Origin of the sequence: Bradyrhizobium sp. CCBAU 51627 (assembly GCF_028128765.1) — a bacterium.
GTDB lineage: Bacteria > Pseudomonadota > Alphaproteobacteria > Rhizobiales > Xanthobacteraceae > Bradyrhizobium.
Genome location: NZ_LBJG01000025.1, coordinates 1 through 57,671, shown reverse-complemented (window position 1 = coordinate 57,671; position 57,671 = coordinate 1). Strand labels below are relative to the sequence as shown.

51 protein-coding genes and 1 pseudogene (1 of these 52 running past the window's edge) are annotated in these 57,671 nt (G+C 60.9%); 22 read left to right on the top strand and 30 right to left on the bottom strand.

What is annotated here, in order from left to right; translation table 11 throughout:
- A protein-coding gene (locus XH88_RS22380; RefSeq protein WP_271670456.1) for a molybdopterin guanine dinucleotide-containing S/N-oxide reductase crosses the window boundary here: on the bottom strand, positions 1-1,285 show its 5' portion. 1,037 nt of this gene lie to the left of the window's left edge; 1,285 of the gene's 2,322 nt are visible here — the first part of the coding sequence; the start codon lies at positions 1,283-1,285; its stop codon lies off the left edge, out of view.
- Between the two features lie 283 nt (positions 1,286-1,568).
- Here XH88_RS22380 and XH88_RS22375 point away from each other — a divergent pair, with 283 nt between their 5' ends.
- From XH88_RS22375 to XH88_RS22360, 4 genes are all read left to right on the top strand, one after another.
- Positions 1,569-3,356 (top strand): peptide ABC transporter substrate-binding protein, encoded by a 1,788-nt coding sequence (locus XH88_RS22375; RefSeq protein ID WP_271670455.1) that lies wholly within the window; start codon positions 1,569-1,571, stop codon positions 3,354-3,356.
- A 437-nt stretch (positions 3,357-3,793) separates the two neighbouring features.
- Entirely contained in the window at positions 3,794-4,054 is a 261-nt protein-coding gene (locus XH88_RS22370) for a hypothetical protein (protein WP_271670454.1), read from the top strand.
- A gap of 45 nt (positions 4,055-4,099) precedes the next feature.
- Positions 4,100-4,480 carry an ATP-binding protein gene (locus XH88_RS22365; protein ID WP_271670453.1) on the top strand — a complete coding sequence of 127 codons (381 nt, stop codon included), beginning with the start codon at positions 4,100-4,102 and terminating at the stop codon, positions 4,478-4,480.
- Positions 4,471-4,773, top strand: coding sequence for a response regulator (locus XH88_RS22360; protein ID WP_271670452.1), 303 nt, complete (start codon positions 4,471-4,473; stop codon positions 4,771-4,773). Before XH88_RS22365 ends, XH88_RS22360 begins: the two co-directional genes overlap by 10 nt.
- A gap of 464 nt (positions 4,774-5,237) precedes the next feature.
- Here XH88_RS22360 and XH88_RS22355 read toward each other — a convergent pair whose 3' ends face one another.
- The 11 genes from XH88_RS22355 to XH88_RS22305 form a co-directional block, all read right to left on the bottom strand.
- Positions 5,238-5,405, bottom strand: coding sequence for a DUF2934 domain-containing protein (locus XH88_RS22355; RefSeq protein WP_442868462.1), 168 nt, complete (start codon positions 5,403-5,405; stop codon positions 5,238-5,240).
- A 621-nt stretch (positions 5,406-6,026) separates the two neighbouring features.
- Positions 6,027-7,034: a formate dehydrogenase subunit gamma gene (locus XH88_RS22350; RefSeq protein ID WP_271670450.1), complete on the bottom strand. Its 1,008-nt coding sequence runs from the start codon at positions 7,032-7,034 to the stop codon at positions 6,027-6,029.
- A gap of 44 nt (positions 7,035-7,078) precedes the next feature.
- Complete coding sequence (fdh3B, locus tag XH88_RS22345; protein WP_271670449.1) at positions 7,079-7,675, bottom strand: formate dehydrogenase FDH3 subunit beta; 597 nt, start codon at positions 7,673-7,675, stop codon at positions 7,079-7,081.
- A gap of 14 nt (positions 7,676-7,689) precedes the next feature.
- Positions 7,690-10,635 carry a formate dehydrogenase subunit alpha gene (locus XH88_RS22340; protein ID WP_271670448.1) on the bottom strand — a complete coding sequence of 982 codons (2,946 nt, stop codon included), beginning with the start codon at positions 10,633-10,635 and terminating at the stop codon, positions 7,690-7,692.
- Positions 10,636-10,645: 10 nt separating this feature from the next.
- Positions 10,646-10,855 (bottom strand): twin-arginine translocation signal domain-containing protein, encoded by a 210-nt coding sequence (locus XH88_RS22335; protein WP_271670447.1) that lies wholly within the window; start codon positions 10,853-10,855, stop codon positions 10,646-10,648.
- Positions 10,856-10,883: 28 nt separating this feature from the next.
- Complete coding sequence (locus XH88_RS22330) at positions 10,884-11,660, bottom strand: molecular chaperone TorD family protein (protein ID WP_271670446.1); 777 nt, start codon at positions 11,658-11,660, stop codon at positions 10,884-10,886.
- Between the two features lie 117 nt (positions 11,661-11,777).
- Positions 11,778-12,425: a DUF3306 domain-containing protein gene (locus tag XH88_RS22325; protein WP_271670445.1), complete on the bottom strand. Its 648-nt coding sequence runs from the start codon at positions 12,423-12,425 to the stop codon at positions 11,778-11,780.
- On the bottom strand, positions 12,422-12,940 hold the full coding sequence (locus XH88_RS22320; RefSeq protein ID WP_271670444.1) for a DUF3305 domain-containing protein: 519 nt from the start codon (positions 12,938-12,940) through the stop codon (positions 12,422-12,424). Before XH88_RS22320 ends, XH88_RS22325 begins: the two co-directional genes overlap by 4 nt.
- On the bottom strand, positions 12,937-13,944 hold the full coding sequence (locus XH88_RS22315) for a DUF6352 family protein (RefSeq protein ID WP_271670475.1): 1,008 nt from the start codon (positions 13,942-13,944) through the stop codon (positions 12,937-12,939). The genes XH88_RS22320 and XH88_RS22315 overlap by 4 nt, the downstream gene beginning before the upstream one ends.
- Positions 13,941-14,480: a DUF6505 family protein gene (locus XH88_RS22310; protein WP_271670443.1), complete on the bottom strand. Its 540-nt coding sequence runs from the start codon at positions 14,478-14,480 to the stop codon at positions 13,941-13,943. The genes XH88_RS22315 and XH88_RS22310 overlap by 4 nt, the downstream gene beginning before the upstream one ends.
- Positions 14,477-15,211, bottom strand: coding sequence for a biotin/lipoate--protein ligase family protein (locus XH88_RS22305; protein WP_271670474.1), 735 nt, complete (start codon positions 15,209-15,211; stop codon positions 14,477-14,479). The genes XH88_RS22310 and XH88_RS22305 overlap by 4 nt, the downstream gene beginning before the upstream one ends.
- 175 nt (positions 15,212-15,386) lie before the next feature.
- Between XH88_RS22305 and XH88_RS22300 the strand changes: the two genes are divergently transcribed.
- Entirely contained in the window at positions 15,387-17,357 is a 1,971-nt protein-coding gene (locus tag XH88_RS22300; protein ID WP_271670442.1) for a 4Fe-4S binding protein, read from the top strand.
- Here the strand turns inward: XH88_RS22300 and XH88_RS22295 are convergent, their stop codons facing one another.
- The 4 genes from XH88_RS22295 to XH88_RS22280 all read right to left on the bottom strand — a co-directional run bounded on the left by XH88_RS22295 (position 17,358) and on the right by XH88_RS22280 (position 22,538).
- Positions 17,358-18,644 (bottom strand): c-type cytochrome, encoded by a 1,287-nt coding sequence (locus XH88_RS22295; protein WP_271670473.1) that lies wholly within the window; start codon positions 18,642-18,644, stop codon positions 17,358-17,360. It abuts the gene before it with no gap.
- 880 nt (positions 18,645-19,524) lie between these two features.
- Positions 19,525-20,337, bottom strand: a complete 813-nt coding sequence (locus tag XH88_RS22290; RefSeq protein WP_271670441.1) for an ATP-binding cassette domain-containing protein — start codon at positions 20,335-20,337, stop codon at positions 19,525-19,527.
- On the bottom strand, positions 20,313-21,395 hold the full coding sequence (locus XH88_RS22285; protein WP_271670440.1) for an ABC transporter permease: 1,083 nt from the start codon (positions 21,393-21,395) through the stop codon (positions 20,313-20,315). Before XH88_RS22285 ends, XH88_RS22290 begins: the two co-directional genes overlap by 25 nt.
- Positions 21,396-21,518: 123 nt before the next feature.
- On the bottom strand, positions 21,519-22,538 hold the full coding sequence (locus tag XH88_RS22280) for a sugar ABC transporter substrate-binding protein (protein WP_271670439.1): 1,020 nt from the start codon (positions 22,536-22,538) through the stop codon (positions 21,519-21,521).
- A gap of 213 nt (positions 22,539-22,751) precedes the next feature.
- Between XH88_RS22280 and XH88_RS22275 the strand changes: the two genes are divergently transcribed.
- The 5 genes from XH88_RS22275 (at position 22,752) to XH88_RS22255 (ending at position 30,504) form a co-directional block, all read left to right on the top strand.
- Positions 22,752-23,993: an ROK family transcriptional regulator gene (locus tag XH88_RS22275; protein WP_271670438.1), complete on the top strand. Its 1,242-nt coding sequence runs from the start codon at positions 22,752-22,754 to the stop codon at positions 23,991-23,993.
- A 118-nt stretch (positions 23,994-24,111) separates the two neighbouring features.
- Positions 24,112-25,068, top strand: coding sequence for a carbohydrate kinase family protein (locus XH88_RS22270; RefSeq protein WP_271670437.1), 957 nt, complete (start codon positions 24,112-24,114; stop codon positions 25,066-25,068).
- Between the two features lie 58 nt (positions 25,069-25,126).
- Complete coding sequence (gene zwf / locus XH88_RS22265; RefSeq protein ID WP_271670436.1) at positions 25,127-26,605, top strand: glucose-6-phosphate dehydrogenase; 1,479 nt, start codon at positions 25,127-25,129, stop codon at positions 26,603-26,605.
- A gap of 34 nt (positions 26,606-26,639) precedes the next feature.
- Positions 26,640-28,469: a phosphogluconate dehydratase gene (gene edd, locus XH88_RS22260; protein WP_271670435.1), complete on the top strand. Its 1,830-nt coding sequence runs from the start codon at positions 26,640-26,642 to the stop codon at positions 28,467-28,469.
- A gap of 337 nt (positions 28,470-28,806) precedes the next feature.
- A complete protein-coding gene (locus XH88_RS22255) occupies positions 28,807-30,504 on the top strand; it encodes a site-specific integrase (protein ID WP_271670434.1) in 1,698 nt (565 codons plus the stop codon).
- Between the two features lie 18 nt (positions 30,505-30,522).
- On the opposite strand, the gene XH88_RS22250 is transcribed toward XH88_RS22255, so the two are convergent.
- Both XH88_RS22250 and XH88_RS22245 read right to left on the bottom strand, forming a co-directional pair.
- Positions 30,523-32,406 carry a hypothetical protein gene (locus tag XH88_RS22250; RefSeq protein ID WP_271670433.1) on the bottom strand — a complete coding sequence of 628 codons (1,884 nt, stop codon included), beginning with the start codon at positions 32,404-32,406 and terminating at the stop codon, positions 30,523-30,525.
- A 69-nt stretch (positions 32,407-32,475) separates the two neighbouring features.
- Positions 32,476-32,772, bottom strand: a complete 297-nt coding sequence (locus tag XH88_RS22245; RefSeq protein ID WP_271670432.1) for a hypothetical protein — start codon at positions 32,770-32,772, stop codon at positions 32,476-32,478.
- A 265-nt stretch (positions 32,773-33,037) separates the two neighbouring features.
- Here XH88_RS22245 and XH88_RS22240 point away from each other — a divergent pair, with 265 nt between their 5' ends.
- The 4 genes from XH88_RS22240 to XH88_RS22225 all read left to right on the top strand — a co-directional run bounded on the left by XH88_RS22240 (position 33,038) and on the right by XH88_RS22225 (position 34,870).
- Entirely contained in the window at positions 33,038-33,424 is a 387-nt protein-coding gene (locus tag XH88_RS22240) for a hypothetical protein (protein ID WP_271670431.1), read from the top strand.
- 25 nt (positions 33,425-33,449) lie between these two features.
- Entirely contained in the window at positions 33,450-33,833 is a 384-nt protein-coding gene (gene csgH / locus XH88_RS22235) for a curli-like amyloid fiber formation chaperone CsgH (RefSeq protein ID WP_271670430.1), read from the top strand.
- Positions 33,834-34,073: 240 nt separating this feature from the next.
- Positions 34,074-34,499 carry a hypothetical protein gene (locus tag XH88_RS22230; protein WP_271670429.1) on the top strand — a complete coding sequence of 142 codons (426 nt, stop codon included), beginning with the start codon at positions 34,074-34,076 and terminating at the stop codon, positions 34,497-34,499.
- Between the two features lie 152 nt (positions 34,500-34,651).
- Positions 34,652-34,870: a hypothetical protein gene (locus XH88_RS22225; RefSeq protein WP_271670428.1), complete on the top strand. Its 219-nt coding sequence runs from the start codon at positions 34,652-34,654 to the stop codon at positions 34,868-34,870.
- A 12-nt stretch (positions 34,871-34,882) separates the two neighbouring features.
- Here XH88_RS22225 and XH88_RS22220 read toward each other — a convergent pair whose 3' ends face one another.
- Positions 34,883-35,452 carry an IS630 family transposase gene (locus tag XH88_RS22220; RefSeq protein WP_271670472.1) on the bottom strand — a complete coding sequence of 190 codons (570 nt, stop codon included), beginning with the start codon at positions 35,450-35,452 and terminating at the stop codon, positions 34,883-34,885.
- A 511-nt stretch (positions 35,453-35,963) separates the two neighbouring features.
- On the opposite strand from XH88_RS22220, the pseudogene XH88_RS22215 reads away from it, so the two are divergent.
- Positions 35,964-36,136, top strand: a pseudogene (locus XH88_RS22215) (IS630 family transposase); the annotation flags it as partial.
- Between the two features lie 121 nt (positions 36,137-36,257).
- Here the strand turns inward: XH88_RS22215 and XH88_RS22210 are convergent.
- The 7 genes from XH88_RS22210 to bfr form a co-directional block, all read right to left on the bottom strand.
- Complete coding sequence (locus tag XH88_RS22210) at positions 36,258-36,503, bottom strand: helix-turn-helix domain-containing protein (protein WP_271670427.1); 246 nt, start codon at positions 36,501-36,503, stop codon at positions 36,258-36,260.
- A 280-nt stretch (positions 36,504-36,783) separates the two neighbouring features.
- Positions 36,784-37,242: a DUF3788 domain-containing protein gene (locus XH88_RS22205; RefSeq protein WP_271670426.1), complete on the bottom strand. Its 459-nt coding sequence runs from the start codon at positions 37,240-37,242 to the stop codon at positions 36,784-36,786.
- A gap of 158 nt (positions 37,243-37,400) precedes the next feature.
- Positions 37,401-38,030 carry an FMN-dependent NADH-azoreductase gene (locus tag XH88_RS22200; RefSeq protein WP_271670425.1) on the bottom strand — a complete coding sequence of 210 codons (630 nt, stop codon included), beginning with the start codon at positions 38,028-38,030 and terminating at the stop codon, positions 37,401-37,403.
- Positions 38,031-38,111: 81 nt separating this feature from the next.
- Positions 38,112-38,657, bottom strand: coding sequence for a carboxymuconolactone decarboxylase family protein (locus XH88_RS22195; RefSeq protein ID WP_260374764.1), 546 nt, complete (start codon positions 38,655-38,657; stop codon positions 38,112-38,114).
- Between the two features lie 35 nt (positions 38,658-38,692).
- Positions 38,693-39,373 (bottom strand): nitroreductase family protein, encoded by a 681-nt coding sequence (locus XH88_RS22190; protein WP_271670424.1) that lies wholly within the window; start codon positions 39,371-39,373, stop codon positions 38,693-38,695.
- A 95-nt stretch (positions 39,374-39,468) separates the two neighbouring features.
- Entirely contained in the window at positions 39,469-40,446 is a 978-nt protein-coding gene (locus XH88_RS22185; RefSeq protein ID WP_271670423.1) for an AraC family transcriptional regulator, read from the bottom strand.
- Positions 40,447-40,827: 381 nt separating this feature from the next.
- The gene (gene bfr, locus XH88_RS22180) at positions 40,828-41,316 is read right to left on the bottom strand and encodes a bacterioferritin (RefSeq protein ID WP_271670422.1); all 489 of its coding nucleotides are present in this window, start codon (positions 41,314-41,316) and stop codon (positions 40,828-40,830) included.
- Positions 41,317-42,039: 723 nt separating this feature from the next.
- Here bfr and XH88_RS22175 point away from each other — a divergent pair.
- The 5 genes from XH88_RS22175 to XH88_RS22155 all read left to right on the top strand — a co-directional run bounded on the left by XH88_RS22175 (position 42,040) and on the right by XH88_RS22155 (position 46,205).
- Positions 42,040-42,375, top strand: coding sequence for a hypothetical protein (locus tag XH88_RS22175; RefSeq protein WP_271670421.1), 336 nt, complete (start codon positions 42,040-42,042; stop codon positions 42,373-42,375).
- Positions 42,376-42,491: 116 nt separating this feature from the next.
- On the top strand, positions 42,492-43,724 hold the full coding sequence (locus tag XH88_RS22170; protein ID WP_271670420.1) for an MFS transporter: 1,233 nt from the start codon (positions 42,492-42,494) through the stop codon (positions 43,722-43,724).
- Positions 43,725-43,824: 100 nt separating this feature from the next.
- Positions 43,825-44,742, top strand: coding sequence for an NADP-dependent oxidoreductase (locus XH88_RS22165; protein ID WP_271670419.1), 918 nt, complete (start codon positions 43,825-43,827; stop codon positions 44,740-44,742).
- A gap of 264 nt (positions 44,743-45,006) precedes the next feature.
- Positions 45,007-45,702, top strand: coding sequence for a glutathione S-transferase N-terminal domain-containing protein (locus XH88_RS22160; protein ID WP_271670418.1), 696 nt, complete (start codon positions 45,007-45,009; stop codon positions 45,700-45,702).
- A 32-nt stretch (positions 45,703-45,734) separates the two neighbouring features.
- Positions 45,735-46,205: a pyridoxamine 5'-phosphate oxidase family protein gene (locus XH88_RS22155; RefSeq protein ID WP_271670417.1), complete on the top strand. Its 471-nt coding sequence runs from the start codon at positions 45,735-45,737 to the stop codon at positions 46,203-46,205.
- Between the two features lie 779 nt (positions 46,206-46,984).
- Here XH88_RS22155 and XH88_RS22150 read toward each other — a convergent pair.
- The 3 genes from XH88_RS22150 to clpX form a co-directional block, all read right to left on the bottom strand.
- Positions 46,985-47,194, bottom strand: coding sequence for a hypothetical protein (locus XH88_RS22150; RefSeq protein WP_128935376.1), 210 nt, complete (start codon positions 47,192-47,194; stop codon positions 46,985-46,987).
- Positions 47,191-47,379, bottom strand: a complete 189-nt coding sequence (locus XH88_RS22145; protein WP_271670416.1) for a hypothetical protein — start codon at positions 47,377-47,379, stop codon at positions 47,191-47,193. Before XH88_RS22145 ends, XH88_RS22150 begins: the two co-directional genes overlap by 4 nt.
- A 150-nt stretch (positions 47,380-47,529) precedes the next feature.
- The gene (gene clpX / locus XH88_RS22140; RefSeq protein WP_271670415.1) at positions 47,530-48,765 is read right to left on the bottom strand and encodes an ATP-dependent Clp protease ATP-binding subunit ClpX; all 1,236 of its coding nucleotides are present in this window, start codon (positions 48,763-48,765) and stop codon (positions 47,530-47,532) included.
- Between the two features lie 1,226 nt (positions 48,766-49,991).
- Here clpX and XH88_RS22135 point away from each other — a divergent pair.
- On the top strand, positions 49,992-55,889 hold the full coding sequence (locus XH88_RS22135; protein WP_271670471.1) for an AAA family ATPase: 5,898 nt from the start codon (positions 49,992-49,994) through the stop codon (positions 55,887-55,889).
- Here XH88_RS22135 and XH88_RS22130 read toward each other — a convergent pair.
- On the bottom strand, positions 55,884-56,276 hold the full coding sequence (locus XH88_RS22130; RefSeq protein ID WP_271670414.1) for a response regulator transcription factor: 393 nt from the start codon (positions 56,274-56,276) through the stop codon (positions 55,884-55,886). The two genes, XH88_RS22135 and XH88_RS22130, sit on opposite strands and share 6 nt — an antisense overlap.
- Positions 56,277-56,507: 231 nt before the next feature.
- Here XH88_RS22130 and XH88_RS22125 point away from each other — a divergent pair, with 231 nt between their 5' ends.
- A complete protein-coding gene (locus XH88_RS22125) occupies positions 56,508-57,134 on the top strand; it encodes a response regulator transcription factor (protein WP_271670413.1) in 627 nt (208 codons plus the stop codon).
- The last annotated feature ends 537 nt before the right edge of the window (positions 57,135-57,671 follow it).

Here is a 57,671-nt window from a genome sequence, read left to right as displayed (position 1 = left end):
GGCGGATATCCGGATAGGTGCGCGTCTCGCCATTGTAGCGATAGGTGCTGCCGGGATTGAGCAGCATGTCGGCGATGCGCGCCACCGGAATGTAGTCCTTGACGCCGTTGCGGCCCTGCCCCAGCGTCGGTCCCGGCACGTCGTTGACGCGGCGGCCGTAATAGCCGATCGCGCCCAGCGAATAGGCGTAGCCGCCGCCGGGAAGGCCGATCTGGCCAAGGGCAGCCGCCAGCACCATGCCCATCCACACCGGCTGCTCGCCATGCTCGGCGCGCTGCAGCGAGTGCGAGACGGTGATGAGCGCGCGCTTGCCGACAAGGCGCCTCGCCAGGTTACGGATCGCATCAGCGTCGATACCGCAGATCGCAGCCGCCCATGCGGCGTCCTTGGCCTGCCCGTCGCTCTCACCGGTGAGATAGCGCAGAAACACCGGCCATCCCTCGGTGTAGCGATCGAGGAAGGCCTGATCGTGCAGGCGTTCGCTGACCAGCGTGTGGACCATGCCGAGCATCAGCGCTGTATCGGTGCCGGGGATGCAAGTCATCCATTCCGCGCCGGCCTCGATCGGAAGGTCTTCCCGCAGCGGGCTCATCAGGATGAACTCGCAGCCTCGCCGGCGCGCTGCCGCCATCGCGCCGCGCTCGACATGCTTGCTGATCGAGCCGCCGGCCACCATCGAGTTCTTCAGCGCCATGCCGCCGAACGCCAGCACGATCTCGGTCTCATCAGCGATCTGCTGCCAGGTGACGTTGCGCTTGGTGATGTCCTCATAGCCCGCCATGATCTGCGGCAGCAGCACCGAGGACGCGCCGGAGGAATAGGAATTCACCGAGCGGACATAGCCGCCCATCGCAATGTTGAGAAAGCGATGCACCTGGCTCTGCGCGTGATGGAAGCGGCCTGCGCTCGCCCAGCCGTAGGAGCCGCCGAACACGGCGCCGGGACCGCGCGCATCCCGGATACGCGCCAGCTCGTCGCCGAGCAGGTCCAGCGCCTTCTCCCAGCTGACGGAGACGAATTCGTCGCGGCCGCGCCTAACATCGGGACCGGGACCGCGCTCGAGCCAACCACGGCGGATCGCCGGCTGGGCAATGCGCGCCTGGTGGCGCAACGCACCGGGAAAATTGTCGATGATGCCGTTCGGATCGGGATCGCCCGCATAGGCCCTCACCTCCAGCCCGGCCTCGCCGTTGCGCGCTGAAAAGACGCCCCAATGCGAGGTGTGCGGCTTGAATCCGTCGGACAAATCCAGGCCGGGGTCGGGGAAGCCAATCGTATCGTCCATCGCGTGGCCCTTGTCGCAGGAGGCGCCGAGCAGGCAGCTCCGGTTGCAATCGTCGCAACACTATAATGAGGCCTTCGCGAGAAGGGCAATTGGTTACCAATGTCGGGAACTCCCTGACATAGCGGACTCGCGCTGGCCGCAGGGCCTGCAACCCCGTCGAACGCATGCGCAATCTCATTTCGTCGCGGGGATTCACGCCTTCGTCACCATTGCCGCCTCGCCCCCGATGAAACATGATGGGTTCAGCCGGTGATGACGTTTCTTCGAGAGGTGGGGTCATCTGATGGACGAACACGATCTCCGCGTACTGATCGACGGGGTGAAGCAAGGCACGCTGTCGCGGCGTTCCTTCATCCAGAGCTTGGCCGCGCTCGGGATTGCGGCGCCCATCGCGAGCCAGATCCTGCTCTGGAACGACGTGGCGATGGCCGACGCTACGCTCGCCTACAAACCGACCAAAGCTGGCGGCGGGGGTCCGCTCAGGATGCTGGTCTGGCAGGCTCCCACCCTGCTCAATCCGCATTTCGCGCTCGGCACCAAGGACCAGGTCGCCTCGCGCGTCTTCTTCGAGCCGCTTGCCGGCTGGGACAGGGAAGGCAACCTCATCCCCTGCCTTGCCGCCGAAGTCCCGACCAAGGCGAATGGCGGTCTCTCGGTCGACGGCAGCAGCGTGATCTGGAAGCTGAAGCAGGGCGTGAGGTGGCATGACGGCAAGCCCTTCACCGCCGACGACGTCGTCTTCACCTGGATCTATGCTGCCGATCTCGCGACGGCCGCCTACACCACGGGGTCCTATCAGAACATCACGGTCGAGAAAATCGACGACCACACCGTCAAGGTGATCTTCAAAGCGCCGACCCCGTTCTGGGCCGATCCCTTCGTCGGCGCGGTCGGCCAGATCCTGCCGAAACATCATTTCGGCGACTATGTCGGCGCGAAATCGCGCGACGCGCCGGGCAATCTGAAGCCGGTCGGCACTGGTCCCTACAAGTTCGTCGAGTTCAAGCCGGGCGATCTGGTTCGGGCCGAACGCAACCCCGACTATCACGTCAAGAACCAACCGTATTTCGACACGTTCGAGATCAAGGGCGGGGGCGATGCGGTCTCCGCGGCGCGTGCCGTATTGCAGACCGGCGAATACGACTATGCCTGGAACCTGCTGGTCGAGGACGAGATCCTCAAGCGCATGGAGGCCGGCGGCAAGGGCAAGGTGGAGTTCACGACCGCCGGGGGCGTCGAGTTCATCATCCTCAACACGACGGACCCATGGACTGAGGTCGACGGTGAACGCTCCAACGCGAAGACCAAGCACCCGACGCTGTCCGACCCGGCCGTGCGACGGGCGATCAACCTGCTGATCGACCGCGACGGAATCCAGAAATTCATCTACGGCCGTGCCGCCGTCGCAACGGCGAGCTTCGTCAACCAGCCCACGCAGTTCAAGTCGCGCAAGCTTGCTTACGAGTTCAACATCGACAAGGCGAACAAGATTCTCGACGAAGCCGGCTGGAAGATGGGCGCGGACGGCATCCGCGAGAAGGACGGCAAGAAGCTCAAATACGTCTTCCAGACCTCGACGAACGCCCCCCGGCAGAAGACGCAGGCCATCGTCAAGCAGGCCTGCCAGAAGGCCGGCATCGAGATCGAGCTCAAATCGGTCACCGCCTCGGTGTTCTTCTCGTCCGACGTCGGCAACCCCGACACCTATTCCAAATTCTATTGCGACATGGAGATGTACAACACGACGATGCCGCAGCCCGATCCGGAGCGGTTTCTGAACCAGTGCGTCTCCTGGGAGATCGCGAGCAAGGACAACAAATGGCTCGGCCGCAATGTCTCGCGCTGGTCGGATCCAGAGGCCGACAGGGCCTACAAGGCCGCACAGCAGGAGCTCGACCCGGTCAAGCGCGCCGCGCTGCTGATCAAGGTCAACGAGATCTTCTGCGAAGCCAACGTGTTCCTGCCGCTGTTGTCGCGCTACATCGTGGGGGGGTCTGTCAACAACCTCATGACCGACATCTCGGGGTGGGATGTCACGACTTGGAATCTGGGGAGCTGGTATCGGAGTTGACCAACCGCGCATGAGCACCGCGCGGAATTGGGCTGCGCTACTGCCTCTTGGATTTCGAGCGTGTGAAGCGCTAACTCAGGCTCGATCGGGAATGCTGAAGGGCCTCGGTGTCGATCGAGGCCCCTTTTTTCGTGCCCGGGCGCATCCCAGTAGCAATCGTTCGAAATGAAGCCCTACGACAACAGAGCCTGGTTCCTGGTGCTCCCCGCGCTGGTCATCATGATCTTTCGGCATCCTCCCTCTGGTCGCCGTCACCAATTACTCCTTCCAGGACCTGTTCAGCCTGAACAATCCCTACGGGTCGGCCTCGACTGGTACCGCAGCATCGTCACGCCGGAGCACTTCTACGCGAGCCTGGCGCGAAGCTTTCTATTCTCGGCCATCGTGCTCTCGATCCAGCTGCCGCGAGCCATGATCTGCGCCAGCCGCTCAACGCGATGGGACTCTATTTCGACCTGCTGGCACGGTCGCCCGGGCAGGACGATCGCAAGATCATCGAGCATCTGCAAGGCTGCGCTGCTAGCCTGCTTCGTCAATTCGATGCCATCATGGGCGTCTCGGCCACCGGCGCCGAGATCCAGGACGCGCGTGTCCGGCCCGTCGCCGTTCACGAGATCTTCTTGCGGGTTGCCTCGACGCTCCCCCTCGAGGCCCGACGCAAATCGCTGCGTCTGCGGGTCTTTCCCTCGGCGCTGTGATGCTCGGTCGATCCGGCGCTGCCGGAGCGCGCCCTGCTCAATCTGGTGAGCAACGCGATCAAATACACCCAGAAGGGCTCCGTTCTCCTCGGCGCGCGGCGCCGCGGCGACATGATCAGGATTCAGGTCATCGATACCGGCATCGGGATCGAGCGGAAGCATCTCAATTCGATCTTCGATGATTTCTTCCAGCTCGGAAATCCTGAACGCAACCGGGAGAAGGGCCTTGGCATTGGGCTCGCCATCGTGCGCCGCCTCTGCGAGGCCATGAGTTGGAAGATCGATGTGACCTCGGCGGTCGGACGCGGCACCACGTTCAGTCTGACGGTTCCACTGGCGGAGGCGGTTACGCTGGCCGCCGAGGTCCCACCATCTGTTGACGCGGAGTGTTCGTCGAACCTGTCCGATCAGCCGGCGTGCTCGTGATCGACGACGACGCCACGACGCGAGATTCGCTGCGACGCCTTCTGACCAGTTGGGGTTATGACTGTGCGGCGTTCGACGCCGGCGATCCCGCGCTTCGTTTCCTGGGCACCGACGGCGTGGGAAAACGCTGGATCGTCCTGCTCGACTATCGCCTCGCCGGCCGACGCTGCCGCGTCCACCCGCAAGCCCGGCTCGCAATCAAGACGGCTCGAGATCGCCCCTCAAGGATGAGCCGGGGATGGGCGATACATCCACGAATTTCGGTAAAGCGGAACATTGTTGGGGGGGATTGACGGGGGCGAGTGTTTCGCCGGATGGGGCACCGCGATCGACGGTCACGCCCCTTGCGACATGCCGCGCTCGACATGCCTCTGCGGTGTGTGCTTTGGGTCACAGCAGAATCGGACGCCGTTGCCTACAAGGGCCCGGCATGGCCGCAAACAAGGTAACGGCGGTACGCACGAGGCTGCGGAGGCGATTCTACAGCTACGGACTTTCGAAGCCGTTGGGGTGAAGACCCCGGCGGCTTTTTTGCGATCGGAAAGTACAATCCCTGACGAGCGCAGGCGGCCCGCTCCCCAATGCCAGATCGTGTCCGCTTCGACAATCACGGCCCTCGTTTCCGGATCCTCTGCCGTGTTGCAGGTGCACGGCATGCCTTCACCGCATCGGCAGCCGCCGGCCTTTTCAGTCCAGGCCCGCAGCGGATGCTGTTCGCAAACCCAGCCCAGACCGCCGCAGAAGGGACATGGCCTTTTCATAGCGTATCCGGCGTCCGCATCGTGTCCGACCTGTCCTCGTTGCGCAGCTCCTGCTCGGCCGCGTGCCAGAATTCGTCCTCGCGGCCTTCGGGCTTGCCGGCGCGCTCCCACAATTGGTGAGCGCGCTCTCTGATCTCCTGCTCGCTCGGCCCGGACAATTGCATCTCCTCATCGTGGAGCGCGGTCCCACCCTGGGGGGGCTGGGGGACTTGGAGGTGGGACCACGCGGGCCAGCCATCGGCGGCGATGCTGACCCGAGGATTCAAGCTATGATCGTGCGGAAAAGTTCCTAGGCGGCGGATGGCGGCAGGGGGATTCGACAGCGGCGCGCACGGTGCTACCGGCGTGATGAACCGCTCGGCGCCGCCCGTCCGCAGCGCAGGACGCATGAAGTGAAGCTTGATGGGCTTCTTGTGGCGGCGACCCAAGGTGGATGTTGTAGCGGGGGTCTGCTATCGCTTTTCCCCACACCCGACCAAGTTGCGATACCTCCTTCAAGACCAAGCGCACGATTGAACTGCATGTTTCGGCCCGACGTCGCGTCAGCCCTCATCCTCCAGCTTCGATCGGACGTCTCGCTCCGGCAAGCGGTCCGTTGCCGGAAATGCGATTTTCGGGCAACGCCGGCTCGGGGGCCTAGAGTCGCACCGCCGAGGTTGAAAAGGCCTGCGCCACAGGTTCCTGCACGCTGTTAAGAACGGCGGCACCGGCGGCGGCTACGAGGATGGCGGCCGCGCAGGACAGCAAGAAAGCTTTCATTGTGGTTTTCCATGAGAGATCACAGCCTACTCCGCTGCTGTTGTGGCTGGCTGAGGCCGCCCATCATTGACGCCAGCCCGGGCATTTTGTTCTTTCAGCCACAGGCTGTGGTGTTCCTCGGCCCAGTTCACGTCTACCGTGCCTGTGCCCATCGCCTCAAACGCGCCTTCCATTCCAATCGTGCCGATGTAGATATGCGCCAGCATCGCCGCCACGAACAGGACGGCAACAACGGAGTGGACCATCTGCGTAAGCTGCATCCCCTCAACACCAGACAAGTAGAAGGGGAACATCAGCTGATATCCGGTGGCCGCTACCAAGCCGCCGCCGATGACCACGATCCAATAGATTGTCTTCTGGCCCGCGTTGAACCGATAGGCCGGCGGATGGTCATGGCCGACCAGGCCGCCTCCTCGCCTCATCCAGTCGATATCCACCTTGTTCGGAATGTTGCCGGCGATCCACATCAGGAAAATCAATACCACGCCGATGGTGAACGGGAAGCTCAGATAGTTGTGGGCGTACTTCGCCCATTGCGACCATTCCGAAAATGTTTCCAGGCCGATCAGCGGTAGCAGCAGCGGACGGCCGAAGGTGATGTTCAAGCCCGAGATGGCGAGAATAATGAAACAGGTCGCGGTCATCCAGTGCACGAACCGCTCAAACGCGTTGAAGCGAACGATGGTCCGACCGGACCGACCGCTCTCCAGCTTCACAGAGCCGAAAATCAGATAGAACGCGACAAGAAGCACGAGCATGCCGAGGATCGCGATGCCGCCGATCCAATGCAGCGTGACGTTGCGGAATTCGCGCCAGTCGCGCCCCGCAGGTTGCTCGAGCACGCTTGAGCGCTGGTCGGGAATGCTGACACGACCCTGGATTCGATCGAGCTGTTGAAGCAGCTGCTGCTCCTTCACCGAACTGGCGGTCGGGTTGACCGAATTCTGAGCGGATGCAGGCGCTGCGGCCGCCAAGATGATCAGGAACGCCCACGCGCAGACAGCCAGGCGGAGTATTCGTGCGAGTGAGGCCATAGATATCCTCCCAATTTGACGCGGCCGCGGTCGATACTCTGCGTCTAGGACTCGATCGTCTCGTGATAGGCGGTCTTCCAGCCCCAGGCGCCTGAGCCGTAACCGCGCTTCATCACGCGCTCCTTGTAGATCTGGGCGATGATCTCACCATCGCCGGCCAGCAGCGATTTGGTCGAGCACATCTCCGCGCAGAGCGGCAGCTTGCCTTCCGCCAGACGGTTCGCGCCATATTTCTCGTACTCTTCCTTGCTGCCGTCAGCCTCGGGCCCGCCGGCGCAGAACGTGCATTTGTCCATCTTGCCGCGCGAGCCGAAATTGCCGAGTTGCGGATATTGCGGGGCGCCGAACGGACACGCGTAAAAGCAATAGCCGCAACCAATGCAAATGTCCTTGGAGTGCAGCACCACGCCATCGGCGGTCGTATAGAACGCGTTCACCGGGCAGACTGCCGCGCACGGCGCATCGGTGCAATGCATGCAGGCCATCGAGATCGAGCGCTCGCCAGGCTTGCCGTCGTTGAGCGTGACGACTCGGCGCCGGTTGATGCCCCATGGCACCTCGTGCTCGTTCTTGCACGCGGTTACGCAGGCGTTGCACTCGATGCAACGGTCGGCGTCGCAGAGAAATTTCATCCGAGCCATTTTCGTTGCTCCTCCTACGCTGCGACGATCTGACAGAGCGTAACCTTCGGCTCCTGCATGCCGGTCGCAGGATCGTAGCCGTAGGTCGTGATCGTGTTGGCACTTTCGCCGAGCACGATGGGATCGGTGCCCAGCGGATAGTTCTTGCGCAGATCCTTGCCGGCGAACCAGCCGCCAAAATGGAACGGCATCCAGGCGACGCCCTTGCCGACCCGATCGGTGACCAGTGCTTTCACTCTGGCGCGCGAGCTGTTCTCGGCGCCGCTCACCCAGACCCAACCACCGTCCTTAATGCCGCGATCGGCGGCATCCGCAGTGTTGATCTCGATGAACATGTCCTGCTGCAGTTCGGCGAGCCATGGATTGGTCCGCGTCTCCTCGCCCCCGCCCTCGTATTCGACCAGGCGCCCCGAGGACAGGATCAACGGAAATTGCTTTGCAATCCCTTTCTCTACCGCGGTCTTCTGAACGGTGAGGCCAATATTGGGCAGGCGGAACTGCTTGGCATCCGGCAAGGTCGGATATTTGGAGACCAGTTCGACCCGCGGCGTGTAGATCGGTTCGCGATGGACGGGAATCGGATCTGGCAGGTTCCAGGCATTCATGCGCGCCTTGCCGTTGCCGTAGGGCACGCAATTATGCTTCAGCGCCACGCGCTGGATGCCGCCGGAGAGGTCGAGCGACCAGGAGACAGCATCAGGATTGGCCGGGTTAACGTTCATGATCGTGGCCGTTTCGGACTCGGTGAGGTCCTTGTCCCAGCCCAGCTTCTTCAGGCTTGCCAGCGTGAATTCCGGATAGCCGTCCTTGATCTCCGAATCCTTTGAATAGGACTTGTCCGCCAGCAGGCTGACCTTGCGCGTGGTGCCATCGGGCAGCTTCTCCTCACGCTCGACGCCGAAGCGAGCCCGGAACGTTCCGCCGCCATCCATCACACTGAGATTGGTGTTGTAGAGTAGCGGCGTGCCAGGATGCTTCACCTCGGGCGAGCCCCAGCATGGCCATGGCAGGCCGTAGTAATCGCCGCCGACTTCCGGATCGTCCTTGGGTGCGCGCATGGTGACCAGATCGAACTTGGCCTGGTTCTTCATGTGGGCCTTCAGTCGCTCCGGCGATTGGCCGCAATAGCCGGTCGACCAGCTGCCGCGATTCATCTCGCGCAGCACGTCTTCTGCTTCTGGCAGATTATTCTCGACCTTGATGTTCTTGAACATCTTTTCGGCGAAACCCAGTTTCTTCGCCATCAGATAGATGACCTCAAGATCATCCTTGCATTCGAACACCGGCTTGACGATCTGCTCACCCCATTGCAGCGAGCGGTTCGAAGCAACACGCGATCCCTTGCACTCGAACTGCGTGGCAACCGGCAGCAGATAAGTGCCGTCCTTGCGCCCTGCTTCCATCGAAAGCGAGGCCCAAGTGGTCGGATGCGGGTCGGCAACGACGAGCAGCTCGAGCGCCTTCATGCCTTTGAGCGATTCAGGGACGCGCGTGATGCTGTTGCTGGCGTGCCCCTGCACAAACATCGCCCTGACGTTGTCCTTCTGCGCGACATCTGCCTTCGGCAGCAGCACTGCGTCGAACCAGCGGGTCAGTGGGATACCCGGCGTTTCCATCATCTTCTTGTCATCGAAGCGCGAAAGCAGATAGTCGTAGTCGACTTCCCAGACCCTCGACCAATGCTTCCAGGCGCCTTCGGTAAGTCCGTAGTAGAACGGCAGCGTCACGACATCGAGGCCAACATCCGTCGCGCCCTGGACATTGTCGTGACCACGGAAGATGTTGGCGCCCGTCCCGGGCTTACCGACGTTGCCGGTGAGCAGCAGTGCAATGCAGCTCGTTCGCACATTGGCGGTGCCGACCGTGTGCTGGGTCTGGCCCATGCACCAGACCAGCGTCGCAGGCTTTTCGGTGGCGAACATCTTGGCGACGCGCTCAAGCTGCGCGCCGGGCACACCGCTTACGCGTTCAACTTCGTCCGGCGCCCACTTCTCGATCTCCTTCCGAACGTCGTCGAAGCCGTAGACACGTTGCTGAATGAATTCCTTGTCCTCCCAGCCATTCTTGAGAATGTGCCACATCATGCCATAGAGCACCGGGATATCAGTGCCGGGCCGCAGGCGGACATATTCAGTGGCGTGCGCCGCGGTCCGCGTCAGGCGCGGATCGACGACAATGAAGTTGGCTCGGTTCAGCTCCGCCCCTTCCAGCAAATGCTGCAACGAGACTGGATGCGCCTCCGCCGGATTGCCGCCCCAGACGATCAACGTCTTCGAATTGCGAATGTCGTTGAAGCTGTTTGTCATCGCGCCGTAGCCCCAGGTGTTGGCCACCCCGGTGACGGTCGTCGAATGACAGATTCGCGCTTGATGGTCGGTGTTGTTGGTGCCCCAGAATGCGCCGAGCTTGCGAAAGAGAAACGAGCCCTCGTTGGTCATCTTGGCCGAACCCAGCCAATAGACGGAATCGGGGCCGGATTTTTCGCGGATCTCCATCAGCTTGTCGCCGATCTCATTGACCGCAGTATCCCAGGAGATGCGCGTCCATTGCCCACCCGTGAGCTTCATCGGGTAGCGCAAACGGCGCTCGCTGTGCACAAGCTCGCGAACCGAGGCGCCCTTGGCGCAATGCGATCCGCGATTGATCGGCGAATCCCAGCTTGGCTCCTGGCCGATCCAGACCCCGTTCAGGACTTCGGCCGTGACCGTGCAGCCCACCGCGCAATGGGTGCAGATGCTCTTGCGAATTGTCGCGCCGGATGTGAGCGGCCCGGCAGCGGCAGCCTCGGCCTTGCGGACGCCGCCAAGCGGGAGCGTTCCGAGCACGGCAAGAGCGCCGCCGGCAACGCCGGAGCGGCGCAGGAAAGTGCGGCGGTCAAGCCCATGGCTTTGCCCGGACAGCGAGGCTGCGACGGATCCATGTGAAGCGAGTTCGGAACGCTGTGTTCTCTTGATCAGCACGGCAGCCTCCTCAACCCGGATAGCGATTGACGCGGTAATATTTCTTGACGTGATCGGTTTCCTTGTAGCGCGCCTTGCGCTTCTCATCGCTGCTCTCGCTGTCAGCTTGCGCCGGCGCGATCAATGGCGTGGCGAGCGTTGCGCCCGCACCGACGGTGCCGATGCCGATCCTGCGAAGGAAGTCGCGGCGGCCGGCTGTCGCTTTCGTTTCGTCACTCATTGCACCTCTCCTTCACCAGCACCGCCGCTCAATTGGCGAACGCAAAGGCCTCGGATTCGATTTTCAGAAACACGCTGCCCAACATTCCGACCCGCCGATAGAATTTCGCGCTTTCGACCTTCTCCAGATCGGCGAACAAACGCCCCATCCAGCGCGATATGTGCTTTTCGAAGAAAGCACGCTGTGCGTCTTGCGAGGCCGGGAAGCGGCCAGACGCCAAGCCAGCCATGATTTCACACAGCGTCGCGGCATGATCCTCCGGCTCGCAATTGGTCTCTACCCGCGCAATCCCGAGCACGGCGAGATCCTCGCGCAAGCGCGACAGCGGCCGTTCGTTGAGAAAGCCCGTCAGGTAATAGGAGGCGTAAGGCAGCAGCTCGCCACGGCCTACACCGACGAACAGATCGAAATATTCGCGCTCGACGTTGGCTGCGAGCGTGCTGGCAGCGGCTTCGGCAAGAGCCACATGCGCCTGCCCGAGCGGCGTGGCATCGCCGCGCAGTTGCACGATCTGCGCCAGCAGCGCGGACGACGGCGCCGATGAGAGCAAGGTCGCCAGCAGCGCATATTCCTGGGCACGCGCAACGTCCGACGGATCCGTGACATCCGGCGAAGCGAGCTGCTTGTAGAGATCGGGGCGAAGGATTTCGCGCGATACGCCGGTCGCGGCCTCCACCGCAATGACGCGTTCGGCCGGAATCCTGCTCCAGTTCGACACCGAAGGCTGCGCAATGCCAATCTTGCGGGCAAGTTGGGCGACGCCACCAGCCGCGCCGATCGCAAGATTGAGACCCGCATCGCGCACGTGGACCTCCCGTTCCAGGTGCCAAGCGCAGGATCGCGTTTGCTTGTTAGAGATTAGAGTGAGCTTTGGAAGCGGTCAATCAATCACATAGCCTGAGGCTATAGCATTTGGTCGCAGCTAACGAGGCAGTGCTCCGCCATGTGTGCGCCGCCGAACGGGAGGGCCGTCGGCCTCGCAGCGCACCGCAGTTGGAGGTTGCGGTGCGATAGGCCCGAATTGCTGTTCGCCGGGAACAGGCTGCTCGCCCGTGTCTACGGGATGATGTGAGGCTTGCGCGACTGCGCCCTCGGCATTTGTCAGCGTCCCAGCAATTGAATCGGGCGGGCTGTCCGCGGCCTGCACCATGCCGCCAACAAGGCGGGGGACGAGCACCTCGAGCCGCTCGGGAGAATAGCCAAGCAGCCCGAAACCTTCCATCGCAATCGGATCGTTGAAGTCCCAGGCGTTCTCCGCAGGCCCCACAAAATCCCTGATCGCGGGATCTGCGCTCCAGGCCCGGCGCAGCGCCACACGGCTCAGCTCTTGCGGAATGCCCTTGCGCAAAAAAGCGCTGACGTCGGTGGTCGCATCGATGGAATCGACTGGCGGCAGGCCGGAATGATCGATGGCCGGGTTGGCAGGCGCTTCGGCAATACCCGCCGGCGGTACGTCGTCCGGCCCAATGTTTGCGCCGGGCTGGACCGCAGGTTCACCCGCCCTCGCTTCCTGCTTGCGGCGAGACCAGCGCGCGAGAAAAGCTGCCTCTTGCAAATCCTTGTCACTCATTGGCGCCGCCCGCTTTCACTCGATCGATGCGCCAGCGCCTCTGGATCGGCGCGGCGTCGCGCGCGCTTGACGAATACCCGTTCGACGTAGTGCTCGGCAATGAAGCTTTCAATCGTCTCACGAACTATCGCCGGCATCGGCACCGCCTCTACGAGATTGGCGCCGGCTTCGGCGAACGCTTCCGCCTCCGCGGGATCGGCAGTGATAGCCGCAACCACGTAGGGCCAAGCCCCCTCCGAAGGGCTCAAAACGATCCATACACTCGGAGTCCTACTAGCAAGATTATCGCTGTAACGCCCGGCTTCGGATCGATAGAGGTCGACCGTCGCCGTACCAGCGTAGAACAGCGCTACGCCGTCCTGTTCGCGTATGAGAGTCCACGGCGTCACGTCAGGTTCATCCGGCAATACTGCAGTGCCGCACCAGACAAGATCGGTCCACGGCGACGCCGACCTGCGGCGTTCGACTACGACGCCGAGGGGAATACGCAACAACGGCTCGGCTGCAGGGCTCACGTCGCCGCCTCCAGATGCTTCACGGGCAACCCGGTCAAGAGATTCTGAGGCTTCATCCGCACCAGCTGGTCGGGGGTCATGGCGAGGATCAGATACACAGGCTCCCGCCCGACGGATTCAACGACCAGACCCGCATCAGCGATACTGAGCCGAAACAAGGCCAGCACGCATCCCAAAGTTCGCTGGTCGAGCACATCGCCATGCCAAAGCCTGTCGCCTATTCGGGTAGCTTCGGCATCCAGCCCGACATACCAGGTCAGCTTCGCATCGCGCAGTGCGATCAACGGCTCGATTGCCGCATCAATGCCCAGCAAATGCGAAATCCATCTGCTGATGACTTCCGCGAGCGCAGCCGGTCCACGCGTTCCGCCGGTCAGGTCGAATGCGAGATCGCACTGATCGCTGCGCAGCCAGTAGCTGTCAGCGTTCGCAGCGTTGAGGATGTCGATCTGCGCCTCGATATTTGCGCCGAGCATGGATATCAGCGACAGCACCGGCGCGGAATCATGTCCGCCGATGATTTCCTCGTCCCCGAGAAGCAGCGAATATTCGTGCGGAATGAGCCGCTGCGGCCGGAAGAACAGCTCGGCGGCGCGAAGCACAAACGGATCCTCGCAGCCATCAAGCGCATTGCGCAAGATGACATGCACGAGCTGATTAACGAAAAGCGGCGGCAAATTGATCGAGCGAGACCGGACCAGCGCAAGATAGGCTGCTTCCAGTGTGGCATGCCGTAGCAGAAGGTCTCGGAAGGTCAGCACGAAACGCCAATTCTCCCGCGCATCGGCATCGGCGATCGCTCCGATCTCCTTGGCGTCGACCGGGAGGCGCGGATTTGTCAGTAATTGGCGATGCAAACGGCGCTCGGCTGCGCAAGCATCATCCGGCGGCATCAATTCGGGACGTGCGAGATAGGCCTTTAAGAACTCATCCGTGACCACAAGCCTTCCGCTCGCATCGCGATCGAGCAGATGATGACCACAAGCGATCCAGAAATCCTTCATCGGCGCGACCACTCCCGGCTCGTGTCCGCCAGATCGAGGCCGCCGTCGGGCTCAGCATCATCCGCCACTTCCATGAATGAGAATGCCTTTCCGTGCCCCTGCCCCTCGCGCAGTCGCAAGCTGCGGAAGGACTCACGGACCTCGCCGTCATCGGCGGAACGGTGGACGGCAATTACCGTGCCGAGGGGATGCGTGCAGAGCGAATCCGCAAAGGCGACCTCCTCCTCCGCCGCAGCGGATGCGATGGCAAAATCCGGAGCACCGAACCGTTCGACCAGCCGGCTTGCGAGGAGTTGCACGAGCGCCCGCCGGTCGTCCTCGGTCGCGTACGCGACCTGCGCCAGGGTCGACCACCCCCAGGACTGCACTCCGAGAAAACCGCTGCGAAAGGCCGTTCGGTGCTTGCCGATCAGCTTGGCCGGATCGCAGTCGCAGAAACGGAACACGCCTGATATCGCCCAGTCCCCCGGCTCCGCCGCCACATCAAAAACGAATGTGTCGGATGGATCGAGCGCGATGGTGCGCAACAGCTTCAAAAGCGCGGTCCTCCCTGCACCGGGTCGAGCCAGGACGGCAACACCATCGCCTGTTTCAGGTCACGCCGTTCGAGCCTGTCCGTTCCGATCCGGCGCAATAGAAGATCGCCATTGGTTGCGATCCCGTGGCTGACGTGCTGCTCCCGCGACAATCGGCCCAGGTAGTCGCGCGCGACATGGTCAAATCCATCGACCTGCCAGGCGTCGAGCGTCAGCATCAGATGTCGTGCAAAACTCTCTGCGACCTGAACCGCGCCGGCGTCGCCAAAGCCTTCCTGGTCCAATGCGGAGGCGAATGGATACAGGCCGGGCTCCTCGGTCGCTGCGACCGTCCGGATCATGGCACCGAAGACGAGCCAGCGCGGCGGCTCGTTCTCCTTCGCGGAGGGCGGCCAGGCGAGCCGTCCACCGCCGACAAGCCCGCCATCGACGCGAATGGCATCGGGCCAATCAATCGTGATCTCCTTGTTCGGAGGCGCGTGGGCGCGCAGCGCGTCGCTCAAAGCCACCAAGCCCGCGTAGAAGGCACGGCGTGCGGTGCGCAATGGCTCGTTGGGTTCGAGCACGACGGCGAATTCGGCGAGATCGAACCGACCTACATAGGCCAGCGTGCCTGCCCCGCTCTCCTCCGCAATCGAAATGGCGTGGCCAAAGGCATCACCGCTTTCACGCAGCCTCACCAGCGTGAATGGCGGGGGCAGATTGATAGGCTCTGGAGCTTGCGAGCGCATATGGCCGGTCTGCAACGGTCGGCCCTCCGGCTTTCTTTTCGTCGCTTATGAGAATAGTTTATCCGAGCGCAAGAGGCGGCGCGAGTCCGCGCGTTGCCGTACAGGCTTGAAGGAACTCTAGCGCAGAATGGCGGACCGACCCAAAACGATCCTGATTTGCTCGTGCGAAGACACGATGCGCCTCGACACGGCCGCCATCAAGCGCGGATGCCGCAACAGCGAAATCGGACAGTTCCGCCAGCTCTGTCGTGGTCAGTTCGATCAATTTTGCAGTGCGGCAAAGGTGGAGGGTCCGCTCCTGATCGGCTGCTCCCAGGAAGCGCAACGCTTAACCGAGCAGGCGGAGGCGCGCTCAGCGACAATCGATTTCGTTAACCTGCGCGAGACGGCGGGCTGGTCAGTGGACGGCAGTCAAGCAGGCCCGAAAATGGCAGCGCTGCTCGCTGCGGCGTCCGAGCCCGCGCCTGCCTTCCCGTTCGTCACTTTGGCGAGTGACGGAGTGATCCTGATCTACGGCCGCGACGAGGTTGCGGTCGAGGCCGGCAAGCTGCTCGCCGATCACCTCGACGTCACGGTCATGATCACGAGGCCGGGACAGCTTGCACCACCAGCAACGACGTCCTTCCCCATCGTCATGGGAACAATCCGCAGCGCCAAGGGACATCTCGGAGCGTTCGAGCTCGCGATCAATGATTTTGCAGCGCCCCGACCCTCCTCGCGCGATGCGCTCGTATTCGAAGTCCCACGCAGCGGCCTGACCTCGCGCTGCGACATCGTGCTCGATCTCTCGGGCGGGGCACCAATGTTCCCGGCGCATGATTTGCGCGACGGCTACCTCCGAGCCGATCCGAGGGACCCGGCTGCGATGCTGCGCGCGGTGCTAGAGGCACGCGACCTCGTGGGCAAATTCGACAAACCGAAATTTATCAGCTTCGCTGCGGAGCTCTGTGCCCATGCGCGCTCGAAGCTGACGGGTTGCCATCGCTGCCTCGATCTTTGCCCGACCGGCGCGATCACGCCGGACGGCGACCACGTCAGCATCAATGCCGAGGTCTGCGCCGGATGCGGCCAGTGTGCCGCCGCCTGCCCGACAGGCGCAGCTTCCTATGCAGTGCCGCCGGCAGATACGCTACTGCATAAATTGCGCGCGGTGCTATTGACCTATCGCGAGGCAGGCGGCGCCACTCCCCTTGTGCTGTTCCAGGATCGCCAACACGGCAGCGACCTGATCGACGCGCTTGCCCGGTATGGCGACGGACTTCCGGCAAATGTGCTGCCCCTTTGCGTGAACGAGGTGACCCAGGTCGGGTTGGAAGCGATCGTCGCCGCCTTTGCATATGGCGCGGCGGGGGCCCGCTTTCTTCTCCCGACAAGGCCGCGCCACGACGTGACCGGGCTTTACCAAACCATTACAATGGCCGATGCCATTCTTTCCGGACTGGGGTTTTCCGGCCGACAGGTTTCGACCATCGAAACCGACGACCCGGATGCGCTCGGTGCTGCGCTGCGCGCGATCGAGCCAGGGCCGAATGTTGCGCAGCCGGCAACTTTCAGGACCGTCGGCAAGCGGCGCGACCTACTTCGGTTCGCCTTGAGCGAACTGCACCGGGTGGCACCCGCGCCGACGGACGTGATCGCGCTACCTGAAGGCGCCCCGTTGGGTGCGGTCAACATCAATGTCGATGGCTGCACGCTCTGCCTGTCTTGCGTCTCGGCCTGTCCGACCGGCGCGCTTCGCGACGATCCCGAACGTCCCGCGCTCAAATTCATCGAGGATGCCTGTGTGCAGTGCGGATTGTGCGTGAGCACCTGTCCGGAAAAGGTCATCACTCTCAAGCCGCAGATCGATTTTCGTGCCGCGAGAGCTCCGGCCAGGATAATCAAGGAAGAAGAGCCAGCGCTTTGCATCCGCTGCAACAAGCCGTTCGGCGTGAAGAGTACGATCGACAAGATCGCTGCCAAGCTCGAAGGCCGGCACTGGATGTTTCCCGCGGGCGACAAGCGGCTTGAGGCGGTCAGAATGTGCGCCGACTGCCGGGTCGTCACCATGAGCGAGCAGCAGTTCGATCCGTTGCCGGGCGTGCCCGAGCGTGCTTCGCCTCGGACGACCGACGATTATTTGCGCGAGCGCGACATCAAACGCTGATCATTTGGCGGTGGCGCGCCCCAGAAAGTCGGCGAGCGCCTTGCGGTCGGCCGCCGATCCGATGCGTTGCTCCGGCATCTTGGTACCAGGCGTATAAGTGCTGGGGCCGAGTTCGAACAGTTTCGAGACTGTTTCGGGCGTCCAGACGATGTTCAAGTGCTTCAGCGCTTCGGAGAAGGGATAACCCGGCAAAGACGCGATCCTTCGGCCGTACAAACCGGCGAGCGTCGGGCCGGCGCGTTGCGGCTCTTTCTCCGATAAGGTGTGACAGGCCACGCAGGCCCTGAATACCTCGGCACCGTGATCTCCTTGGAAGGCGGCCAGCGGGTCGTGCGGCGTGCTTGGCAGAGACGGCCCGATCGTGTCGCCGGTTCGTGCATTCCAGCGCCTGATCAAGCCATCCGCGCCCCCACTCAGCAACGTCGCGTTATCGGGCAGGAACGCCACCGACCAGACCGGCGAAGCGGGACTGAGCAACGTGCGCACGACGGTTCGCGCCTTGCGATCAATGATGGAAATGGTGCCGCCGATTCCCGCCGCCGCGACCAAAGCGCCATCCGGAGAAATTGCCAGGGCAATGATTGGCGATGCGCCGCCTTGAACCTTGCCGATCAGCCTCCCGTCCGGGTTCAGAAAGCGTACCTTGCCGTCGGCGCCAGCCGTTACAATCTCGCCCTGCGCGCCTATGACCACCGCATTAAGAGGCGAGGGCAGCGCCACGATCTCGGGCCTGCCGCCCGCCAACGGCCAGATCCTCAACTCATAATCGTAGCCGACGCTGACCACCGATCGTCCATCCGGCGTGAAAGCGACGCCATTCACATTCTGCGTATGGCCGTCGAACACCTGCGGTTGGCCGTCGGCAAGCGACCAGACGCGAACCGTGTGATCCCAGGAGGCGGACGCCAGGCTAGCGCCATCGGGCGAGACAGCGAGCGAAGCAATTGGCGCGCGATGCCCCTCGAAGACCTGATCGGGTTGCGCTCTGCCCGGCGTCCAGATCGCAATCCTCGCATCTGCTCCGGCGGTGGCCATTCGTCCATCCTTCAGGAATGCGACCGCGTTCACAGCGTCCGTATGGTATCGAAGCACCTGCTCGGCCGCCTCCGTCTTCAGCGACCAGCGGATCGCAGCCGTGTCAAAGCTGCCGGACAGGGCCGTCTTGCCATCCTTGGAAACCGCAATCGCTCGTACAGGTCCGCCGTGCCCCCTCAGCTGTGCTCTCGCGCAGATCGGAAGGAGAGCCAGCAAGACAGTGAGAAGGCTGGCGAGAAACACCCGGGTCATCGCGTATTCCAAGGCGTGCCGAGAGTGCAGATGCATGATCATGCTATCCGAAGGGCACATCGAGCCAAAGGCCTCCCGGCTTGATGCATCTCAACAACAAGCAACCGCAATCATCTAATGTTGCGATACGAGGGCGGTAACCCTCGCTAAAGGCAGCTCTCTTGAATAGGGACGAGCGACGGCGTAATGTTTAGGTAACGTCAAAGGCGACGCCATGCATATACGATCCAACGCGTATCTGCAGATGATCGCGCGGCTACGAGCCTTTCGTGCTCTGTTTTCAAATCCTGATGCCCCCCGGGGAACGTCGCCGCTCCTCATCTTCATTGCAGTGGCACTTGCGCTGCTGCTCGCTATGCTGGAAGTCGACCGGCACAGCGCAGAGCTTCAGGCGCTGGGGCTTACAACAGGACCTTTCTTTCAATCCGAGTTCGTAAGTCCCTAACGTCCTTTCTTGGCCGATCGAGTCTCACTGAGCTGGGCCTCGTACCCCCTCACCGCGCGCGCTTCCTCAGCGAGCTTCTCGGATTTGTCGACGCGCAAATCGTTGCAAGGCGTATCGGCCCCGGGGCAGCAAATCGAGGGGGCCGCTCTCATGCGAGCGGAAAGTTGTGAAGCATCGTAGCTTGGCGTGCAAAATCGTATGGTAGCGGGGAATGCTACCGCCCTTCCCCACACCAGCCGAACCTACGATATTTCATCCAGTCCTTCGCCTGAGGCGGTTCATGAGTGTCGAAGCGGGCTCAGCGCTTACGCCTTTAGGCTCGTGGCGCCCGAAACGTGCGATATTCTTCTCGGGCGTTCGCCTCGCGTTGCGAATCGGCTTCTGAGGCCATGACGGGTACTCGCGGCCCCGAGGTCACGAGACCCTCGAATCCTGTCACGCTGCGACTTCGATCGGTGCCCGAGCGCCGGTCATGAAGGCGACCGCATCCGACATCGTGTAGGCCTTGGGATCGATCACCGTGAGCCGCCGACCGAGCCGATGGATATGGATGCGATCGGCGATCTCGAACACATGCGGCATGTTGTGGCTGATCAGGACGACCGAAACGCCTCGCCGCCGCACATCGAGGATCAATTCCAGCACGCGGCGGGATTCCTTGACCCCGAGCGCCGCAGTCGGTTCGTCCAAGATCACCACTCGCGAACCGAAGGCCGCGGCCCTCGCCACCGCTACGCCCTGGCGCTGACCGCCCGATAGCGTCTCGACGCGCTGATTGATATTCTGCACAGTCATAAGGCCGAGCTCTGTGAGCTTCTCGCGAGCGATGCGCTGCATGGCCTTGCGATCGAGCATGCGGCAGATCTTGCCGAGCGGCCCCGTGCGGCGCAATTCGCGTCCGAGAAACATGTTGTCGGCGATCGATAGACTCGGGGATAGCGCAAGCGTCTGGTACACGGTCTCGATGCCTGCAGCCTGCGCATCGAGAGGCGAGCGAAACGCGACGGGCGTACCATCAAGCCTAATCTCGCCCTCGTTGGGAACGAGTGCTCCGGAAAGCGCGCGGATCAGCGAGGACTTCCCTGCACCATTGTCTCCGATGACGGCGAGGATTTCGCCGGGGTAGAGATCGAAATCGGCATCATCGAGCGCCGTCACGCGACCATAGCGTTTGACGAGGCCGCGCGCCTGCAGAAGCGGCTGGGGATTGTTGCATTGAATGCTCATGCCGACACCTTGCGAATCCATTGATCGAGGGCCACCGCGATGATGATCAGCCAACCGACGGCGAATTCCTGCCAGAGCACGTCGACGTCGGACAACGCGAGCCCGTTGCGAAAGACGCCGACGATCAGAGCGCCGATCAGGGTGCCGATGATCGAACCACGCCCACCGAACAGGCTGGCACCACCGACGACCACCGCCGTGATGCTGTCCAGATTGGCGGTCTGGCCGGCCTGCGGGCTGATCGAGCCAATGCGCCCGATCAATGCCCAGGCACCGAGCGCGCAAATCACGCCGGCGATCACGTAGACGCTGAAAAGGATGCGGTCGGTCCGGATCCCGGCAAGCCGCGCTGCATCGGGATCGTCGCCCACCGCATAGAGATGGCGCCCAAAGGCTGTACGATTCAGCACGAACCAGATCAATGCCACGAGTCCGAGCATGAAGAAGGAGCCGTAGGTGAAGCGCGCGCCAAGGATGTTCATTGGCGTTCCCAAGGCCTGGAGTAACGGCGCGATCTTCGCCACGTCCTGGGAACGGATGGTCTCGGATGCCGAGTACCAAAGATTGAGCGCGAAGAAGATCGACCACGTCCCAAGCGTGACGATAAAGGGTGGCAGCTTGAGCCGCGTCACGAGCGTTCCGTTGAGCACGCCGCATCCCGCGCCCGCGGCGACACCAACAATGAGCGCGATCGGAGCTGGCAGCCCCATGGTGACCGCGAGCTTGCCCATGATAATGGAGCACAGCACCATGATGGCCCCAACCGACAGGTCGATGCCGGCGGTGATCACGATCAACGTCTGCGCTGCGCCAATCACGCCGATGATCGTAACCTGCTGGATGATCAGCGACAGGTTGAACATCGAGAGAAAGCGCGGGCCGACAGTGATGCCGAACGCAGCAATGCTGAGCAGGAGCACAATTGCCGGCACCGCCGTCGGATTGGCGTGCAGGAAGTGCTGAAGCTTCTGCAGCGGCGACCTTGCGCGGACTTCGAACTCGGCAACCCGGCTCTCGCGCTTGTCGAGCACCAGCTCGAAAGCTTGGGCAGCGGGACGACTAGTGCTGATATCGGTCATGGCCGTTTTCCTCGGTGCATGCGAAGACCCATCCATCCAATCTCGGGCTGGCGTTCCCGGCTTTTTCTGGCGCCCGGATGGCGGACGCCAGTCCTTGCCGGCGGCTACAAGTCAAGGGTGGGATCAGCCCCAGCACTTCTTCAAGGCGGCGGCGCTGTCGATCGACGGCATCTCGCCGGCCGGCTTGTCGCTGACGAGCTCGACACCGGTGTTGACGAAGTCCAGGCCTGGTGACGCCTTCGGCTTGCCGCCGCCGGAAGCGAACGCCTTCACCGCTTCGACGCCTTTCGCCGCCATCAGTAGCGGGAACTGCATGGAGGTGGCACCGATGACGCCGTCCTTCACGTTGCGCACGCCGGGGCAACCGCCGTCGACCGAAACGATCAGCACGTCCTTGTCGCGGCCAACCGAGCGCAGGGCCTCGTAGGCTCCGGCCGCCGCAGGCTCGTTGATGGTGTAGACGAGCGAGATGTCGGGATTCTTCTGGAGCAGATTCTCCATCGCCTTGCGGCCGCCCTCCTCGCTGCCGAGCGTCACATCATGGCCGACGATGCGCGCGTCCTTCTCGTCGCCGATCTTGGCGGGGTTGCCGAGATCGATGCCAAAACCTTTCAGAAAGCCCTGATCGCGGGCGACGTCGACCGAGATCTGGTTCACGTTGAGGTCGAGCAGCGCAATCTTCGCCGATGCCGCCTTTGCACCCAGCGTCTTGGCGGCCCATTGGCCGATCAATTGACCCGCCAGGAAATTGTCGGTGGCAAACGTCGCATCCGCCGCGTTCGCCGGATCGAGCGGGGTGTCGAGGGCAATGACCAGAATGCCCGCGGCCCGCGCCTTCTCAACGGCCGGAACGATGGCGCGGGAGTCGTTCGGTGTGATCAGGATGCCTTTGGCCCCGGCGGCGATCAGGTTTTCAATGGCCGCCACCTGGCTCTCGTTGTCGCCGTCGACCTTTCCGGCAAACGAGCGCAGCTCGACATCATTCGCCTTGGCTGCTTCCTCGGCGCCAGCCTTCATCTTCACGAAGAACGGATTGGTGTTGGTCTTGGTGATCAGCCCGACGATCGGCTTGTCGGCGGCGAATGCGCTGGTGGCGCCCAACGTAAGCGCAAGTGCTGCGAATAGTCTGAATGACTGACGCATGTATTCCCTCCTGGAGCATTTGTTGCCTGCGCGGTTCGTCCGCGTGTTGAATGATCCTAAGGGGATGCAAACCTGCCTGTCAATAAATAAATCATGCCGACTTATTTATTGACACCCAGCGCTGATTGGCTCCATTGTGGAGGACAACCCGCTCAGGAAATGAGCCAACGGACCTGCCCCGATGGCCGACACCAATCAATTGCGGAGCCGAGGATGGACGAAACAGCACCGGTCAGAGAGGCTAAGCCGCCGGTAGCGTTGCCAGGCGAGAGCCGCGGCAGCACCCAGACGGGCATGAGACTGTATAACGAACGCCTGGTCCTTTCCCTCATCCGGCGCCATCGCAGTATCGCCAAGGTCGAGATCGCGCGACTGACTGGGCTTTCGACCCAAACGACGACGGTGATCATCAATCGGTTGGAAGCCGATGGCTTGGTGCTCGCAGGCGAACCCCAGCGCGGCCGCATCGGCCAGCCTTCAGTCCCCTACTCGCTCAACCCGGCCGGCGCTTTCGGTCTTGGTCTGATGATCGGTCGGCGCAGTTCCGATCTGGTGTTGATGGACTTCACCGCCGGCATCCGCGCCAGGCGTCGCACACTTTATTCCTTCCCGGAGCCCGAAGAGATTTTGGCTTTTGCGCAACGCGAGATACCGACTCTTCTCGCCGAATTGCCCGAAGCCCAGCACAGCAGAATCAGCGGCGTCGGCGTCGCGATGCCGTTTGAGCTGTGGAACTGGGAAGCTGATCTGCAAACGCCGCCGGGCGTGCTCGGCAAGTGGCGTGATTTCAACGTAGCTGCTGAACTCTCGCGCCGCTTCGCCCCTTGGCCAGTCCGCGTCTGCAATGACGCGACTTCGGCATGCGCAGCAGAGCTCACGTTCGGTGCTGGCGCAGCATACCGCGATTTCGCTTACTTCTACGTCGGCGCCTTCATCGGCGGCGGCATTGTCTTGAACGGCAGTCTGTTCCCGGGACGCAGTGGCAATGCGGGCGCCCTCGGCTCTATGCCAATCATCCGGCGGGACGAAAACGGTGAGACAAGCCTTCAGCAGTTGATCCGTACCGCCTCCATCTATCAGCTGGAGCGCAAAGTGATCGCTGCCGGTCGACCCGGCACTGATATCTGGCTCTCGCCGAACGATTGGTCGAGCTTCGAGGAGCCTCTCGATGCGTGGGTCACGGAAGCAGCCGAGGCCCTCGCGCAGGCCATCACCGCATTGCTGGCCGTGATCGACTTTGAAGCCGTTGTCATCGACGGGGCCTTTCCGGTCGACGTGCGTCGTCGCCTCGTCGAGCGGACAAACGAATATTGGGGCCGCATGGACAGGCAGGGCCTCACTGACGCTGTGGTGGTGGAAGGCTCGATCGGGCGCGATGCACGCGCGATCGGTGGTGCGGCCTTGCCGTTGCTCGCGGCATTCGCTCGCGATCACGACGTGCTCTTCAAGGATTGAGCATGGTCGACGACATGGCTGTCCGCTCCGAGCGCATCATCGTGCCTCGCGGGGATCCTTCTTCCCGCGAGTGCCTGACAGCCCCGAGGCTTGTCGCGTTAAACAGTGGTGACGCATCGTGATTCTTGTCTGTGGCGAAGCTCTCATCGATCTATTTGTGACAAGGCTAGGCCGGTCGGAAATGTCGGCCCGTGCCGTTGCCGGTGGCTCTCCATTCAATGTCGCCATTGGTCTCGCTCGGCTTGGCGTTCGAACAGCCTTCCTGAGCGGAATCTCGCACGATCACTTCGGCGCGTTCCTCGCGGACAGGCTGGCTTCCGAAGGCGTGGATGATGGCTTCCTCGTGCGCACCGACCGGCCGTCCACGATTTCGATCGTGACGACAACCGACGACGGTCAACCGAACTACGCCTTCCATGGCGACGGTGCGGCAGACCGTTCGCTTCAGCTTGCCCACCTCCCCAGCACGCTGCCGGACGATATTCAGGCTCTGACCTTCGGCTCTTACTCGATGGCTGTCGAGCCGGTCGGCACCACATTTGCCGCACTCGCTCGACGCGAGCATGGTCGCCGCGTCATTAGCATCGATGCGAACGTCCGCCCAACCGTTGTCAGCGATATGCAAAGCTGGGCCATCGCCGCGGAACGCTTCTACCGGACAGCCACGATGATCAAGGCGAGTGACGAGGATGTTCGCGCTGCGTGGGGCGGTCGCGTCTCAATTGCCGATGCGGCCGCCTACTGGCTCAAGTGCGGCGCGCGCCTGGTGGTGGTGACCGAGGGAGCGAAGGGGGCAACCGCCTTTTCCGCCGCTGGAAGCGTTTCAGTGCCCGGTCGTTCCGTGGTCGTGCGCGACACCGTGGGCGCCGGCGACACATTCCACGCGGCACTGCTTGCGCAGCTCGCGAAAACCGAACGGCTCCATCCGGAGGCCATCGCGGCGCTCGATCTGCCGGCAATCCGCGAGTTGCTCGCTTACGCAACGGCTGCCGCTGCCATCACGGTTTCCCGCGATGGTGCCGACCTGCCGACCGCCGCCGACATCGATGCCAGTACGGAGCCATGCCATGCTTGACAGAGTGACGGACGCAACGCGGCACATCAGAGGGGCTCGAATTGAGAAAGGCTCTGATATGACCAGCCGCGTGATCCCGGTTGCTCCCTTCATCCTGACCGTTTTCGGCGTGACAGGCGATCTCGCACGCCGCAAGCTGTTGCCAGCGCTATTTCGCCGCGATTTTGCGGGCCAGCTGCCGGATGAAGCGGCCATTCTCGGCGTCGCGCGCGGCGCAATGTCGCGGGATGACTTCCTCGCCATGGTGCGCGCGGCGATCGTGAAACATGTGCCGGCATCGGAAACGACGGGACCCGAACTCGATCGCTTCCTGGCCCGCATTTCCTACATGGCTGCCGATGCGGAAGGCGAGAACGGCTGGACCGAACTCGCGGCCGCTCTATCGGCCTACGCCGACCGCATCCAGGTCCACTACCTGGCGACGGCACCGCATCTGTTCGGACCGATCTGCGAAAGGCTGGGTCACTACGGTCTTTCAAAAGGCGATTCCCGCATCGTTATCGAGAAGCCGATCGGCAAGGATCTCGAATCCGCAATCCGGCTCAATCAAACCGTCGGGATGATCTTTCCGGAGGAACGCGTCTACCGGATCGATCACTATCTCGGCAAGGAGACGGTGCAGAACTTGATGGCGCTGCGATTCGCCAATGCGTTGTTCGAACCGCTGTGGAATGCCGCGCACATCGACCATGTACAAATTACGGTCGCCGAGTCCATCGGCGTAGAGGAACGCGGCACCTACTACGACAAGTCCGGAGCCCTGCGCGACATGGTGCAGAACCATCTTCTGCAGTTGCTCTGTCTGGTAGCGATGGAGCCGCCACATTCGTTCGAAGCCGACGCCGTTCGCGATGAGAAGCTCAAAATCCTCAGATCGCTCGAACGGATCGACGAGACGAACGCGGCATCCCTGACCGTGCCGGGTCAGTACCGCGCCGGCGCATGCAGCGGCATCGCGGTTCCGGGTTATGCGGAAGAGATCACCGATCGCCAAAGCTCGACCGAGACTTTCGTCGCGCTCAAGGCGGCCGTTGCGAATTGGCGCTGGACCGGCGTTCCTTTCTATCTGCGTACCGGAAAGCGACTGCAACAGCGCAGTTCCGAGATCGTCGTGACCTTCAGGAACGTTCCTCATTCGATCTTCAATTCGAGTTCGGGAAAGGCTCTGCAGACGCGGCTCGTGATCCGTCTGCAGCCCGACGAGGGAATCAAGCTCTGGCTCATGATCAAGGAGCCCGGACCGGGCGGCATGCGGTTGCAATATGTCCCTCTCGACATGAGCTTTGCGGAAGCATTCGACGTCTCTGTGCCGGATGCTTACGAGCGGCTGTTGATGGATGTGGTCCGCGGAGATGCGACCCTGTTCATGCGCCGGGACGAAGTTGAAGCGGCTTGGCGCTGGATTGACCCGATCCGTCAGGCGTGGAGCCAGATGAATGAAATCCCGCGCCCTTATGTTGCCGGCAGCTGGGGCCCCTCCGCCGCCGTCGCGCTGATCGAACGCGACGGCCGAACATGGATGGAGGACGGTCCGTGACCACCGATGCCCAGTCCGAAAACAGGAGGCTTGTATGACCATCGAAGCAAGGATCAATGCGCGGGTCGCCGAAGTAACGGACCGCATCGCTCGGCGCAGTCACGACAGCCGAGCACGCTATCTCGACCGCGTTGCGAACGCAGCGAGCACGCCAGTACGGCGACGACTGGGATGCGCCAACCAAGCGCACGCCTTCGCGGCTTGCGGGACGCGCGACAAGACGCTGATGCAGGATGGCCACGTTCCCAGCCTCGGAATCGTCACGGCCTACAACGATATGCTCTCCGCGCATCAGCCCTACGAACGTTTCCCTGAACTCATCCGACAAAGCGCGCGCGCAGCCGGCGGCGTCGCCCAGGTCGCAGGCGGCGTTCCCGCGATGTGCGACGGCATCACGCAAGGCGAAGCGGGAATGGAGCTCTCGCTGTTCTCGCGCGAGGTCATCGCCTTGTCCACCGCGATCGCGCTGTCGCATCAAACCTTCGACGCGGCGGTGTTTCTCGGGATCTGCGACAAAATCGTGCCGGGTCTCGTTATCGGCGCGCTCTCGTTCGGGCATTTGCCTGCGGTCTTCATTCCGTCCGGTCCGATGACCTCGGGCCTGGCCAACAACGAAAAAGCGAAGATCCGGCAGGCCTACGCGGAAGGAAAGCTCGGTCGCGAAGCTCTGCTGGAAGCGGAAGCACAAGCCTACCACGGCGCGGGGACGTGCACATTCTACGGGACGGCCAATACCAACCAGATGCTGATGGAGATTATGGGCCTTCAGCTACCGGGCGCATCTTTCGTGAACCCGAACACGCCATTGCGCGATGCTCTGACTTGCGCAGCCACCGAGCGCGCATTGGACATGACCTCGCTCGGCAATCAATACATCCCGATTGGCCGCGTGCTTGAGGAGCGTGCGTTCGTCAACGGCATCGTGGGGCTGCACGCCACCGGCGGCTCGACCAATCTGACGCTGCATCTGGTTGCCATGGCTGCTGCGGCCGGCCTCGCCCTTACGTGGGACGATTTTGCCGACCTCGCGCAGGTAACGCCATTGATCGCGCGGATCTATCCCAACGGCTCCGCAGACGTGAACCATTTTCATGCCGCCGGCGGAATGAGCTTCTTGATCCGGGAATTGCTTGCTACCGGGCTCCTGCACCGCGACGTCCTGACCGTTTGCGGCGACGGACTTGATGCGTACCTGCGGGAGCCGCTACTCGACGCCGAGGGCACGCTGACGTGGCGCGACGGACCGGCCGCAAGCGGCGATTCTGCCGTACTTCGTGGGATCGCTGACCCGTTCCAGGCAACAGGCGGTCTTCAGGTTCTGAGTGGCAATCTCGGGCGCGCCGTTATCAAGACGTCTGCGGTCGCGCCGCAGCGCCATGTGATCGAAGCGCCGGCTCGCGTCTTCCATTCGCAGGAGGATCTGCAACGGAGCTTCGCCGCGGGCGAACTCGCGGGTGATATGGTTGCGGTGGTGCGCTTCCAGGGCCCGAAGGCAAACGGCATGCCGGAGCTGCACAAGCTGATGCCGCTCCTTGGCGTCCTTCAGGATCGCGGGCTCAAAGTCGCGCTTGTCACAGATGGGCGGCTGTCGGGCGCCTCGGGTAAAGTTCCCGCAGCCATTCACGTCACTCCTGAAGCAGCCGACGGCGGGGGAATTGCACGGCTTCGCGATGGCGACGTCGTTCGGCTTAACGCTGTTACCGGTCGGCTTGAGGCGCTCGTCACCCCGAACGAGTGGGCCGCGCGAGCCTGTGCGCAAGCGGATCTCTCCACGGCGCATGTCGGGATCGGCCGCGAACTTTTTGGCTTCTTCCGCGAACGGGTCAGCTGCGCAGAGAGCGGCGCAAGCGTCTTTGCAGGTTAAATGCAGAGAGCGATGTTTGGCGTACAATTTCGCAGGTTTGGTAGCGGGGGAGGGACTCGCTGCCAGGTCCAAATTCGAAGCGGAATCCTAAGATTTTCCAGTAGCTTGGCCGGAACGTGGTAGCGGATTTGACGGTGTTACATCCCACCCGGATGTCTCACGTCAGCCGCGCCCGGAAAGGCTATTCGTGGCTCGTCCTTCCTACCTCGCCCGGCGCGGCGACGGTCGTTATTTCCTGCAGATTCGGTTGGGGAAACAGGCGGCAAACCTCTTTGGGCTCCCCCTCCTCCGTGTCAGCCTCAGGACCGGAAACTTCGATGAGGCGAGGCGCCGGCTGGTGGACAATCTCGGATGGCTACAGGAGCTGATTGCGGCTCCCGACCTGGAGGCGTTGGGGACCATCCTCGACGCCCGGCTGCACGCCTATGTCGACCGCGGCGCGCCGGGGGACGAGCGGCTCTTGGCCGAACGCTGCGCGTTCGAACATGAGGTCAGGCGCTATCTCAGCCGCGCGCAGGAGCGCGGCTATGCCTACCAGCAGCGTTTTCCGCGGATGCCGAGCACCTGGGTCGACTTCGTCAACCAGAACAAGGCGGCCGAAGGCGAGATCGCCCGCCTGAACGTTCGGCGCGCCTATGAAAACGGCCGGCACGAGGCGGCCGAGGCGGTCAAGGAAGGTTGGACGGCGCCCGCCACCCCGGCGATGGCGCAACCGTTCGATCCCATCGCGATAATCGATCGCCTCGTGCAGGACGCCGTCGCCCAAAGGCTTCCGTCGCTACCGGCGCCGAAGGTCGGCTCGATATCGCCCGCCGCCGAGCCCGAGGTATCGGCCCCCACCCAGGAGGGGGCCGAGAACAATTCCTCCCGGATGTCGGACGTGCTGGCAGAGTTTCTCAAGCCGCTGGACCGCAAGCGCAAGCACACTGCAAAGGGCCGTGGAGAAGCTGCACCGGTCGTCCAATTCGCGGTCGATTTTCTGGGCGACCCGCGGATGGACGAACTGACCGAAGCCAAGTGGAAACTGCTCGACGAGGCGCTGCCGGACATTCCCAACCGCGACAACATCCCGCGAAAATTCTCCGAGACGCTGTTCCAGCGTTACAAATACGCGGAAACGACCCATTGGTCGAAGCTCGAACGCGTGACCACCACAACCATCAAGAGCAGGTATTGGGCCGGGCTTTATAAATTCGTCGACTTCGCCATCGCGGAAAAGCTCTACCGCGGACCGCGTCCCAAGTTCGTATGCATCGATCCCGAAAATCTGGCGCCGCTGCCGCGCGATGCCTTCGATGACAATGAGCTGCTGAAGCTATTGAACCTGCCGCTCTTCACCGGCTGCAAGAACCGCCTGCACGTCTGGCAACCGGGCGGCTATTTCGTGCAGTCACACATCTACTGGGGCTTCTTGATCTGCATCCTCACCGGCATGAGGCCTGGCGAGGTCGGCCAGCTCAAATGCGCCGACATCCGAACGGATGGTGAATTTTATTATTTCGACTTGCGCCCGTTCGATGCTCGGAACGGGCGCGTCGCGGTCAAGGATCTTCGCAATCTCAAGACCAATGCCGCCGGCCGCGTCATTCCGATCCATCCCCTTCTCATCGAATTGGGACTGCTCGACCGGATGCAGGACCTGATGGACCAGCGGGAGGAGCGGCTTTTCCCCGAATGGGACGCCTATACCCGGAAAGACGGCACGATTCGTTGGTCGCAGCCGCTCAGCAAGGCGTGGCAGTACGTGAAGGCGAAGCTTAAACTCGATCGCGCCGACCTTACCCTCTATTCCACTCGGCACCTAATGGCCGATTGGCTGGACAATGAAGCGATCGCACAACGCACGCGCGACCGCATTCTCGGGCACGCCAGTGATGTCCGCGGCCGCTACGGCCGCAACGGCATCCTCGATCCGCAGATCGCTGCGAAAATCGAGGCGCTTGAACCGCCGGTGATCAAGCAGATGAGGGAGATCTTGCTCACTGGGAAGAACCGGGCGGATGCAGGCGAGCTCACGCTTCTGAAGACGTACTGAACTTCAACCTTCGTTGGACTAGTGGGATAGTCGATGACTGGTGCTATCATCGTCGATGGCGCAAGCCTGTGACAGTGCTTGTAAGAGCAGCTGCGCATCCAAGTGCGGAGCAAGGGCTGCAAGCGCCTCGTACCGATGGATGTCCCAACCTGTGTCCCTCCCTTGCGCCAACGCTTCAGACAAAAGATCACTCCGTTCCTTGCCTTGAAAATGAGTGGCGAGAACAGCGTAAGCATCAGCACGATCATCACCCCAGCTGATCGTGTTAACGTCAGCGCGCGCTTCCTCAAGTAATTGTCGTCCGTCATCGCCATCGAGATACTGAGATATATTGGCTAAACATAGCACGCGTGGATATGCGTATTCCCATTGCCGGACTGTGGCTACCGCCTCATCCAGAACCTTGCGCCTTTCACGTTGCGACATATACTTTGCAAGCGCAACCAAACAACGGATCCGATCGAACTCATCTTCAAAGCCTTGAACCAACGAAAGAACTTCAGGCAGAAGCTCGCTCGGCATATGCGGAGTGAGCGCTAATGTTGCAGATGCCAGAAGACCTTCTGGCAAAATGCGGATAAAGGCAAAGATACTCGACAGGAGCTCATCTCTCCTGCTCTGGGAGCAACAGGAAACAAGCCCGGCACACACTTCAGCATGAGAATCTGAATTGATGGATCGAGCGGCAGCGACTACCTCTGCCAGAAGGTCGGCTTCTCGCCCCTGCGAAATCAAATGTGGCGCGATGGCGCTAACCACCCGGGATCGCTCCAACGATCTGTCGAGAGACCGTGCTATTGCTAGTACCTCCTTCACAAACGGAGCCTGCTGGTTTACTGGCAAACACGGAACTAGAGCAGCCGTTGCCAAGCTTCGAACATACCTGTCGTCGATCTTACTGACCTTCGAGAGCGCTTCGTCCTTAAGTTGCTCTGACAGATGCGGAACCACAGTGGCGATCGTCTCCGCGAATGTCTCCGCTGCGTGCCAATTTTCGATAGCGTGGCGGTCAACGGCGGCACATGCAGGGATTGCAGAAACCACGTCCGCCAGAACTTTAGCCTGCTCCGCGCCGCGCAATTTGTGCGCCAGGGCAGCGAGAGCCCGACAACGAGGGATCGTGTCGGCGAATTCAAGCCAGTGCCTTGTCTGCGAATAAGTCAGCACGTCAACGTTGAACCCGGCGACAAGAATTTGCCAGGGTATCTGTGCCCCGATGTACGGATTGCCGGTCCAGGTGTTGGCGCCCGGGTGGGAAGCCGTCCTTGGGATCGCCGGCAACTCCAGGAGCTCAAAGATCTCGTCTGCGAACTTGACCTTCCTGATCTCAAGCCCTCGCGCAGCGATCCAGCTGGCGACATCCGGATTGACGTCGAGCTCGTCTCCTTGGGGGATGAAGATATGGACGCGACGCCCGGCGCGGATCGCATCTTCGAACAATGACCGTGACGCGCGCAGCTTCTCCGAAATATGCGCAACCGGCAGGACTGCGAAGTCAATCGGGCTGATCGCGCCGGTGGCCCAGACCAACTCCGAGCTGGCCTTGTCGTTTACGTCCAGCCGGCTCTCGGATGAGTTCGCTTCGGCCGCGCGCAAGGCATGCGCAATCAGTACGGCCAACTGCCAGCTCGAGCCGACTTCGACGCGATCGGAGACATCGAGCCGAAAAGCCCGGAACGGCGGCTTGCCGAACAGGCGATGAATGACGCCGGTGGGCCGCTTGACGAAGTTGTTGTAGGACGCCGCAATGACGGCTTCGTCGATCCCCTTGTTCAGACAGACGGTCGACTCTTCGACTCCCGCATCCTCCTCGAGGAGGCTTATGATGCGGACGGGAGCTGCCAGCGTGGGAATGATGACGCTTGCCCGCCGGACCGCACTGCCGCTGCTATCCGCCCTCATCTTTGATCCCTGCCCTGCATGCTCCCTCTCTATTAGGAGCATGCGATCCGGAGCCGCGCAAGCGGGCGGCTACCTGTAGAACCCGCGCATGCCGTAGCGGAAGAAGAACGGCATTGGCGCTGGCAGCATCGGGCGGACCATCACGTACGGTTGGGGGTAGTAGCCGTAATATCGGGGGCCGTAGGATCGGGGATAGTAGACGCTGTCGTCGTAGTCCCTCTGGACATTGTACTGATTGCTGATGTGGTAGTGGTTCTCGACCACGGTGACGTCGTTACCGTCCCCTTCCACAGAGACGTTCGCGGCCTGAGCCGCGCCTGAGGCTGCCGCGAGCGAGGTGGCGAGGGCCAGCATAGCCAGGGTCATTTTCATTGCATCGGGCGGCCGGACCGCCTCCCCGCGGCGGAATTGCCTGCGGTTAACCCTCCTCAGGGCAGGTTCAGGCGGGGTTTTCCCGGTCCGAAGGCGCCGGAAGATCAAAAAGATCCTCTTTTTCCTCGAGCCCACGCCCGTAGATTTTTTCAGTCCGGCTGCCGGGCGTCCCGGCAAAAACTCCCGCTGAACCTTCCCTGAGCGGAGACGAGCCCGGCCATCATTCCGGCGGCCGGCCTGCGCCCAACGGGAGTTCAACATGTCCACGTCGAAGCTCGTCATCCTTGCTGCTGCGGTGGCTGCGGCCATCTCCTGCAGCGGTGCCACCCACGCCCACGCCTGCTCCGTCACCGAGATTGACAGCCGCGGTGACGGACACCTCGTCGACCTCGATAACCGCGGCTGCAACACAAACCGCGTTGTTCAGCGCCGCGAGAACAACACTGCGGAGATCCGGACGCGAGGCACCGGCAACGACACCAACCTCACCCAGATCGGATCCAACCAGGGTGTGCGGATCAGCGTCAACGGCGGCGGCAATCAGACCCACGTCTTCACCGGTCACTGCCCCCCAGGCTCGCGGCCCCAGACCATCAACGTCGAGGGCATTGGCCAGACGGGCGTGTACGTCCCGGCCTGCCGCTGACATCGAACCCAAAGGAGAGACCCCAATGCTCGAATTTCTTGCTTCGCTCTGGATGGGAACGGCAACGATCCTCGTCCCCTCCGCGGAAACTCCGATCGACAAGTCCGTGCCGCAGACCCAGCAGGAGTCGAAAGCCGCTCCGGTCAGTTGCGCCCTGAAGGCCGACGGTCACAGGATCGTGGCCTATGCGACCGGAGACAGCCAGCCGCGTTCCGGCTCATACCTGCTCGAGGTCAACAAGACCGGCCGCAACGTTGCCAGGACCCGTCAGGGCGGTGACTTCGCCCTCCGGCCCGGCGAAACCGTATCGCTGGCGACCGTTGCCATGAGGGCCGGTGCGGGCGAAGCGGTTGCCGGTCGTCTCGAGGTCAGCTGGGACGGCGGCAAGACCGAGTGCGACTTCCACTAGCCTCATCAATCCGGACGATGATGGGCGGCCTCTCACGGGGCCGCCCATCTTGCGTCATGCGCGCTGCAGGCTGCCGTCTCTTTCGCGCTCGACACGGCGCAGTGCCGGCAACTCGATCACCATCCCGCCAGTTCTTTGGTCTCAATGCCGATCTCGCCGAAAAACTCCCACTGATCCTTCCCTGTACGGGAGCAAGCCCGGCACACGGCCAGGCGTCAACTTGAACAGAAGGACTGAACCATGAAGAAAACCGCATTTGCGCTCGGCCTGCTCGCCATGATGACGGCCAGCGGCGCGGCGCTGGCCGGCAACGCGACCTACGGCTACCAGACCGGCGCCAACAACGCTCTCGAGATCGCAACCACCGGCAATCGCAACTACACCAGCGCCGACCAGGACGGTTACTGGCTGCAAGGGAGTTTCTATTCCCGCGGCTTCCGCAACAACCAGGTCATCGGCCAGACCGGCTACGGCTCGACAGCGGTAACCGACATCCGCGGGCGTAACCACCAGCTCGGCGTCGCCCAGAACGCTGACTACTCGGACGTCGACGTCAGCATGACGGGCACCGGCATGCGTGGAGCGATCTACCAGAACAGCTCTGGAAGCCGCATCTCCGTCAGCGCCACCGGCCGCAGCCACACCATCGTCGTGCGCGACAACTGACATCAACGAGGCGCCTCCTCAGGATAAACACTGAGGAGGCGGACTCGGTATCGACCAAAACTCAACAACCGAAGATGTGTCCCGCTCCGCGCGTCGCCCCTACCATCACGCGTTGGCAACGCGCGACTGCGTGAACCGTAGGAATACTCGGCATGAGTAGCCAGGGCCACAATGCTCTCAACGAACTTACTGACAAGACCGACGAACAATCCCGCCGGATAGCCGATTTGGAGGTCACGCTAACCGCCTTGGAAGCTGAAATGGATTCGCTCGGTCAAAGACTCCACCGGCACTACTACGCCTTCTATTTCATCTCAGGCCTGCTCGCTGGAGGCATCCCCTTGATCATACGAAGCATGTTTAGCTTCTAAAGCGTGATGGCATTAGGTCCGATAGCCTGAATTTTTGAGGTAGTTGGCGCATTCCTCGGAGGTGAAGGCGTCGAGTGCATGGCCGATTGCGGCGCAGACCGCGTCGACGGTTCGCGCCGCAGCTTTGCGGAGCAGGTGCTTGAGCTTGGCGAAGACCTGTTCGATCGGGTTCAGGTCGGGCGAGTATTTTGGCAGGAAGAAGAGTTTAGCGCCGACCGAACGGATGAGCTGACGTACCGCCTTGCTCCTGTGGCTGCCGAGGTTATCCAAGACGACGATGTCGCCAGGCTGAAGAGTGGGCAGAAGAACCTTCTCGACATAGGCGCGAAAGCTCACGCCATCGATCGGACCCTCGATGAACCACGGCCGGCGCGACGTCCGGCGTGCGCCGGTTGTGTTGAACCGCCGTGGCGGCGGGAGCGAACCCGTTCCCGACTCCGCGGACGGTGGGTCCCGAAGAATCCCCGAAGTCGCCCCAGGAATGCAACAAGTCCCTGCGGCGACGCGCCTTGTTGCATTCTGATTTACAGGAACGGGCTGTAAATCGGCTGGCTTCGTTTGCGATGCGCTGGGCCGGAGCACCTTAAAGAATAGGGTTTTCAAACAATGGGTTAGCCCTCCAGCGTTGCGACAACACTTGGCGATCAGATAGGGAACAAAGAGAAAACAGGGGCACGCAAGGGTCGCGTGTGTCCCGAAGTCCTCCCGAAGCTCGGAGCGACCTGGTTCCCGGGCTTGAAAACTCAATTTCTCGTCCGACACGCTTGCGCACTCCTCGGCAGCACACCGAGAGCTCCCGCTCTGCGACCTCTAAGGTTATCGGTCGGTGGCCGACCGCAAGCATTCGGTAGAGCGTCGGACCGCCCTCGCCGTCGCGAGGCCTCAGCGCAACACAGACTCGGCGCAAGCAGGATCAGCGTGCCGTGCAATGCGTTAGCGAGTTCAGCAGCTCACGAATTGCAGCTACATTCGGCGAAGGGGAGGCGGCGATATCGACTAGTGGCGTTCGGCGCGCGTGCCTCACCTCATCGACTACATCGTTGAGGTCGAGTGGCACCATCTCGACTTCAGCTTTTTTCGCGAGAGCCCGAACGTGCCGCGAGGCGTTCACGCCTTCGTCAGGCAGCTCGCGGCCGACATCCGCACCTTCATCGACCTGCACAACAAAAACCCGAAGCCCTTATCGACCAAGTCCGCAGATCAGATCTTGGCTTGCGTCAAACGCTTCTGTCACAAGCTCAGCAAACATTATGTGGCGAACTTTAGATTCGCGTGACTAGTAGATCAAGGATTCAGCAGGAACGATCTTGTGACAACAAATGGCGGATAAGGCGAAGGCATCCACATCAACAACAGATTGGTCGGAACCAGAGCCGAAGCGACTCCATTAGCGCGATTTCGCCGACGGTGGTGCGGCGAACAGCGTGGCGACATCCACGCCGAGCGCGAACGCGATCTTGTCGAGCGATTCCAGCGTCGGGTTCGCGGTCGCGAGCTCGAGAGCGCTGATCAGCCCCTGACGCAAACCGGTCTCGTCGGCGAGATCGTACTGGGACCACGATCGCTCCAGACGAAGCCGTCGAAGATTGCGTGCAAGGAACCGCCTGGTATGTGCCGGATTACGCCGCCTCATCCAGCAGGATGATGCATTGTCTCGGCTCGAACAAAACACGCTTTAACGTGTTAAACACCTTAAAACGTGTCCTGATCACAAGAAGCGGCAGCCGATGGCCGGTTCGCGAACACCCTCGGGCCCACACTAGAATACTAGGCCCTGCACGAGCAGAGTCTCAATGACGGCCGAAAAGAATCGACGCAGCAATTGCGGCGATCCTGGCCGAAAAGTCAGTGGCTGCTTGGAAACGCCTCCTAGGACCGATAGTCGATATGGCAAACCAGCATTCTTGTGACCTTCAACCGCGCGACTTTTGCGGGCGCTTCATAGTCAGAAGGTTCGTCACATCATGCAGATCATCTGCCGATGCGACGGCAATCGTTAGCCATTTTCCGTCGATGTATGTTTTCGCGTCATCGTAGAGTTTGATCATTTGCGGGTGCCAAACATAGCGCCGCTCCTCAAACTTTTCTCGCTCTGCTCTACCCATGACCACCACAGCTGAAACTCGTCGGAATTCCGGCACCAGGTGGCAGAACGCCTTGGACTTCTTGTAACGCAGGGACCAACCGCGGTTCTTTCCACCGTAGACCCAATCCGGCGCGAAAACTTCTGGGTAGGATTCATCGATCCAGGTCCGAAGCTTGGCCCAGTATTGGAAGCCATCTGCTCCGATCCAGTCGCGAACGCTGCTTTCATCGGGCGATGCTGATTTGTCGGTGATCCTGTCGCCGATTTGCGGAAGCGTACTAATCATCGGAAGACCTCGTGTTGATAGTCCCGCGGGGGGGGCCGGAGGTTAAACGGGCGCTTGTCAAGGCTTGCCATGGGCCCTCAGAATGCCGCCGGTGCGACTTTGTCCAGAGCACGGAGAGCATTGCGATACGGTCTGGCGATGCTCGAGAGCACGGCTGATCAAGCAGCGACGTCTCGAAGCTCTCGCACGACTGTCAAGTCGATACCGTCAATTACCTTCTCGCTCGCTAGCGAAGCTTGGCCCTCTTCAATAAACGCGGTGGCCTGCAGCGGAAGGAATTGCAGCGTCTTTAGCCCAATAGAGTTCAGTGCCAGCGTCAGATAGGGCGTGAGAAAATCAGGCTGATTTCCTCGCTGCCCGGTAAAGACGCCGCCGGAAGCGACGCCGATAAAGACGGGACGATCCGGAATCATTCCCACCTTCCCGGCAGGCGTTGATTCCATCGTGCGGCCGACGCGTAGGACCTGATCGATCCACGCTTTGAGAACCGAAGGGATAGTGAAGTTGTGCATTGGCGTTCCAATGACAATCACATCGGCGGCCTCGACTTCCCGAATGAACGTTTCGGCAAGGTCCAAAGCGCCCTTCAGCGGTGCCGCCAGTGTGGCCGGCGATGACAGCGTATCCGCGTAGTCCGCCGTGGCGTGAGGCAGAGGATCAGCTCCAAGATCACGCCGTTTGATGCTCGCATCCGGCGCAACTTGAAGAAGCTTTTTGACGATCGCGGCCGAAAGCTCTCGGCTATGCGATTTCGGGCGAGGACTGCTATCAATGTGGAGGATATTCATGCGACCGATCCAAATGGCTAGGAAGCTCTTGCATCAACCGCCTCCATAGCTCCTTGGAGGCGGTTGATACCACTGGCAGGCTCAGATCGAGCCGGCCGGTGCGACTGCGGGGAAGTCCTTGTCGGGGTTGAACACGTTGTTGAAGAAGTTCGTCAGCGAGTACATGGCCACAAGCGCGACGATCTCCATGATGTTCGCGTCCGTGTAGCCCGCATCGCGGACGGCTTGCAGATCGGCGTCTGTGACGTGGCCACGGGCCTCGATGATCTTGCGTGCAAGCTGGACGGCGGCATCCCGCTTTGGATCCCTGGCGTGACCTTTTCGGGCGAGAACAATGTCTTCGGCCGGCAGCTTGGCCATATGCTCCGCCGTGAAGCTGTGCACCGTCAGGCAGTAATCGCAGCCGTTCACTTCGGAGACGGCAAGGCCGATGCTGTCGCGCGTCTTGACGTCGAGCGCCTTGCTCAAGGAGCCGAGCAGAGCGGCCCACGCGTTGAACGCGATCGGGCTTTGCGCGAAGGTTGCCATCATGTTTGGCGTGAACCCGATGTTCTTGGTGAACATATCGAGGGTCGGTTTCGAATCGGCCGGCACGTGTTCCGGCCTCAGAGCGGCAGCTCTGGCCATGGTATTTCTCCTTGGATGATTGATTTCAGGGATGGTTAGGCGAAGTGCAGCACATCGGCCACAGGCAGGCGCGGCTTCTGCGGCCAGTTGCCGGGCCGCTCCGGCCCGACGCTCAGCAGCATGACCGGGATTTCATCTTCGGCCAGGCTGAACTCTCGGTGCACGGCCTCTGCGTCGAAACCGATCATCGGTGTCGACCCCAGGCCGAGCGAGCGGGCCGCATAGATGATAGCTGCGGCGCCGAAGGTCGCGGAGCGTACGGCCTCGTCGCGCTGGCGCTGCGGATGATTGTCGTACAGGCCGCGCGCGGGGCCCTCCCATTCCGGCACCAGATGTGCCGGCATGATTCCGGCTTCCACGACCGGGGCCAGGCGCTCAGGAACGGTGCTGGCATCAGCCAATTGGCCGATGATGATGAAGGTAACGGCTGCTTCGGTGATTGCGGGCTGCTTCCAGGCGATCGGAAGCAGCCGCGCCTTCGCTTCGCTTGAGCGCACGGCGATGAAGCGCCAGTTCTGCAGATGGAAGGATGTCGGCGCTGAAGTCCCGATCCGCACCAGATCGCGGATTTGTTCATCGCTTAAGGTGGCGGTCGAGTCATAGTACTTCGCGGCACTGCGGCTCAGGATGGTTTCGATCACGGCGTTACTTGGCAGCGGCCGCGCCGGCGAGCGGGAGGTTTCCGGGTCGGCGGCGGCTGTAGCGGTGTTGCTCATTGGGTTGCTCCGTTATCAAGTGATGACGGAGCCCAATCTACCGTTCGTCGCGATCTCTTCGAGCCTCTATTAGCTCAAATTGGTGCTCAAAAGGATCATTCTGACGACAAGCCGGACTCATCGCCGTTGTGCGCCAGCCGGCGCCATTCCCCTGATGTCATCCCCATCCTCTCGGCAAAGACACGCCGGAATGCCGAAACCGATTGATACCCCACCATCTCAGCCACCGCTTCCGTGCTGATCCTTGGCTTTTTGAGCTCGTTGGCGGCCATACTCATGCGAAGATCGGTCAACAGGTCGAGGGCGGAGCGGCCCAACTTGTCCTGAAACTGGCGCATGAATGTCGCGCGTGACATGCCGCATAGATCGGCGAGATCGGGAAGCTTCCAAGGTCGCGCCGGATCGGCGAACATCGCCGCAATGGCCGGTGCCAATCTCGGATGACCAGCAAGGGCCAACAAGCCTTCGGTGGATTTTCCGGATTCGCTCGCGGCGCGTAGAACGAGCGTGAACAGGACCGAAGACAGCGCGTTGAGTATCGCGCGTCCTCCGGCCCTGTCACCTGCAGACTCCATTCGCATCAGGCCGACCAGTCCGGAAAGTTGACCCGATGCCGACGCAATGTCCTCTTCTCCATGGTTTTTCGCAGCCCGCACGACCAGATTTGCTGGCAGGTAGTTGCGGACTAATCGATCATGGGGTGGCACTACGAAAAATCGTCCGCACAGCAGATCGAGTTGCTCGCCCGGTCCATTGTTCTCGCTCAACATCCATCCTGCGGAGCCCCTGCTTTCATGCGTGCGGACCGGAGTTTTGCCGCTGCCGTCGTGCAGGATGTGCGACGAACCGTGAGGCACCAGTACGATATCCCCGCTCCCAAGCTCCTGCACCGTTTTCGAATCCGGGTCCTCGAAAATGGCACGGCCCTTGACGATGACATGGTAGGGGATCTCGTTCGCCGCCGCCTTGGGCCAGATGATACGCCATGGTGCGCCGTAGGCGCAGCGGACCTCGAGTTGACCGGTCACGGTGATGATCTGCAGGAGATGACTCAACCAGTCGACTTCAGACATAAAACCTCGAGAACCTGAATTGCCACGCAGCATATCGTATTGCGCCGAGCGCGCCTCTTATTACTACGGCCCGGAGGTCAGCTCGTATTTCCCACGTATGTGTTCCTGATCTCTTCCTGGCTCCCAAGGCGGATCACCAAAGACATGAGCGGGAAAAAGAAGCCGTGAAATTGAAGTGGTTTCAATTCTGACGAGAAGATGGACAGAATACCTCGGGCCATTCGTCGTACGGACCCGGTCGGCAATCAGAATCATTGAAAACCCGTCATTTGCCAGTGGCGAAACTACGGCCCTCCATGCACCGGCATCCGCGGCGCTGGAACGTCGTGGTCGCAAAGCGCACGGTTGCCTGCGATCGATTGCCGTGGACGGCGCAACAATTCAGTGCTCTTCGGTCTGGAGCCCGCCGACATGCTTCTGGGTGTAGAACTCGAGGCCGATGCGGCCGATTAGATCGAGCTGGGTTTCGAGGAAGTCGATGTGATGTTCCTCATCGCTCATCAGCTTCTCGAAGAGGTCGCGCGTAACGTAGTCCTTTACGCTGTGGCAATAGGTCGCCGCTTCCTCATATAGGGCACGCGCGCTCATCTCCGCGGCGAGATCGCACTCGATAATCTCCTTGACGTTCTGGCCGATACGCAGGGGATCGAGCACCTGCATGTTTGGGAAACCATCGAAGAAGATGATGCGGTCGGTGAGCTTGTCAGCGTGCTCCATCTCCTCGATGGACTCCTTGCGCCAGACCTTAGCCATCTCTAGGAGACCCCAATTATTCAGGAAGCGGTAGTGCAGCCAGTACTGATTAATTGCCGTGAGCTCGTGACGCAGTGCCTTGTTGAGATACTCGATGACTTTCGGGTCGCCCTGCATGGTGAACTCCAAGACTTCAGGCTCGTTCTTGACCCTCGCAAGTTTAGAACGATTCTGACGAAGAACAAGCAGACAGGCATTCTCTGGTCGTGAAACCGAGAGGCGCTGTCCGGTAAATTAAGGGAACCTAGGCTATTTTCGACGCGAGTTTGGACTCATTCATCCTTGGTCCCACCATGCGGGCAAGTCTGACAGGCTAGTGAACGCTCCCTGTACGCCTCGTCGATAATCGTCCTTACGGTGTGCGCGCAGCGGCCGCATTCGGTGCAACCGGGGTGCCCATAGATCTGCTTGGCATTGCGCAGCGCGGCGTCAGCCGGTCAGCAAAAATTCTGCTTGGTCAATCGGCGGCGACCGGTAGCTGCAGATCGGACGGAGGACACAGAAGCACCGCTCCACGCCGGCCGAAGATCAACGCTTTCGGTTAACGTAGATGACACAGCCGCGGCTAAGCAACTTGCCTTGATCTAAGAACGGGATTGAGGACTGTCGCCGCACAATTCCCGCCGCTATGGAAACCATAAGTACTGGCTATTGGAAACTTTCGAGCCGCGCTGCGACCTTGACAGCCACTCAGTCGAATAACGACCAGGACAACCGTTTTAGCCAACACGAGCAGGAAACCCCTGATGTCCGGACCCAATCCGCTCGCTTCCAAACGCGAAAACAATCTGACGTCGCTGCTCGAGCGTTTTCACTCCGAAGGTCGGCGCGATGATGCCAATGTATGACCCAAAGCCCGTCTTCATTACGAGTGACGGACGAACTACTACCACCGAAATCGCCGCTCGACTCGAGTGCGATCTCAAGTACGGTTTGCCGCTCAAGGCTAGCGCGCGTCAAGTGTACGTTGCCGACGATTTCGCGCTGATCGGGCTGGATCAGTCAATTGATGGCAACGGTCTAAGTCGCAAATACGTTGAAGGCTCAGCGAGCGGCGTCGTACGCCGCGCGGATCGACGATGGCAGTACCTGATCGACAATATCCAAAGGACGGATGTGGCAGCTCTCAGCGATGGGGCCACTCGTCAGCTTGGCACCAATATCACCGCCACCTAGTGAAGCAAACCAACCGGAGAACTCGGACCTGCGCGCCCGATTTCTTTGGAAGACGATCGATTCGCTACTCGATGCAAAATTTGCCACCAGTGATCAGCCAGTCTTACAGGAGCGGAATGCTCCCGCTGGCATTTTTATCAGCGGTAGTTTCCTTGGTGGTCTCATTCGCCGCTGCGGCCGCTCCGATCCCCCTTTACAACACCTACCGGACAGAAGACGGGTTCACTAACGCCGGTATTTCGATGGCCGTCGTCGCGTACGCCGTCGGCACCATATCCGCACTGTTGGTACTGGGACGGCTGTCTAATCATCTGGGCCGCCGGGTCACTGCGATCACTAGCCTCGGTCTTCTCCTGCTGGGGTGTCTGCTGTTGCTGAATGTGCACGACATCGACACTCTGCTGGCCGGTCGGCTCCTCGTCGGCCTCGGCACTGGGTTGGCTGGCAGCAGTCTGACCTCCTACATCGTCGATGCGGCACCCAGCAGACCGGAATGGTTGGCGTCCGTTGTCACTAGTCAAGGACCGATGCTCGGCGTCGCTATCGGCGCCATAGCATCCGGCGCGCTTGTTGAGTTCGGCCCCTGGCCGCGCGAACTCATCTATCTCGTCTGCGTTTGCTTCCTATTACTGTCTGTTGCACTCGTCGCAATCAGTCCGGAAACAGCAACTCCGTCTCCGGGCGCTTGGCGATCGCTGTTACCCCAGGTCAGCGTACCGGCACGGGTCAGGCATCTTCTCCCTGTCGCGGCGGCGGTGTTTCTGGCCACTTGGGCCAGCGCGGGCTTCTACCAAGCGTTCATGCCTGCGCTTGTACAAGATGAACTCCACACCCGCAGCCCGTTGATCCTCGGGCTAGTGTTCGCTGCCTATATGACCCCCAGCGTTCTCGGCGCTCCCATTGGTGGCTGGTTCACATCCGCGGTAGCCCAACGCGTCGGTATGATCACCTTCGTGGCCGGAATGATCGGCATCAGCACTGCAATCTTAGCCGGCGCACTGGCGTTGTTCATCACCGCGACCATGGTTGCCGGTGCCGGCCAGGGCATCGCCATCAGCGCCGCCACACGCGGCTTGCTGCACGGGAGCACGCTCGCCGAACGGGCACCAATCTTCAGCGCGATCTACCTTCTCTGCTACAGCGGCGCCGCCTTCCCGAGCCTCATCTCCGGGCAACTTTCCAGTCTGTTCTCGCTTCCGCAGATCACGCTCGGATACGGCGGACTTGCCGTCGTCGCCACCCTATTCACCCTTCTCGGTGCGCGCAATCCGCACATCGACAGGACCGGGAAGAGCACGTCCGACGGCTCGACCGCTAGCGGTTCACCAGTACAGGGAACAGTGTCATGAGAATCGTCGCTATTCTGGGCGCCGCTTTATCCGGGTTGAAGCGCAGATTATCGCCGCAGCATACCCAGCAATGAGACAAATGACAGAGGAGATCATTCCCATGAAAGCGATCATTGTGACGGACCAGGCTGCGGGAACGGCGGGGATGAAGCTGGTGGAGCGACCCGAGCCGCAGGCAGCGATAAATGACGTCGTCGTTCAGGTTCATGCGTCTGGTTTCACCTCGGGCGAGCTGACGTGGCCTTCGACCTGGACCGATCGTCTCGACCGTGACCGGTCGCCAACGATTCCCGGCCAGGAGCTGGCAGGTATTGTCACCGCTCTCGGCTATGGCACGACCGGACTGTCGGTAGGACAACGGGTGTTCGGTCTCTCGGACTCGTATCGCGGCGGCACTCTGGCCGAGTATGTGGCAGTGGAGGCACGCAATCTCGCACCGCTGCCAGGAGACGTCGAGTTCTCGGTGGGGGCGGCCGTGGCGATGCCGGGCCTGACTGCTTGGCAGGGACTGTTCGTGCACGGTCGCCTTCAGGCGGGGCAGAGCGTTCTCGTGCACGGCGCGGCCGGCGCGGTCGGCTCGATGGTGACACAGCTCGCACGAGAGGCCGGTGCCTACGTCATCGGCACGGGACGTGCCGCCGACCGTCAGAAAGCGATCGACTTCGGCGCGCAGGAGTTCGTCGACCTCGAGAACGACGATCTCGAAGGCGCCGGCGGTGTCCATCTGGTTTTCGACGTCATCGGGGGCGAGATCGGTAAGCGGTCCGCCGGCCTGGTTCGAACCGGAGGAACGTTGGTAACCATCGCCGGGCCGGCCGAAGCGCGGCCCGCCGACGGCTTGGCGATCGACTTTGTTCTGGTGTCCGATCGCGCGCAACTGGGTGAGATCGTCCAGCGGGTACGGGACGGACGACTGCGTACAAACATCGGAAACATCGCGCCCCTTGATGAGGCTGTCGCCGCTTTCAATCCGACGCGACGGATCAGCGGGAAAACGATCATCCGAGTTCGTCCGTGAGGAAGCAGCGAAGGCGAGCGGTTCTCCCCTCCCCCATGGATTGTCAGCCCTTCCCCGCGGGCCTGTGCGTGGGGCAGGCAGTGCCCATCCATCCCGTCGTCTCTCAGCTGATTTCCAAGGTCGTGCCCGGATACCCATGCCATAGCGCGGCCGTATCGTTGCCTGCTTTTCTGGATGCACCAGCGGGCAAGCTCGGCTCGCATCCTGGCGGAGAATTCGCCTTTGCCCCGACCCGGCGCGGCCCGCTTACCTAGGAGGAAGAAAGTGACCGTCGATCATCCAATTTTTGCGCGCTGGCCGGCGCAGTATCCCGATCGGCTGCAACTCTTTTCCACTTCCACGCCCAACGGAGTGAAAGTCGGCATCATGCTTGAGGAAACGAGCCTTCCTTACGAGCCGCACCGGATCGACATCATGGCGAACGAAACCAACGACCCGGCGTTTCTCGCGCTCAACCCCAACGGAAAGATTCCCGCAATCTACGACCCTGATGGGCCTAGCGGAACACCGCTCGCGCTGTTCGAATCGGGCGCGATTCTCCTCTACCTTGCTGACAAGACCGGACAATTCATCTCGGCCGATCCAAACACCCGCTATGAAACGATCCAGTGGGTGATGTGGCAGATGGGCGGAGTGGGGCCGATGTTCGGCCAGGTCGGGTTCTTCAACAAGTTCGCCGGTAAGGCCTATGAAGACAAGCGCCCGCGCGACCGCTACGCGAACGAATCAGCGCGGCTGCTCGGTGTCCTGGACCAACGGCTCGCGGACCGGGACTGGGTGATGGGGGCCGACTACAGCATCGCCGACATTTCGCTGCTCGGCTGGGTGCGCAATTTGATCGGCTTCTACGAAGCACGCGATCTCGTCGGCTTCGACCGCTTTCTTCATGTGCAGGCGTGGCTTACCCGTGGCCTCGCGCGGCCGGCGGTGCAACGCGGGCTGCAAGTGACAGCTGGCTAGAAGCGCTCGCGAAGAGCAAGGAGATGGTATCTATGATTGAAATCACTGCCGACATGGAGGCAATCATCAAACAAGCGATATTGTCGTTTGTGGCGACAGTCAACGAGGATGGAACGCCAAATCTTTCCCCGAAGGCGTCTTTGACGGTGAGAAACGGCGTTCTATACTTCGCCGACATCGCCTCGCCTCGGACGATATTGAACTTGAAGCGCAATCCCGCTGTCGAAATTAACGTAGTCGACATCTTCCAGAGGCGCGGCTACCGATTCAAGGGCCGTGCGTTGATACTGCCGCCAGAAGATGGCGAGTCCTTAATGATCGCCGACTGGGTTCGGGCGACGAATGGCCTAGAGTATCCTGTCGATCACGTTGTCAAAATCGAAACCACTTCAATCAGCCCGTTGCTATCTCCAGCCCATGTCTTCGCCTGCCCTCCTCGAAGTCAGGACGAAATCAGGAGTACCTACTATCAAAAGTACGGTGTGAAGCCCATCGGGGCATAAGTGCCGGCTCCGAAAAAGGCCGGCCGATACCCAGAGGTAGAAAGTCCGCGAAGATCCGAGCCATTATCTCGACCGCCGCGTAGCGCAGCCTTATCGATGGCCGCCCCGCGCTGATGTGAGTTCAGGCGCGAGGCTGCTCGCTGCCTACTGCCTCGACACCAATGACAAGGCGCTTACCGCGCTCATCAAATAACCCCCTTAGGACTTAAGAGGAGCGAGGGTCTTTCGTCGTAGGGCGGAAGCGGTCCATGCCATCGAATTTACTCGCGACGCCTCAACCGCGACGGTGGGAGCTTCCATGGGCGCGTTTACGAAGTTTGTTTTCTTTACTTTCTACTGGACGTGCCAGGAAGAGCCGGCAGCTCCTCGGTGGCGTATCGAAACAATGTGAACGTCCCGCGACCGTCGAGGGAAAGTAACCTGTGGAGATAGTGATCGGCGGCACAGGCATCATTAGCTCGAAGATCGTTCTACTCCAGGGGGCATGACATCGTCGCGGCGTCGTGTGCATCAACATCGTCACTGGAGATGGCCAAAGAGCCACGGCCGGCGCGCAGGTGGTCTGTCGCTGACGTGACCGGTTAGCTGCCGCCTACGGCGAATACTTCACTCCGATCAGAAAACTGATCATGACCGCCTTGGTCGAGCTCGGCCGCACTTATCTCATCCCAGTCCTGGCGGATTTCCTCATGCCCGCCTGGACCCAAGCAAATTGAGTCCTCGCTGATCGAGCGCGGAGTCGCGGAACCTATCTGAGGAGCAAAATCGGCCCGGGGACCCTAAGCGCCCCTGCCATCCTTTTTGCCGAGCACGCAGCGCCATGCCGCGAGGCGCTCGGTCGGATGCTGATTCATCCAGTCGGCAAGCTGCGGTGCCCCCATCAGGCAGGACTGCATCGAGATGTCAGCGAAGTTCGAGGTGGTGACGGTCTGCTCGTGGCAATTTGCTGGAGAAGAAAGGCTGCAGAGTACGGCGATGATCGCGATCATGATACGCCCCCATCGCCGCGATCGATGTCTGCGCCCACGCGCATGTGGCTTGCGCATGCATTGTCCGGCTGGTCGCAGGCGCATTCAGACGGCGGGAAGACGCTGTCATAGATTGCTCGAGCTTCTCGAACAAGGCGAGCTCGCTCTCGCTCTGACTTTGATGCAAATAGAATGATCTCACCCACGTTTCACTCCTATCATGGCACATTATCGTACTATTTAGCGATTAAGGTTCGTTAACGTCGATTTGGGCACCGGTGCAGTTAGCAAACGAGGGGGTAAGAACAAGTAACGGATCGGATGTTGTAGGCGTCAGTCGTTCGGCCCGGGTCGAGCTAGTACGCTATAGCGCGGCTTCCCACCGTGCGCCCCGAGCGATCGGCGCAGATGTAGAGCGGACGCGCCGTGCCCTCCACGACCTCGCGGGAGATCACGACCTCTTGCACACCTTCCAGGCCCGGCAGGTCGAACATGGTCTCGAGCAGGATCGCCTCGAGGATCGAACGCAACCCGCGCGCGCCGGTCTTGCGCTCGATCGCTTTGCGGGCGACCGCGCCAAGCGCCTCGTCGGCGAAGGTCAGCTCGATGTTCTCCATCTCGAACAGCCGCTGGTACTGTTTCACCAGCGCGTTCTTCGGCTCGGTCAGGATCTTCTTCAGCGAGGTCTCGTCGAGATCCTCGAGCGTCGCGACGACAGGCAGACGTCCCACGAACTCGGGGATGAGACCGTACTTCAGGAGATCCTCAGGCTCGACGTGACGGAAGATCTCGCCGGTACGGCGGTCTTCCGGCGCCATCACCTGGGCCGCGAAACCGATCGACGTCGACCGACCGCGCGCCGAGATGATCTTCTCGAGGCCGGCGAACGCGCCGCCGCAGATGAACAGGATGTTGGTGGTATCCACCTGCAGGAATTCCTGCTGGGGATGCTTACGGCCGCCCTGCGGCGGGACCGAAGCCACCGTGCCTTCCATGATTTTCAGCAGCGCCTGCTGCACGCCCTCACCCGACACGTCGCGCGTGATCGAGGGATTGTCGGACTTGCGACTGATCTTGTCGATTTCGTCGATATAGACGATGCCGCGCTGGGCGCGCTCGACATTGTAGTCGGCGGCCTGGAGCAGCTTCAGGATGATGTTCTCGACGTCCTCGCCGACATAACCGGCCTCGGTCAGCGTCGTCGCATCCGCCATCGTGAACGGCACGTCCAGGATGCGGGCGAGCGTCTGCGCGAGCAGCGTCTTGCCCGAGCCGGTCGGACCGATCAGCAGGATGTTCGATTTCGCGAGCTCGACGTCGTTGTGCTTGGTCTGGTGGTTGAGGCGCTTGTAGTGGTTGTGCACCGCGACCGACAGGACCTTCTTCGCATGGCTCTGCCCGATGACGTAATCGTCCAGCACCTCGCAGATTTCCTTCGGCGTCGGAATACCGTCGCACGACTTCACTAGCGGGGACTTGTGCTCCTCACGGATAACGTCCCTGCAGAGCTCGACGCACTCGTCGCAGATAAAGATCGTGGGACCTGCGACCAAATTGTGGAGTGTAGTGTTGGAGATTGAGTGAACTGCCATGGCGGTCTCAAACCATATCGACGCGGTGGCAAGTGGGAAAATGATCATCAGCAGCCCCTGCGGATTGTCGTGGGTCAGATAACCGGCAGGTTCAGCCGCCGCATTTTGGCACTCCGAGATTATTGAAAATATTCATCACGGAATCGAGCGTAGCTAACACCCACGCGCCGTCGGCACCATCAGCAACAGCTTGCCGTAGCATTATGGACTCATAGAATGAGGTCACGTGAACGCGGCACGCTTTCCCTGTCTCGGCCGTATTAGCGGCTTTGCTGTGGACAGCTGTGACCGTAGGAGCAGCGTTGATATCCCTGTCTAAGGTGGACCCTGCCGCAAGCGCCGAATTAGCAAACGCACTGATTAGAGCAGAGGCGACGAGAACTGTGGTTCTTCGCATGATCAGACTCCAGAATGGCAGGTCTCGTGAGAGAATTAGTTTCTGGCAGACGATGAGGCATTCAAGTCTCCTTTGATCGGTGTGATTTTCTAGTGCGCCAAAACTAATGGGATTGCCCCGAGCGTCTCAATTAAGCACGGGTTGAGCTCGGGCACCCAAAAGGGAGCAGGACGATGATCCGAAAGCTTAGGGCACTCGAAACAACTAGCGTTCGTCCGCTCCGACCATACGATTGCCCCCGTCCCGCGGCGCCACAATCCTCGCGAATTTATTCCGCAATGCGGCTCGCACTCTCCACTCCGGGAGCACCCCGGACTATCAGCGAGCACAACATTAGCGGCCAGCCGAGTCTTGGTCGGAGCTGCCGGACGGCGTATCTGATTGGAGCCGCGTATCAGCGCCAGGTCTCGCCCGTACCCGAGGCGCGGGAGACGGTTAGTTGTAGATCCTCGTTCAGTGCGGTTGACGGACCCGTCGCATATCTCCTTGCAGTTGCCAGTGGCCGTCAGCCGGAGCGGTTGGCATGTCTTCCTAGCCGCGAGATTGCGGCCCGCGTTCCAGCAACATTGGCCTTACGGAACTCTCGGTTCCAAATCGCCTCCTTCTCCGCGACGTTTTGGCGCCTGACTTTGCGTTATGCGGCCGCCGCAGTGGCGTCAAAGGCCGGACAAATCCCGCTTTGTTGCTAAAATGAAGAAGGACCGGCGTTCCCTTTACTTGGCAAGACCAACGGCGGATGGCATTTCACGGACGACGGAGTACATTTCTCTATGTCTGAGAGACGCCCCGCGTGTGGAGCGCGAACAGCTTGATCAGTGAACTCAAGCCGATGCCCCACGCTGGGTCTGAAGATGGTGAGGCAGTGAACGTCACCCGCTTGGACGGTAGCTCTCAGGTGTTGTGGGAGGACGGCGAGCGCGTGTTCAGCCGAGGCTGGCGACTGGACGAGAATGGCAACCGGACCGCCGTCCTGCTTGTTACCTCTGCCGCCGACCACCCGTCCCCCTCAACACTCGATCGCCTGGCGCACGAATACGAGTTGAAAGATGAACTCGAGGGGGCATGGGCGGCGCAGCCGCTCGACCTGATGCGCGGTGCCGGTCGGATCGTGCTGGTGCTCGATGATGTAGGTGGCGAGCCGCTCGGCCATTTGCTGGGTAAGCCCTTAGAGGTAGAACGGTTCTTGCGCTTGGCAATCGCCGTTACGTCTGCTCTGGGGAAGCTTCATCAGCGCGGGCTCGTTCACAAAGACATCAAGCCGGCCAACCTGCTGCTCAACGAAGCAACCCGGGAGGTGCGGCTAACCGGGTTCGGCATCGCCTCCCGGTTTGCGCGGGAACGTCAGTCGCCTTCTCCTCCCGAGACGATCGCAGGTACGCTCGCCTACATGGCGCCGGAGCAGACCGGACGGATGAATCGATCGATTGACTCTCGCAGCGATCTCTACGCCCTCGGCGTCACCCTTTACCAGATGCTCACGGGGGTTCTGCCCTTAACAGCCACCGATCCGATGGAGTGGGTGCACTGCCATATCGCCAGAAAGCCGGTTCCACCAAGGGAGCGGTTAAAGAGTGTCCCGATTCCTGTCTCGGCGATCATCATGAAGCTTCTCGCCAAGACACCGGAGGATCGTTACCAGACCGCCGGCGGAGCCGAACGAGATCTGCGACGCTGTTTGGCGGAATGGGAAGCGCACCACCACTGCGATGAATTCCCGCTCGGCCTGCAGGACGCGCCGAACCAGCTGCTGATACCCGAGAAGCTGTATGGGCGAGATCGTGAGATCGCGGCGCTACTTTCCTGCTTCAATCGGATCATAAAGACTGGAATGCCGGAGTTGGTGCTGATCTCAGGATACTCGGGCATAGGCAAATCCTCAGTCGTTGACGAACTCCACAAGGTGCTAGTGCCGCCGCGCGGCCTTTTCACATCTGGCAAGTTCGAGCAGTACAAGCGAGACGTCCCCTACGCGACACTGGTGCAGGCTTTTCAAGGTCTCGTCCGGCCTCTCCTCAGCAAAGGCGACACCGAGTTGGCGAGCTGGCGCCAGGACCTTCTAGAGGCGCTGGGTTCGAACGGGCGGCTCATGATCGACCTCATACCCGAGCTCAAATTAGTCATAGGGGACCAACCGCCGGTTCCTGAGCTGCCACCAAAACAGTCACAAAGTCGTTTTCAGCTCGTGTTTCGGCGCTTCATTGGCGCATTTGCGCGACCCGACCATCTACTGACGCTCTTCCTCGACGACCTGCAGTGGCTCGATGCGGCAACCCTGGATCTTTTTGAGGACCTGCTGACGCGTTCAGATTTGCGGCACCTCATGCTGATTGGTGCCTATCGCGATAACGAAGTTGCCGCGACCCATCCGCTAATGAGAAAGCTCCACGACATCAAGGTGGCCGGCGGAAGAGTCGTGGAGATCAAGCTGGCGCCGCTCAGCCTAGAGGATGTCGAGGAGTTTGTTGCGGACGCTCTTCGCTGCGAATTCGAGCGCGCTGCGCCGATTGCGAAGCTGGTGCGCTTGAAGACGGGTGGCAATCCGTTTTTCGTCGTCCAATTCCTAATTTCGCTCGTCGAGGAAGGTTTACTCACATTCGACCACGAAGGCGCGCGCTGGTCCTGGGATATCGACCGCATCTACGCCAAGGGCTACACCGATAACGTCGTCGATCTTATGGTTGGGAAGCTCACGCGCCTGCCGACTGAGACGCAGAATTCATTGAAGCAACTCGCTTGTCTTGGAAGCACCGCCGAAAGCCAAGCACTTTCGATGGTCCTGGGGATGTCGGAGGAGCGGATCGATAAGTGTCTGTGGCCGGCGCGCCATCAGGAACTGGTCGAGCTTGTGGCAGGCACTTACAGGTTTGTCCACGATCGCGTCCAGGAGGCTGCTTATGAGCTGATCCCCAAGGGATTGCGCGGCGAGGAGCACCTTCGAATCGGAAGACTGCTTGCGGCAAACACGCCCTCCGAAAGGCCGGAAGCAATCTTTGATATCGTCAATCAGCTCAATCGTGGGTCAAGCTTAATGACCTCGATGCAGGAGCGCGAACGGCTCGCCGCACTCAATTTGCTCGCGGGCGAGCGCGCCAAAGCCTCTACTGCGTACGTCTCGGCGCTCAATTATATGCTCTCCGGCGCTGCACTGCTGCCGGACGACGCTTGGGAGCGCAAGCGCGACCTGATCTTCGAGCTGGAACTGCATCGGGCCGAATGTGAGTTCCTCACTGGCGCACTAGTGGAAGCCGAGCGGCGATTGGCGGTGCTGTCGGCCCGTGCCGAAACGACGCTCGAACGAGCCCGCGTCACTTGCCTGCAGGTGGATCTCTACACGACCCTGGATCAGGGCAGCCGCGCGATCACAGTTGGTCTCGACTATCTCCGCCACCTAGGCATCGACTGGTCGCCGCACCCGACGGAGAACGAGGCCCGGCAGGAATACGAACGGATCTGGTCCCAACTTGGCTCACGCACGATAGAAACCCTCATTGATCTACCATTGATGAGCAATGCTACATCACTCGCGACCCTCGATGTCCTGACGAAGCTGGGGCCGCCTGCACACTATACGGATGCGAAACTACGTTCGATGGTGATCTGTCGAGCCGTCAATCTCAGCCTCGAGGGCGGCAATTGTGACGGCTCGTGCTACGCCTATGCAGTGCTTGGCAGGCTTGCTGGACCAGAATTTGGCGATTACGAGATGGGACTTCGATTCGGCCGTCTCGGTTATGAACTGGTCGAACAGCGCGGCTTAAAGCGCTTTCAAGCCAGGACCTATTTGAATTTTGGATATTTACTCATGTTCTGGACGAAACATGTCCAGGAAGGTCGCAATGTGCTCAAGCGCGCGTTTGAGACCGCAAATCAAATTGGCGATCTCACTTTTGCGGCTTACTACTACACCCACCTGAACACCTACCTTCTCAAGTCGGGCGATCCTCTCGATAAGGTGCAAGTCGACGTCGAGCATGGACTTGCTTTCGCTCGGAACATACAGTTCGGCTTTGCGGTCGACTCCATCGCCGGCCAGCTTGGGTTAATTCGGACCCTTCGCGGCTTAACGCCGACCTTCGGTTGTTTCGACGACGGACAGTTTGACGAACTGCTACTGGAGTCGCGCTTCTGCAGAAACCGAGACTTGGCATTGGCCGCGGGCTCGTATTGGACACGCAAGCTGCAGGCACGCTTCTTTGCCGGCGACTATTCAAGTGCCCTCGAGGCGTCATCGCACGCGCAACAGCTGCAGCCGACATCGGCGTCTTTTTTCGAATGCGCGGAATATCACTTTTACAGCGCGCTCTCCAGAGCAGCATCCTGCGCGTACGCGGCGGCTGGCCAATGGCGAGAGCATGTCAGCGCGCTGGCCGCGCACCACCGACAGCTCGCGGTCTGGGCGACGGCTTGCCCGGAAAACTTCGAGGACCGCGCCGCGTTGGTTGGTGCGGAGATTGCCCGGATTGAAGGCCGCCAGTTCGATGCCATGAACCTTTACGAAAAAGCCATCCGTTCTGCGCAGACAAATGGCTTTGTTCATAACGAAGCGCTCGCAAACGAGTTGGCGGCTCGCTTTTACACCGCGTGCGGCTTTGAGCAAATCGCGCACCTATACCTGCGAAACGCCAGGGATTGCTACCTGCGTTGGGGCGCGGATGGCAAGGTACGCCAACTCGATGCGATGTATCCGCGCCCCAGAAAGGAAGAGCCCGCCCCAGCTCCGACGAGCACAATCGCCGCGTCTGTCGAGCAACTCGACCTCGCAACAGTGATTAAGGTATCGCAAGCCATATCGGGCGAGATAGTGCTGGAGAAATTGCTCGAAATGCTTATGCGCACGGCGCTTGAACAGGCTGGCGCCGAACGAGGCTTGTTGACTTTCTTGCGCGGGGCCGAGCAGCGGATCGCCGCCAAAGCTATGACCGACGGCGGTGTTGTGACCGTGCATCTGTGCGACGAGGACGTGGCTTCGACAGTACTGCCGGAATCGGTGCTCCAATATGTTCTGCGAACGCGGCAAAGCGTTATTCTAGATGATGCGTCATCTCACCATTCATTTTCCGCTGATCCCTACATCGTTGAAAGTCATCTCCGCTCCATTCTCTGTTTACCGCTGATCAACCAGGGAAAGCTGGCTGGCATTCTCTACCTGGAGAATAATCTGACTCCCCGTGCGTTTACGCCCGATCGAGTCGCCTTGCTGACCGTGCTCGCGTCGCAGGCGGCGATCTCGCTCGAAAATTCGCGACTCTATGACGACCTCGCGGATCGCGAAGAGAAGATTCGACGTTTGGTCGACGCAAACATCATCGGCATCTTCATCGCTGACCGCGAGGGTCGGATTCTCGAGGCCAATGACGCGTTTCTACGTCTTATAAGATATAGCCGTGACGACTTGGTTTCAGGTCGGGTACGCTGGACCGAGTTGACTCCGCCTGAATGGCGCGAGCAGGACGCACTCACCCAAGCTGAACTAAACTCGACGGGCATCGCGCAGCCATTTGAGAAGGAGTACGTTCGGAAAGACGGCAGCCGCGTCCCGGTGCTTGTTGGCGCCGCGCTGTTCAAGGACGGATGCGATCGCCTTGCGTTCGTTCTGGATCTGACAGAGCGCAAGCGAGTCGAGGAAGCGCTTAGCCAGGCACAAAGACTGAGCCGAACCGGCAATTGGATCTACGACGCGACAACGACGCGATACCTCTATTGGTCAGACGAGAGCTACAGGATCTGGGGGTTTGATCCCACACAGGGGCTCCCAAGTCGACAAAGTATGTGGGAACGCATTCACCCGGAGGACCGCGACAGAGTGTGGGCGGCGGTTCAGGAGGCTGTGCTGCAGAAGAAAGATTTTATTTCCGAGTTCAGGCTCCTTCTACCTGATGATACAATTAAATGGGTTGAAGGAACCAGTCATCACGTGTTTTCCCCAAGCGGCACGCTGGCTGAGGTCATCACGACAACAGTCGACGTCACGGAACGAAGGCGGGCGCAGGACGAACGTGAAAAGCTGCGCCAGCTCGAGTTGGATTTCGCCCACATGAACCGCGTGAGTCTGATGGGAGAATTGGCGGCCTCGCTCTCTCACGAAATACTTCATCCGATTGCAACCGCTCGCAACAATGCTCGTGCCGGAATGCGGTTTTTGGAAATGAATCCGCCAAATCTAGGTGAAGTCAGGGAAGCGCTGAGTTGCGTTGTCCGGGACGCGGACCGCGCCAGAGACATCGTTGGGCGCATGCGTGATCACATCAAGAAGGCACCACCACGAAAAGAAAGCTTTGACCTGAACGCGGCGATCAACGAAGTGCTCCTATTGGCACAAAGCGTGACCCAAAGGAATGAAGTTTCGGTTCAAACCCATCTTGCGGATGGATCTCTTCCGATTCGGGGGGATCGCATTCAGCTGCAACAAGTCTTGCTAAACTTGATTATCAACGCGACTGAAGCAATGAGCTCTGTCGAAGATGAAGCAAGAGAGCTTTTCATCAGCACTCAGAAAGACGAAATAGGCACCGTGGTAGCCGTACGCGATGTTGGCCCTGGTATTGATACGCAGGATCTTGATCGAGTTTTCGACGCCTTTTACACTACTAAGCCCACCGGAACAGGAATGGGATTGTCGATCTGCCGCTCCATTATCCATGCTCATGGGGGCAAGTTGTGGGCGGAAGCTAACAAACCTCGCGGCGCGCTGTTTCAGTTCACGCTGCCTGCGGACAACGGGTCATGAATTGTCTCCAGTCGACGTCCCTGACTGCAGCGCCCAATGCAGGCATTGCTCAAGATGGTGGTCGTCCACCGGCTTAGCGAGGTAACAAGCAACTCCGTCCTTTAGAGCCCGGTCCCTAACGGCGTCATCGGGGTAGGCGGTAACAAGGATTGTCGGGATCGCGCAGCCGCTATCGACCAAATGTTTGTGCAGCTGCACTCCACTCATTCCCGGCATGTGAACGTCCGCGATCAAGCAGCCTGTTAGCGGCAAAGCGCTTGACGCCAGGAAAGCCGCTGCTGACGGAAACGACTCGACAGTGTAGCCCATTGAAGCCACGAGCTTTTGCATCGACTCACGATAGAGCTGATCGTCGTCGACGACTGCTATCAGCGTTTCGTTTAACATTGCCGGTTCCAGGCACTTTCCGCGCTCCAACCACACTGGCGGCATACTCGCGCCTGCATGCAATTGTAGTGTCGGAGACATTCCCCGACAATGCAATAACCCCGCCCCTAAGCCATGGCTTAGGCTTCATGCTATCCGTTCAGACAAAAGATGCCTGTTCAGCTCGCCGACTTGAGCTTAGAATGATACCATAAGAGGAGAGACTGCGGGCCCCCGCACAGGATGCCGAGAATGGGTGAGGCAAATCCCAGCGTCTTGGTTATTGATGACGATCTCGAGTTTCGCGACTCTGTCGTGCGGCTGTTGCGGACGGTCGGCTTACCGGCCCTACAATTTTCATCTGTTCCCGACTTTCTCAAGGCCGATCCGCCGGACGGCCCGACTTGCCTAGTGCTTGACGTGAGAATGCCGGGGCGAAGCGGTCTTGAGCTTCAGCGCGACCTCGCCGCCGCGAACAGGCAAGTGCCGATCATCTTCATCACAGCGCACGCTGACGTGCCGATGACCGTCCAAGCGATGAAGGGCGGCGCAATAGAGTTCCTTACAAAGCCATTCCGTGATCAGGACCTGCTTGACGCAGTTGAGGCCGGCCTCACTCGCGATCGTGCTCGTCGGGAGAGTGAGAGGACATTGGCTGCGCTCAGGGAGCGGTTCGACACGCTCAGCTCCCGCGAGCGTGACATCATGCTCTATGTCGTAGCCGGTCGTCTTAACAAGCAGATCGCCAACGAGATCGGAATCGCCGAATCCACTGTGAAGGTGCATCGTACCAATCTGATGCGGAAGATGAAGGCGCGTTCGCTTCCAGAGCTCAGCCGAATGGCCGATGCCCTCAATGTGAGCCGACCGCGGGAGTAGACCCCCTCAACTCAAGGCGTGTTCGCGAGGTTACGCCACCTACCGGGCGGACTCACTCTGGCTATTTCCCTGCACCGGCGATCCGATCTCTAGGGTGTCCTCCGGCTGCAGGAGAGCTTGCTTCGCCGGTTTGCATCTAAGCGATGGTTCAGCAAAGCCAACTCCAAGCCGGCTGCCCAATACCTCCCGCAGAGTCGACCGCCGCGTCTCAAGCAGCCAAGTTGCACGTCATAACTGCTCCTTTCGAGATACCGCAATCTACCGAGCACGCGAGGTTATGATGAGCGTATTCATCAGACGCTTGCCCCATTCCGAACGGGAACTCGGCGCAAATCATTGCGCCCGACATTTGGATTCGCACAAGTCGTACTTCCCGCCAACGAAGATCTCGTTTGGACCATTCCGCTTTGTATTGGTTCGGCTTCCGCCCCCGGACGGCGGCGAGGGTCGTGTCCCCAGTAGTGGTGTAGTTCGGTAGAGCAAGGCCGCCCGGACGCGCGCTCCCACATAGCGCCGTAGCGGGCGGGCGGCTTTGCG

Excerpts from the sequence above, each read along its gene's own strand:
- csgH (WP_271670430.1), top strand. The coding sequence starts at position 33,450 with ATGCTCGAATTTCTTGCTTCGCTCTGGATGGGAACGGCAACGATCCTC.
- XH88_RS22205 (WP_271670426.1), bottom strand. The coding sequence starts at position 37,242 with ATGATTAGTACGCTTCCGCAAATCGGCGACAGGATCACCGACAAATCA.
- XH88_RS22150 (WP_128935376.1), bottom strand. The coding sequence starts at position 47,194 with ATGATCGCGATCATCGCCGTACTCTGCAGCCTTTCTTCTCCAGCAAAT.
- XH88_RS22225 (WP_271670428.1), top strand. The coding sequence starts at position 34,652 with ATGAGTAGCCAGGGCCACAATGCTCTCAACGAACTTACTGACAAGACC.
- zwf (WP_271670436.1), top strand. The coding sequence starts at position 25,127 with ATGACCAGCCGCGTGATCCCGGTTGCTCCCTTCATCCTGACCGTTTTC.
- XH88_RS22315 (WP_271670475.1), bottom strand. The coding sequence starts at position 13,944 with ATGAAGGATTTCTGGATCGCTTGTGGTCATCATCTGCTCGATCGCGAT.
- XH88_RS22325 (WP_271670445.1), bottom strand. The coding sequence starts at position 12,425 with ATGAGTGACAAGGATTTGCAAGAGGCAGCTTTTCTCGCGCGCTGGTCT.
- clpX (WP_271670415.1), bottom strand. The coding sequence starts at position 48,765 with ATGGCAGTTCACTCAATCTCCAACACTACACTCCACAATTTGGTCGCA.
- XH88_RS22170 (WP_271670420.1), top strand. The coding sequence starts at position 42,492 with ATGCTCCCGCTGGCATTTTTATCAGCGGTAGTTTCCTTGGTGGTCTCA.
- XH88_RS22125 (WP_271670413.1), top strand. The coding sequence starts at position 56,508 with ATGGGTGAGGCAAATCCCAGCGTCTTGGTTATTGATGACGATCTCGAG.
- XH88_RS22300 (WP_271670442.1), top strand. The coding sequence starts at position 15,387 with ATGCGCCTCGACACGGCCGCCATCAAGCGCGGATGCCGCAACAGCGAA.
- XH88_RS22305 (WP_271670474.1), bottom strand. The coding sequence starts at position 15,211 with ATGCGCTCGCAAGCTCCAGAGCCTATCAATCTGCCCCCGCCATTCACG.
- XH88_RS22285 (WP_271670440.1), bottom strand. The coding sequence starts at position 21,395 with ATGACCGATATCAGCACTAGTCGTCCCGCTGCCCAAGCTTTCGAGCTG.
- XH88_RS22245 (WP_271670432.1), bottom strand. The coding sequence starts at position 32,772 with ATGACCCTGGCTATGCTGGCCCTCGCCACCTCGCTCGCGGCAGCCTCA.
- XH88_RS22275 (WP_271670438.1), top strand. The coding sequence starts at position 22,752 with ATGGACGAAACAGCACCGGTCAGAGAGGCTAAGCCGCCGGTAGCGTTG.
- XH88_RS22200 (WP_271670425.1), bottom strand. The coding sequence starts at position 38,030 with ATGAATATCCTCCACATTGATAGCAGTCCTCGCCCGAAATCGCATAGC.
- XH88_RS22240 (WP_271670431.1), top strand. The coding sequence starts at position 33,038 with ATGTCCACGTCGAAGCTCGTCATCCTTGCTGCTGCGGTGGCTGCGGCC.
- XH88_RS22195 (WP_260374764.1), bottom strand. The coding sequence starts at position 38,657 with ATGGCCAGAGCTGCCGCTCTGAGGCCGGAACACGTGCCGGCCGATTCG.
- XH88_RS22175 (WP_271670421.1), top strand. The coding sequence starts at position 42,040 with ATGTATGACCCAAAGCCCGTCTTCATTACGAGTGACGGACGAACTACT.
- XH88_RS22335 (WP_271670447.1), bottom strand. The coding sequence starts at position 10,855 with ATGAGTGACGAAACGAAAGCGACAGCCGGCCGCCGCGACTTCCTTCGC.
- XH88_RS22165 (WP_271670419.1), top strand. The coding sequence starts at position 43,825 with ATGAAAGCGATCATTGTGACGGACCAGGCTGCGGGAACGGCGGGGATG.
- XH88_RS22155 (WP_271670417.1), top strand. The coding sequence starts at position 45,735 with ATGATTGAAATCACTGCCGACATGGAGGCAATCATCAAACAAGCGATA.
- XH88_RS22295 (WP_271670473.1), bottom strand. The coding sequence starts at position 18,644 with ATGACCCGGGTGTTTCTCGCCAGCCTTCTCACTGTCTTGCTGGCTCTC.
- XH88_RS22250 (WP_271670433.1), bottom strand. The coding sequence starts at position 32,406 with ATGAGGGCGGATAGCAGCGGCAGTGCGGTCCGGCGGGCAAGCGTCATC.
- XH88_RS22135 (WP_271670471.1), top strand. The coding sequence starts at position 49,992 with ATGCCCCACGCTGGGTCTGAAGATGGTGAGGCAGTGAACGTCACCCGC.
- XH88_RS22280 (WP_271670439.1), bottom strand. The coding sequence starts at position 22,538 with ATGCGTCAGTCATTCAGACTATTCGCAGCACTTGCGCTTACGTTGGGC.
- XH88_RS22370 (WP_271670454.1), top strand. The coding sequence starts at position 3,794 with ATGGGACTCTATTTCGACCTGCTGGCACGGTCGCCCGGGCAGGACGAT.
- fdh3B (WP_271670449.1), bottom strand. The coding sequence starts at position 7,675 with ATGGCTCGGATGAAATTTCTCTGCGACGCCGACCGTTGCATCGAGTGC.
- XH88_RS22190 (WP_271670424.1), bottom strand. The coding sequence starts at position 39,373 with ATGAGCAACACCGCTACAGCCGCCGCCGACCCGGAAACCTCCCGCTCG.
- XH88_RS22210 (WP_271670427.1), bottom strand. The coding sequence starts at position 36,503 with ATGAGGCGGCGTAATCCGGCACATACCAGGCGGTTCCTTGCACGCAAT.
- XH88_RS22290 (WP_271670441.1), bottom strand. The coding sequence starts at position 20,337 with ATGGATTCGCAAGGTGTCGGCATGAGCATTCAATGCAACAATCCCCAG.
- XH88_RS22185 (WP_271670423.1), bottom strand. The coding sequence starts at position 40,446 with ATGTCTGAAGTCGACTGGTTGAGTCATCTCCTGCAGATCATCACCGTG.
- XH88_RS22350 (WP_271670450.1), bottom strand. The coding sequence starts at position 7,034 with ATGGCCTCACTCGCACGAATACTCCGCCTGGCTGTCTGCGCGTGGGCG.
- XH88_RS22375 (WP_271670455.1), top strand. The coding sequence starts at position 1,569 with ATGGACGAACACGATCTCCGCGTACTGATCGACGGGGTGAAGCAAGGC.
- edd (WP_271670435.1), top strand. The coding sequence starts at position 26,640 with ATGACCATCGAAGCAAGGATCAATGCGCGGGTCGCCGAAGTAACGGAC.
- bfr (WP_271670422.1), bottom strand. The coding sequence starts at position 41,316 with ATGCAGGGCGACCCGAAAGTCATCGAGTATCTCAACAAGGCACTGCGT.
- XH88_RS22130 (WP_271670414.1), bottom strand. The coding sequence starts at position 56,276 with ATGTTAAACGAAACGCTGATAGCAGTCGTCGACGACGATCAGCTCTAT.
- XH88_RS22355 (WP_442868462.1), bottom strand. The coding sequence starts at position 5,405 with ATGCAATTGTCCGGGCCGAGCGAGCAGGAGATCAGAGAGCGCGCTCAC.
- XH88_RS22230 (WP_271670429.1), top strand. The coding sequence starts at position 34,074 with ATGAAGAAAACCGCATTTGCGCTCGGCCTGCTCGCCATGATGACGGCC.